The organism is Lacrimispora sp. (genome assembly GCF_032078915.1).
GTDB lineage: Bacteria > Bacillota > Clostridia > Lachnospirales > Lachnospiraceae > Lacrimispora.
In genome coordinates, this window is sequence record NZ_DAMAUN010000018.1 from 1 (window position 1) to 57671 (window position 57671).

At 43.4% G+C, this 57671-nt stretch carries 55 protein-coding genes and 1 pseudogene (1 of these 56 running past the window's edge); 51 read left to right on the plus strand and 5 right to left on the minus strand.

Going from position 1 to position 57671, the window contains the following annotated elements:
- The 4 genes from RT269_RS09350 to RT269_RS09365 all read left to right on the plus strand — a co-directional run.
- On the plus strand, positions 1-314 hold a 314-nt coding region (locus RT269_RS09350; protein ID WP_313182111.1), incomplete at its 5' end, for a transposase.
- Positions 315-490: 176 nt separating this feature from the next.
- Positions 491-790, plus strand: coding sequence for a hypothetical protein (locus RT269_RS09355; protein WP_313182113.1), 300 nt, complete (start codon positions 491-493; stop codon positions 788-790).
- Positions 791-803: 13 nt separating this feature from the next.
- Positions 804-1154: a hypothetical protein gene (locus RT269_RS09360; protein ID WP_313182114.1), complete on the plus strand. Its 351-nt coding sequence runs from the start codon at positions 804-806 to the stop codon at positions 1152-1154.
- An 11-nt stretch (positions 1155-1165) separates the two neighbouring features.
- On the plus strand, positions 1166-1705 hold the full coding sequence (locus tag RT269_RS09365; RefSeq protein WP_313182116.1) for an RNA 2'-phosphotransferase: 540 nt from the start codon (positions 1166-1168) through the stop codon (positions 1703-1705).
- Positions 1706-1799: 94 nt separating this feature from the next.
- Here RT269_RS09365 and RT269_RS09370 read toward each other — a convergent pair whose 3' ends face one another.
- Entirely contained in the window at positions 1800-2075 is a 276-nt protein-coding gene (locus RT269_RS09370; protein WP_313182117.1) for a hypothetical protein, read from the minus strand.
- 1052 nt (positions 2076-3127) lie between these two features.
- On the opposite strand from RT269_RS09370, the gene RT269_RS09375 reads away from it, so the two are divergent.
- From RT269_RS09375 to RT269_RS09385, 3 genes are all read left to right on the plus strand, one after another.
- Positions 3128-4354 (plus strand): IS110 family transposase, encoded by a 1227-nt coding sequence (locus RT269_RS09375; RefSeq protein ID WP_313182119.1) that lies wholly within the window; start codon positions 3128-3130, stop codon positions 4352-4354.
- 246 nt (positions 4355-4600) lie between these two features.
- Positions 4601-4813, plus strand: a complete 213-nt coding sequence (locus RT269_RS09380; protein ID WP_313182121.1) for a hypothetical protein — start codon at positions 4601-4603, stop codon at positions 4811-4813.
- Between the two features lie 19 nt (positions 4814-4832).
- Entirely contained in the window at positions 4833-5198 is a 366-nt protein-coding gene (locus tag RT269_RS09385; RefSeq protein WP_313182123.1) for a hypothetical protein, read from the plus strand.
- A gap of 109 nt (positions 5199-5307) precedes the next feature.
- Here RT269_RS09385 and RT269_RS09390 read toward each other — a convergent pair whose 3' ends face one another.
- Positions 5308-5583, minus strand: coding sequence for a hypothetical protein (locus RT269_RS09390; RefSeq protein WP_313182124.1), 276 nt, complete (start codon positions 5581-5583; stop codon positions 5308-5310).
- Positions 5584-6480: 897 nt separating this feature from the next.
- Between RT269_RS09390 and RT269_RS09395 the strand changes: the two are divergent.
- The 8 genes and pseudogenes from RT269_RS09395 to RT269_RS09430 all read left to right on the plus strand — a co-directional run.
- Positions 6481-7578 (plus strand): annotated as a pseudogene (locus RT269_RS09395) (IS110 family transposase); the annotation flags it as partial.
- 132 nt (positions 7579-7710) lie between these two features.
- Positions 7711-8076, plus strand: a complete 366-nt coding sequence (locus RT269_RS09400; protein WP_313182125.1) for a hypothetical protein — start codon at positions 7711-7713, stop codon at positions 8074-8076.
- A gap of 1 nt (position 8077) precedes the next feature.
- Positions 8078-8458 carry a hypothetical protein gene (locus RT269_RS09405; protein ID WP_313182127.1) on the plus strand — a complete coding sequence of 127 codons (381 nt, stop codon included), beginning with the start codon at positions 8078-8080 and terminating at the stop codon, positions 8456-8458.
- Positions 8459-8488: 30 nt separating this feature from the next.
- A complete protein-coding gene (locus tag RT269_RS30370) occupies positions 8489-8668 on the plus strand; it encodes a transposase (protein ID WP_313182228.1) in 180 nt (59 codons plus the stop codon).
- A 21-nt stretch (positions 8669-8689) separates the two neighbouring features.
- Positions 8690-8887 (plus strand): hypothetical protein, encoded by a 198-nt coding sequence (locus RT269_RS09415; protein WP_313182128.1) that lies wholly within the window; start codon positions 8690-8692, stop codon positions 8885-8887.
- 102 nt (positions 8888-8989) lie between these two features.
- The gene (locus RT269_RS09420; protein WP_313182130.1) at positions 8990-9289 is read left to right on the plus strand and encodes a hypothetical protein; all 300 of its coding nucleotides are present in this window, start codon (positions 8990-8992) and stop codon (positions 9287-9289) included.
- A gap of 46 nt (positions 9290-9335) precedes the next feature.
- Entirely contained in the window at positions 9336-9638 is a 303-nt protein-coding gene (locus RT269_RS09425; protein WP_313182131.1) for a hypothetical protein, read from the plus strand.
- Positions 9639-9719: 81 nt separating this feature from the next.
- On the plus strand, positions 9720-10580 hold the full coding sequence (locus RT269_RS09430) for a hypothetical protein (RefSeq protein WP_313182133.1): 861 nt from the start codon (positions 9720-9722) through the stop codon (positions 10578-10580).
- 661 nt (positions 10581-11241) lie between these two features.
- Here the strand turns inward: RT269_RS09430 and RT269_RS09435 are convergent.
- Positions 11242-11940, minus strand: coding sequence for a formate/nitrite transporter family protein (locus tag RT269_RS09435; protein WP_313182135.1), 699 nt, complete (start codon positions 11938-11940; stop codon positions 11242-11244).
- Positions 11941-12115: 175 nt separating this feature from the next.
- A complete protein-coding gene (gene ychF / locus RT269_RS09440) occupies positions 12116-13213 on the minus strand; it encodes a redox-regulated ATPase YchF (RefSeq protein WP_313182136.1) in 1098 nt (365 codons plus the stop codon).
- Between the two features lie 205 nt (positions 13214-13418).
- Between ychF and lgt the strand changes: the two genes are divergently transcribed.
- The 30 genes from lgt to RT269_RS09590 all read left to right on the plus strand — a co-directional run bounded on the left by lgt (position 13419) and on the right by RT269_RS09590 (position 47901).
- Positions 13419-14303 (plus strand): prolipoprotein diacylglyceryl transferase, encoded by an 885-nt coding sequence (gene lgt, locus RT269_RS09445; RefSeq protein WP_313182138.1) that lies wholly within the window; start codon positions 13419-13421, stop codon positions 14301-14303.
- On the plus strand, positions 14300-14452 hold the full coding sequence (locus tag RT269_RS09450) for an aspartyl-phosphate phosphatase Spo0E family protein (protein ID WP_186802580.1): 153 nt from the start codon (positions 14300-14302) through the stop codon (positions 14450-14452). Before lgt ends, RT269_RS09450 begins: the two co-directional genes overlap by 4 nt.
- 195 nt (positions 14453-14647) lie before the next feature.
- Positions 14648-16468 carry a cache domain-containing sensor histidine kinase gene (locus tag RT269_RS09455; RefSeq protein WP_313182140.1) on the plus strand — a complete coding sequence of 607 codons (1821 nt, stop codon included), beginning with the start codon at positions 14648-14650 and terminating at the stop codon, positions 16466-16468.
- Complete coding sequence (locus tag RT269_RS09460; protein WP_313182142.1) at positions 16446-17204, plus strand: response regulator transcription factor; 759 nt, start codon at positions 16446-16448, stop codon at positions 17202-17204. Before RT269_RS09455 ends, RT269_RS09460 begins: the two co-directional genes overlap by 23 nt.
- Positions 17205-17438: 234 nt before the next feature.
- Positions 17439-18482 carry a BMP family protein gene (locus RT269_RS09465; RefSeq protein WP_313182143.1) on the plus strand — a complete coding sequence of 348 codons (1044 nt, stop codon included), beginning with the start codon at positions 17439-17441 and terminating at the stop codon, positions 18480-18482.
- A gap of 177 nt (positions 18483-18659) precedes the next feature.
- The gene (locus RT269_RS09470; RefSeq protein WP_313182145.1) at positions 18660-20180 is read left to right on the plus strand and encodes an ABC transporter ATP-binding protein; all 1521 of its coding nucleotides are present in this window, start codon (positions 18660-18662) and stop codon (positions 20178-20180) included.
- A 3-nt stretch (positions 20181-20183) separates the two neighbouring features.
- Positions 20184-21248, plus strand: coding sequence for an ABC transporter permease (locus RT269_RS09475; protein ID WP_313182147.1), 1065 nt, complete (start codon positions 20184-20186; stop codon positions 21246-21248).
- A gap of 8 nt (positions 21249-21256) precedes the next feature.
- Complete coding sequence (locus RT269_RS09480; protein ID WP_313182148.1) at positions 21257-22174, plus strand: ABC transporter permease; 918 nt, start codon at positions 21257-21259, stop codon at positions 22172-22174.
- Between the two features lie 269 nt (positions 22175-22443).
- The gene (gene mraZ, locus RT269_RS09485) at positions 22444-22869 is read left to right on the plus strand and encodes a division/cell wall cluster transcriptional repressor MraZ (RefSeq protein ID WP_313182150.1); all 426 of its coding nucleotides are present in this window, start codon (positions 22444-22446) and stop codon (positions 22867-22869) included.
- Positions 22866-23804 carry a 16S rRNA (cytosine(1402)-N(4))-methyltransferase RsmH gene (gene rsmH, locus RT269_RS09490; protein ID WP_313182151.1) on the plus strand — a complete coding sequence of 313 codons (939 nt, stop codon included), beginning with the start codon at positions 22866-22868 and terminating at the stop codon, positions 23802-23804. Before mraZ ends, rsmH begins: the two co-directional genes overlap by 4 nt.
- 17 nt (positions 23805-23821) lie before the next feature.
- Positions 23822-24304, plus strand: coding sequence for a cell division protein FtsL (locus tag RT269_RS09495; RefSeq protein ID WP_100304138.1), 483 nt, complete (start codon positions 23822-23824; stop codon positions 24302-24304).
- Between the two features lie 40 nt (positions 24305-24344).
- Complete coding sequence (locus tag RT269_RS09500) at positions 24345-26501, plus strand: peptidoglycan D,D-transpeptidase FtsI family protein (protein ID WP_331664122.1); 2157 nt, start codon at positions 24345-24347, stop codon at positions 26499-26501.
- Positions 26502-26575: 74 nt separating this feature from the next.
- Positions 26576-28336 carry a peptidoglycan D,D-transpeptidase FtsI family protein gene (locus tag RT269_RS09505; RefSeq protein WP_313182156.1) on the plus strand — a complete coding sequence of 587 codons (1761 nt, stop codon included), beginning with the start codon at positions 26576-26578 and terminating at the stop codon, positions 28334-28336.
- A 75-nt stretch (positions 28337-28411) separates the two neighbouring features.
- Complete coding sequence (gene mraY / locus RT269_RS09510; RefSeq protein WP_313182157.1) at positions 28412-29380, plus strand: phospho-N-acetylmuramoyl-pentapeptide-transferase; 969 nt, start codon at positions 28412-28414, stop codon at positions 29378-29380.
- 12 nt (positions 29381-29392) lie between these two features.
- Entirely contained in the window at positions 29393-30739 is a 1347-nt protein-coding gene (gene murD, locus RT269_RS09515; protein ID WP_313182159.1) for a UDP-N-acetylmuramoyl-L-alanine--D-glutamate ligase, read from the plus strand.
- 100 nt (positions 30740-30839) lie between these two features.
- Positions 30840-31991 (plus strand): FtsW/RodA/SpoVE family cell cycle protein, encoded by a 1152-nt coding sequence (locus RT269_RS09520; protein WP_313182161.1) that lies wholly within the window; start codon positions 30840-30842, stop codon positions 31989-31991.
- Between the two features lie 68 nt (positions 31992-32059).
- Positions 32060-33310: a UDP-N-acetylglucosamine 1-carboxyvinyltransferase gene (murA, locus tag RT269_RS09525; RefSeq protein ID WP_313182163.1), complete on the plus strand. Its 1251-nt coding sequence runs from the start codon at positions 32060-32062 to the stop codon at positions 33308-33310.
- Positions 33307-34032, plus strand: a complete 726-nt coding sequence (locus RT269_RS09530; protein ID WP_313182165.1) for a cell division protein FtsQ/DivIB — start codon at positions 33307-33309, stop codon at positions 34030-34032. The genes murA and RT269_RS09530 overlap by 4 nt, the downstream gene beginning before the upstream one ends.
- 121 nt (positions 34033-34153) lie before the next feature.
- Positions 34154-35494, plus strand: coding sequence for a cell division protein FtsZ (gene ftsZ, locus RT269_RS09535; protein ID WP_313182166.1), 1341 nt, complete (start codon positions 34154-34156; stop codon positions 35492-35494).
- Positions 35495-35587: 93 nt separating this feature from the next.
- Positions 35588-35914: a hypothetical protein gene (locus RT269_RS09540; RefSeq protein WP_313182168.1), complete on the plus strand. Its 327-nt coding sequence runs from the start codon at positions 35588-35590 to the stop codon at positions 35912-35914.
- Between the two features lie 15 nt (positions 35915-35929).
- Entirely contained in the window at positions 35930-36994 is a 1065-nt protein-coding gene (locus RT269_RS09545) for a hypothetical protein (RefSeq protein ID WP_313182169.1), read from the plus strand.
- Positions 36995-37194: 200 nt separating this feature from the next.
- Positions 37195-38052: a methylenetetrahydrofolate reductase [NAD(P)H] gene (gene metF, locus RT269_RS09550; protein ID WP_313182171.1), complete on the plus strand. Its 858-nt coding sequence runs from the start codon at positions 37195-37197 to the stop codon at positions 38050-38052.
- Between the two features lie 73 nt (positions 38053-38125).
- Positions 38126-38770, plus strand: coding sequence for a vitamin B12 dependent-methionine synthase activation domain-containing protein (locus RT269_RS09555; protein WP_313182172.1), 645 nt, complete (start codon positions 38126-38128; stop codon positions 38768-38770).
- A gap of 27 nt (positions 38771-38797) precedes the next feature.
- On the plus strand, positions 38798-41236 hold the full coding sequence (locus tag RT269_RS09560; RefSeq protein WP_313182174.1) for a homocysteine S-methyltransferase family protein: 2439 nt from the start codon (positions 38798-38800) through the stop codon (positions 41234-41236).
- A 212-nt stretch (positions 41237-41448) separates the two neighbouring features.
- Positions 41449-42540, plus strand: coding sequence for a tryptophan--tRNA ligase (gene trpS / locus RT269_RS09565; protein ID WP_313182175.1), 1092 nt, complete (start codon positions 41449-41451; stop codon positions 42538-42540).
- Positions 42541-42548: 8 nt separating this feature from the next.
- The gene (locus RT269_RS09570; RefSeq protein ID WP_313182176.1) at positions 42549-42791 is read left to right on the plus strand and encodes an RDAC family protein; all 243 of its coding nucleotides are present in this window, start codon (positions 42549-42551) and stop codon (positions 42789-42791) included.
- Positions 42792-43166: 375 nt separating this feature from the next.
- Positions 43167-44522 (plus strand): NCS2 family permease, encoded by a 1356-nt coding sequence (locus tag RT269_RS09575; protein WP_313182177.1) that lies wholly within the window; start codon positions 43167-43169, stop codon positions 44520-44522.
- A gap of 384 nt (positions 44523-44906) precedes the next feature.
- Positions 44907-46205 (plus strand): phosphopyruvate hydratase, encoded by a 1299-nt coding sequence (eno, locus tag RT269_RS09580; protein ID WP_313182179.1) that lies wholly within the window; start codon positions 44907-44909, stop codon positions 46203-46205.
- A gap of 379 nt (positions 46206-46584) precedes the next feature.
- Positions 46585-47241 carry an MBL fold metallo-hydrolase gene (locus tag RT269_RS09585; protein ID WP_313182180.1) on the plus strand — a complete coding sequence of 219 codons (657 nt, stop codon included), beginning with the start codon at positions 46585-46587 and terminating at the stop codon, positions 47239-47241.
- Between the two features lie 18 nt (positions 47242-47259).
- Positions 47260-47901, plus strand: coding sequence for a 4'-phosphopantetheinyl transferase family protein (locus RT269_RS09590; RefSeq protein ID WP_313182182.1), 642 nt, complete (start codon positions 47260-47262; stop codon positions 47899-47901).
- On the opposite strand, the gene RT269_RS09595 is transcribed toward RT269_RS09590, so the two are convergent.
- Positions 47825-48757, minus strand: coding sequence for a DMT family transporter (locus RT269_RS09595; RefSeq protein ID WP_313182183.1), 933 nt, complete (start codon positions 48755-48757; stop codon positions 47825-47827). The two genes, RT269_RS09590 and RT269_RS09595, sit on opposite strands and share 77 nt — an antisense overlap.
- A 172-nt stretch (positions 48758-48929) precedes the next feature.
- Here RT269_RS09595 and RT269_RS09600 point away from each other — a divergent pair, with 172 nt between their 5' ends.
- From RT269_RS09600 to RT269_RS09625, 6 genes are all read left to right on the plus strand, one after another.
- Positions 48930-50102, plus strand: a complete 1173-nt coding sequence (locus tag RT269_RS09600) for a cyclopropane-fatty-acyl-phospholipid synthase family protein (protein WP_313182184.1) — start codon at positions 48930-48932, stop codon at positions 50100-50102.
- 124 nt (positions 50103-50226) lie between these two features.
- Positions 50227-51771, plus strand: a complete 1545-nt coding sequence (locus RT269_RS09605; RefSeq protein WP_313182186.1) for a metallophosphoesterase — start codon at positions 50227-50229, stop codon at positions 51769-51771.
- A 108-nt stretch (positions 51772-51879) separates the two neighbouring features.
- Positions 51880-52734 (plus strand): MurR/RpiR family transcriptional regulator, encoded by an 855-nt coding sequence (locus tag RT269_RS09610; protein ID WP_313182188.1) that lies wholly within the window; start codon positions 51880-51882, stop codon positions 52732-52734.
- Between the two features lie 298 nt (positions 52735-53032).
- Positions 53033-55099: a methyl-accepting chemotaxis protein gene (locus tag RT269_RS09615; RefSeq protein WP_313182190.1), complete on the plus strand. Its 2067-nt coding sequence runs from the start codon at positions 53033-53035 to the stop codon at positions 55097-55099.
- Between the two features lie 328 nt (positions 55100-55427).
- Positions 55428-56345 carry a 1-phosphofructokinase gene (gene pfkB / locus RT269_RS09620; protein WP_313182191.1) on the plus strand — a complete coding sequence of 306 codons (918 nt, stop codon included), beginning with the start codon at positions 55428-55430 and terminating at the stop codon, positions 56343-56345.
- Positions 56345-57671, plus strand: partial view of a PTS fructose transporter subunit IIABC gene (locus tag RT269_RS09625; RefSeq protein WP_313182193.1) — the 5' portion only. 593 nt of this gene lie beyond the right edge of the window; the window shows 1327 of its 1920 coding nt (coding positions 1-1327); its start codon is at positions 56345-56347; the stop codon falls past the right edge of the window. Before pfkB ends, RT269_RS09625 begins: the two co-directional genes overlap by 1 nt.

Consider the following 57671-nt stretch of genomic DNA (forward strand, 5'->3'; position numbering starts at 1 on the left):
AGCTGGCAAGATTCTCAGGAGTGGCTCCTGTAAAGTTCAGTTCTGCCGGAAAAGGGAAGGAACAAAGCTCCAGACAGGGAAACCGTCAGTTGCATGGATTATTTTATTTCTTAGCGGTAACCATGGTGTCAAGACCAAAGAACGGAACGCCTAATCATCCGGTATTTTATGACTATTACATGCGAAAAATCGGCGAAGGAAAGACAAAGTCTCAGGCACTGGTCTGCATCATGCGCCGATTGGTGAACATAGTGTACGGAATGATGAAAAATAAGACAGAATACCGGGAACCACTGCCAGAAAAAGAACAGTAATTTTTCTATTTAAAAACAGCACAAAGACGTGCTATAATTTTTTTAATTGAATAAAGATTTTACCCTTTGTCGGATATGTCAGTACTCCACCTGAGGGTTCGGGGCAGAGTATTAATCCTAATGAAATTAGATTCAGCCAAAGTTCTGTAAATGGTGCAGACGATATTATTGCAAGTATGAAAAAAGATGGTTGGGTAGGAGAACCAATCGACGTAGTAAAAATGCCTGATGGAAGTTATACCACTATTGATAATACAAGGGTTGTGGCAGCAAGACAAGCAGGGATTAATGTTAATGCTAACGTACATAGTTATAATGATCCATTGCCAAGTGGTTTTATTAACAGATTTACGACTCCAAAGGGAGTTCCCTCTACATGGGGTGAAGCTATAAACTTAAGAATACTTAAACAAAATTCAACATTTAGAGGAAATTATCCATCTGGCTCATTTGATATGCCTAAAATTAAGAATTAAAGGAGTAAAAAATATGTTAGAAAAATTAAAAGAATATGAGGATTTACTTGGTTATAAATATCCTGACGCATATCTAAAGGTTGTTGAACTTAAATTGCTTGATTATGATAACTGGTTTCTGATGGGATTTGAACAATTGGTAAATCGGAGGGATGAATTGGTTAAAAGATATCCCAAAAGAAATTTGATTCCTTTTGCCGGAAGATACGATAGTGATGATATTGCTTGTTTTGAAATAGGTTTTGGAGAAAAAATATTTATTGTACACGACTATGCGACAGAAGGTTATGAAAGAAGGCAAGAATTTGATGATTTTTGGTCGTGGTTTATCAGTGCAATTAAAGAACTAATTGGGATAGAGTAGGAAGTGAGATCATGAATTATTCTGAATTGAGCAAGGAAATATCTTATGCTTTACGTCATGCGCCATGGGAGTATGAACTGGAAATGGATGAAAATGGATATGTACCTCTAGAACAATTATTATTCTCTTTACACCTAACTTCAAAATGGGAAAATATCACTGAAAAAGATTTATTAGAGATGATTAAAAAATCAGAAAAGAAGCGCCATGAAATTTATGATGGAAAAATCAGAGCATTTTATGGACACTCCATACCAATGAAAATTGGCAAAGAAGAAAAGATGCCTCCACATATTTTATACCATGGTACAGCAAGAAGATTTATAGATTCTATTGTAACGAATGGTCTACTGCCTCAAAGCAGACAATATGTTCATTTATCACAAGATATTGAAACAGCTGAGAGCGTAGGAAAACGGCACGATATTAAGCCATGTATTTTAATAATTAATTCTTCAAAAGCTTGGAAAGATGGTATAAAATTTTATTATGGTAATGAGAAAGTATGGCTGGCAGATATTGTTCCTAGTAAGTATATTTCAGAAAGATAATTACATATTTTAATACTTGAAAATAACCAAAGAAGCATCTTGAAAAAGCTTAGAGTATGACTGATTCAGATTGTATTCTAAGCTTTTTATAAAGCTATAATTTGTCGATATATTTTAACACCTTTACACCATCAAAGAATCCATGCTGATACATAAAAACTTCTTCTATAGCAAGTTGGCTTATAAGGGAGTCAATGTAATTTTCAACCAGTTTCTTCTCTTTGTCTGGCAAATTTTCAATAAAAATCTCGGCCTGTAGAATCCTTTCTTCTTCCTGTTCAGATTTATCAGGTTGGCTTTTATGAAATACATCAATTAACATGTTGATTCGTTCCTGAATAAACATACCCAGTAATTCCTGATCGGTCATAATGCTTTCCTCCTTTGAGAACATATGATACCGAAATAATATCAGGAAGTCGATACCAGAAACTACTAAAAACAGATGCTTTAAATTGGGTAAATAGTTCAAACGAATTCATGGAATGCTTATTATCTTGATTCACTGGTTATGGATTTAAAGGAGCCGCTCATGACCCCGTAACTTTTTCGTGTAAATGGGTTTTACATGCAAGTGTAACCCCGGTTACGACCCCAATGCCAGGAATCCGACCCCGATGAAAAAGTCCTTTCAGTCCGCATTGCGGGCTGATGTAAGCCGAGCCGGGAAAGCTTTTGACCCCGGCTCTTTAACCTGCATCATTTTCGACCCCATGGTTCACTCCTGGTTTAGTGCAAGAAATGAGCGGAGATTTTCCGCTGACAGATTTAAAAAATGGTTGCAAATGTGTGTCCTGAAACATATAAAAAACTGGCATACATGCGACTTTTTTTGAAAAAGCAAAAAAGACGAACAGGATTCAACAGCAATCTAAATATTTATCAGGTAAAAAGGGAAAAGATATCCTTTTCAAATTTGCCCCACAAGGCGTTTTATTGCCTGACTGGCATACATGTTCCACCATTGTTTTTAAAGACCGCACAAGGGCTATATTTTGCGACACAAGGCTAACCGGGAATGGGATATCGATTCTGCGTGGCCATCGGTTTAAAGATAACTGCCTCCCATGGTTCATGGTGAACCATGGGATTTACAGGAAATTGGTTCCATGGTAAAATGGGGCTGCCGGGGGTTACAGGGGGTAAAAATACCGTTTCTGTAGCTCCCTTTTCCGTTCTTTTTCTGCTGTTCTTTCTCCTGAAAATAAAACCATAAATGACTTGCAATCCATTTGATACAGAGTTAACATCAACAACCAACAAAAGAAATAACTTGTCCTTTCAACCATTTGTTTGTTGTAGATAGGCTGTCGAACCCTTGCGGACTTAACGCATAAGCATATGCGAATCGAGTTAACGCTGTCATCTGAGGTTGCCGGTACGGGAACTGATTGGTTGGAAACAAGATCAGGAGGGAGAGAATTGCAGAGAAGAGAAAATCTGCTTTACGTGGGGGTTGACCTGCATAAGTATACCCATACCGCAGTGATGGTAAACTGCTGGAATGAAAAGTTAGAGGTAGTCGTTATAGAAAACAAGCCCAGTGAATTTAAAAAGCTGGCGGAAAAGGTAAACAGAAAATCCAGTATTCTTGGATTGAATCCCATTTATGGGTTAGAGAATGCCTATGGCTACGGAAGAAGTCTGGCGGTATGGCTGATTGAATATGGCTACATAGTAAAAGACATTAATCCGGCTCTGGCTTATGATCAGAGAAAAAGCGCACCCATGCTTCGAAAAAATGATGAGCATGATGCGTATTGTGTGGCAACGGTTCTGATTAACCAGTTGCATACTTTGCCAGATGCAAAGCCTAAAGATAATGAATGGACTTTGTCGCAGCTGGTGAATCGAAGAGATTTACTCATAAAAGATGGCATCCGCTTTAAAAATGGACTTCATGAGCAGATATCCATGGCATATCCCAGCTACAGCAAGTTGTTCAGCGAGATAGACGGGAAATGTGCCATGTATTTCTGGAAGAGCTACCCGTCCCCTGTCCATTTGCAGGAAAAGACGGCAGAAGAACTAACCATCGAATTTAAAGAAATATCTCCGATCATTAGAAAAGATAAAGCGGAGTTGATTCTGGATTGTGTCCAGAATGATGGAAATACCATACGGGAATATCAGGAATCCAGAGATTTTATAACAACGAGTCTGGTAAGAGACTTGGAACATCAAAAAGAAGAGTTGGCGGGGCTTGATAAAGAAATCGAGAAGATCCTGCTTAGTTTTGATTATAAACTGACCAGTATGCCGGGAATCGGAATTTCTATAGCCAGTAAGCTGATCGCAGAAATCGGGGATATCCGAAGATTTTCCAATGCCGATAAACTGGCAAGATTTGCAGGGGTGGCTCCTGTAAAGTTCAGCTCTGCTGGAAAAGGCAGGGAACAAAGCTCCAGACAAGGGAACCGCCAGTTGCACGGACTGTTTTATTTCCTGGCGGTAACCATGGTATCCAGACCTAAGAACGGAGTACCTAATCATCCGGTATTTTATGACTATTATATGCGGAAAATGGGTGAAGGTAAGACAAAGTCTCAGGCACTGGTCTGCATCATGCGCCGTTTGGTGAACATAGTGTACGGAATGATGAAAAATAAGACGGAATACCGGGAACCATTGCCAGAAAAAGAACAGTAATTTTTCTATTTAAAAACAGCACAAAGACGTGCTATAATTTTTTTAATGGAATAAAGATTTTCACCATTCGTCGGATATCTCAGTACTCCACCTGAGGGTTCGGGGGCTAGTGTTAAGAATGGTAATTATTCTAATACAACATTTGCCTCAGAGGATAAATTAGTTTCCCATTTTGAAAAGCATGGTGATGAGTTTAAAGGGATATATAATTCTTCAGATGAATATCTTCAGGGAGCAAGGGATGTAATGAATAATGGATACAAAGTAGAATATCCTTACAAGGGAGACATAAGAACTGGATATGTTCAATTCATGGGGAATAACAGTAAAGGAAAAACTAAATTTGCATTTGTTGGGACGAATAATAATGGTTATATTACCACATTTCATACTGAAAGTGGTAAAACCTTCTGGAAATTATTAAATGGAGAGAATATTCCAGTTATTAACCCTAAATAGATAAGGAGATGGTCATAAAGTGAAATATAATTGTGAAATAATAGGTATTATTGATGATGACGAAGTTACTGTAAAAATAGGAGATGTACAACTAACAGGATTTGTAAATAGTGGAGTCACTGAATCTATTGGTGAAGAAACATTAGTTGATATTTCTTTATATGATGATTTGGAAATATTTGAAAGTGACAGTAATACAGTATGTATTATGAGAAAAGGAAAATCTTTTGCATATTCTTTGTATGGCACCTTAAATGTTAATAAAGCTATGTTAGAATCCGTAATTGACTTTGAAATTGACGCAGAGGATTTATTTGATTATGGATACTTAGATGGTAAAAAAGTGAAGATTGATGTTAAGAGGATTGATTTTTACTTTGAATAGTTAATATAAAAAGCATAGTAGATGGATATTTAAAGTTGGTAGAAGTTTCCTTAGAGGAGTACATTGGGTGTTTACTGATATACTCCTCTAATTTAAGAAAAATACATAATTATAATTTTCCAATGTATTTTAATAGTTTCATACCATCCATAAAACCATGCTGATATAGGAAAGCTTCTTCCAAAGCGAACTGCTTTATTAGTGAGTCAATGTGATTTTGAACCAGTTCTTTTTCCTTGCTTGGTAAATTATCAATGAAGATTTCGGCGTGTAGAATTTGATCAAATTTCTTCTCGGATTGGTTCGGCTGTTTTTGATGGAATATTTCAATTAGCATAGCGATACGTTCCTGGATAAACATATCCAGTAATTCCTTTTCGGTCATAATGTTTTCCTCCTTTGAGAACATACGATACCGAAGTTGTTTCAGGAAGTCGATACCAGAAATCACTAATAATAAGTCTCAAAAACATCAGAAATGAACAATAGGCCATTATAGGTGGATGTTCAAGAGCACCTTAAAAACTCCTTAATAGTGTGGTTTATTGGTGGCTACAGCACCTTTGACAGCACAAAAGCCGATTTACAGCACCGTACTCTATACTCGAAAACGCCCGCACTGCGGGTGTTTGTGAGTGGAAGGGGCCCATTTAGGGCACCTTCCTTTATCCTGAATCATTTTCGACCCCATGGTTCACCTTTGTTTTAGAACTAGATATGAGCGGAGATTATTCGTTATTGGATTTTAAACCTTGTTGCAGATGTGCGATATAGAAGATTGCGAAAACTGGCATATATGCGACATTTATCTGATAAAGTAACTATAAGATGAACAGTAGCTAGCAGTAATCCAAACATTTATCAGATAAAAAGTGATCGTTTTCTAATATGCCCAACAAGGCTTAGTAATGATTGAATGGCATACATGTCTCACCATCGGTTCTAAATGTCACACAGGGGCTATATTTTGCGACACAGGGCAAAATGAAAATAGGGTGTCGGCTTTAAGTGTCATTGGTTAAAGATAGCTGCATTCCCCATGGCCCATGGTTCATGGTGAACCATGGGATTTACAGGAAATTGGTTCTATGGTAAAATTGGGCTACCGGGGGTTACAGGGGGTAAAAATACCATTTCTGTAGCTCCCATTTCTGTTCTTTTTCTGCCGTTTCTTCTCCTGAAAATAAATCCAGAAATGACTTGCAATCCATTCCATACAGAGTTAACATCAACAACCAATAAACGAAATAACTTGCCCTTTTAACACAAGCCCAGTGAATTTAAGAAGCTTGCAGAAAAGGTGAACAGAAAATCCAATCATCTTGGACTTGAACCCATTTACGGATTGGAAAATGCATACGGCTATGGTAGAAGTTTAGCTGTCTGGCTGATCGAAAGTGGTTACATCGTGAAGGATATCAATCCTGCACTTGTGTATGACCAGAGAAAAAGTGCACCCATGCTCCGAAAAAATGATGAGCATGATGCGTATTGCGTTGCAACGGTTCTGATTAACCAGTTACATACCTTGCCTGATGCAAAGCCAAAAGATAACGAATGGACACTGGCACAACTGGTGAATCGGAGAGATTTACTGGTGAAAGACGGTATTCGTTTTAAAAATGGACTTCATGAGCAGTTATCTATGGCATATCCCAGTTACAGTAAATTTTTCAGTGAAATAGACGGCAAATGTGCCATGTATTTCTGGAAAACCTATCCGTCCCCTGTCCATTTGCAGGAAAAGACGGCAGAAGAACTAACGATGGAATTCAAAGAAATATCCCCGATCATCAGAAAAGATAAAGCGGAGTTAATTCTGGACTATATTCATAATGATGGAGATACCTTTCGGGAATATCAGGAATCCAGAGATTTTATCACAATAAGTCTGGTACGGGACTTGGAACATCAAAAAGAAGAATTAGCGGGGCTTGATAAAGAAATCGAGAAAATCCTGCTTAGTTTTGATTATAAACTGACCAGTATGCCCGGGATTGGAACTTCTATAGCCAGTAAGCTGATTACAGAAATCGGAGATATCCGAAGATTTTCCAATGCTGATAAGCTGGCAAGATTCGCAGGAGTGGCACCAGTAAAGTTCAGTTCTGCCGGAAAAGGCAAGGAGCAAAGCTCCAGACAAGGGAACCGTCAGTTACATGGACTGTTTTATTTCCTGGCGGTAACTATGGTGTCCAAGCCAAAGAACGGAGCACCTAATCACCCCGTATTTTACGACTATTACATACGGAAAATCGGTGAAGGAAAGACAAAATCTCAGGCACTGGTCTGCATCATGCGTCGATTGGTGAACATAGTGTACGGAATGATGAAAAATAAGACAGAATACCGAGAACCGATTCTAGAAGAAGAACAGTAATTCTTCTATTTAAAAACAGCACAAAGACGTGCTATAATTTTTTTAATAGAATAAAAATTTTTACCGTTTGTCGGATATGTCAGTACTCCACCTGAGGGTTCGGGGCAGATTAATCAGTCAGCCAAAAGTCCTATGTTTGGGGATGACTGGAATACTTATTTTGGAGAAAAATACGGACAAGGTAATGTAGCATGGAAACCAAATGCTTTAGATGATGTTATTCAAAATCCTCAAAGATTAAATGGGGCTACTCAAAGTGAAGTTGCTAGCATGCTTGGCGAAGGATGGACCGCTGGAGCTTATGGTTCTAGTAAAACTGGCTGGAAATTTACTAATGGTGACAGGATGGTATTTTATCATGCTGGAGGTGGAATACATGGTGGTTCTTATTATGGATTTTCTTCAGGTACAACTGGAAAGGTAAAGATAGTTGGTAGTGATTATATTCCATTAGTTGGAGATAAGGCAACTGTAATATATTATAATGGAGGTAAATAGGGTGAATAAAATAACCATTGGTAAGTTATTTGATCTATATCTTGATACACTGGATAAATGTGGTGAAAGTACAAGAAATCTATCTGATGAAATGATAGAATATAATATTTTTGAAGAGTTTATAGTAGGAGTAACATCATTTTTGGCCAATAATAGCTTAAATGATTTATTAGATAATGGTCTAATTGATGAGCAGATATACTCTGATAGTGAAGAACTTAGAAAGCATACCTTGGAATTAGATGGTTCAAATCAGTGGAATGTCTCATCTTTCAGAAATGCAGAATCATGGAAAGAAATTATTGCATTATCGGATAAAATTAAACAGCAAATTCGGCAAAAGTGGAATGAAAAAGAGATTCAAGAATTATTTGAATTATAAAGGTTTTTATATATTAAAACACAGCAAGCCATTTATTGCTGTGTTCTAACCTTAGCCAGTAAACTGATTGCGAAAATCGGAGATATCCAAAGGTTTTCCAATGCAGAAAAGTTAGCAAGATTTGCAGGAGTGGAACCTGTTAAGTTCAGTTCTGCCGGAAAAGGCAAGGAGCAGAGTTCCAGACAGGGGAACTGTCAGTTGCAAGGATGATTTTATTCCCTGGCGGTAACTATGGTGTCCAAGCCAAAGAACGGAATACCCAATCATCCTGTGTTTTATGACTATTATATGCGGAAAATCGGTGAAGGAAAGACAAAGTCTCAGGCACTGGTCTGCATCATGCGCCGATTGGTGAACATAGTGTATGGAATGATGAAAAATAAGACAGAATACCGAACCGTTTGTCGGATAACCCAGTACTCCACCTGAGGGTTCGGGGAGTAAAAAAACAAATTTTGAAGCAGAGAATTCAATGTCTGGAGAAGACTGGTTTGCGGATTTTAAGTCGAAGTATGGCAAGGAAAATGTAACATGGGACACAGCTGCAAGTTCAATGATATTCTTGATATGCCAAGTAATGTAACTAGAATGACGCCAAATCAGCTTGCAGAGTTGGCCCAAAGTGAATGTTGGACTGTAGGACCATTGGGAAAAGGTGGTAAAGCTGGAGTTCCATTTGAACAAGGTGGAGGATTTAGTATGCATTATGAAGATGCATTTATTCAGTATCATCCAGGAGGAGGACACCACGGTGAATTACCGTATTATAAAATCTCCAATGGTAAGATGGGAACAGTTCGTTATTACATAAATGGAGAGGGGGTTAATTAATGAGTAATAATATAGAGACTGAGGATTTGATGTTATTTTTGATAGGTTGATAGAAAATGTAAAACAAATCACTTTGACCGCATCGGAACAAATTGACAAACTTAAAGGATTTGCAGTAGCAGATGAAATAGCATCAGATTTTAGTGATATCGGTAAGCCATATGCTGTTAAATTATTTGAAAACGGATGGTTATCAGATGAACAGTTAAACATAGTTAATAAAATAGATGAACAGCTTGAGCAAATGTCTAGTAACAAAGAATTATGGACAGATGAGGCACTTACCAAATCAATCGAATGGCAACAATGCCGAGAACTAGCAAGAGAATTACTAAAACTACTTTCATAATTTGTTTAGGAAAGGCCGAGGAAACAAATGAAAAAAATACAAAGATGTAAATGCATTTTGGTAATAATAGCAACTTTTTTAATGTTGACAGGTATTTCTGCCTGCTCTTCCCAGAAGACATTTGAACCACAGACAGAAGATCAGGTAGTAACTGAAATACAGTCAGAATTGTCTGAGGCGTCAGAACCACCGAATATAGCTCAGACAACGGAGCAGGCCGGGTTTGTTTCGCCTCAAAGCGCAGTTAAAGCTTACCTGGAGGGGCTTAAGTCCAGTGATTTTAAACGCATGGCAGAAACCTTTGCGGAAGAAATGCATTTAGATGATATTCTGCGCCAATACACAGTCCTCTGTCAATTGGAGCTGAACACGGATAGTTACATACAATTAAAAGAAGATGGGGACGCAAAACAGTTTATGAAAAAGCTGACTTTTACAAGAGGTTTTAATATCCAAAGCAGAAAAGAAGAAATCATACGGGATACGGTAAAGCAATATGCTGCTGTTTATAATATAAATGAAGGGTATTTCAAAAAATCCACTTTATTGCTAGATGAAGATATTTCTGATGAAAATATCTCTTCAAAAATAATGGAATTGTTGGATCAATTGGATTTGAGTTCCATGAAAATCCTGGGACATATCCCCCCTGAGGAACTCTCAGAGGAATATGGTTCCAATGGCAGAATGGATATCAGAGCCCAGCATACAAAGGTTTGCGGTGCAGATAACGTGGAAAGCTGCGTTGCCATCTTTGAATTAGAGGGAAATAAGTATTGTTTCTGTTTTGATGCAGTACAATACAAGGATAAATGGTATATCAGGCAGCTTGGTGGTAGCATTTCCACATTGTTGGATATACCCTCCGATTTAGCAGGAATCATGCCAATTGATGCATTGGAAAAGCCTGAGGTTGAGAAATTGATTATCCCTATCACGTGATGGAAATTCATATGGGAACATGGGACTATATCATTTTTAATAAAGAAAACTCAAATTATGGGCCGGTAGACTTTTTAAACATGATTTTAAACTTTCTGGGCTGTCGTAAGGCAGCTCTTTTTGACATACCAGAACCTGCTGTATAATGCAAATAAAGGGTGAGGACCGAAAGACGATCTCACCCACAAAAATTAATTGTATATCTTATATTAGTTTTAGCATTTACAAAGACTTGAAGCAGTTTCATTAAGCAGAATCACCTGCAGACCAAACCGTTTGCTGTCATTGCTCAGTAATCATTTCCTCATGGATCCGTGTCTTTGATCAGAAAAAGTTACATTTGGATTTCATATAACGAAAACATGGCGTACAATTAACGACAATTACAACCTATAAAAAAATAGCATTCCTTATTATAGTATTAGTAGAAGTATCAATTGTTTTCTACTTGGAGGGATGGAAAAATATGAGTAAAAAACTTAGTGAACGGTGTTGCCGGAATTACGTTACTGGCTTCAGGATCAAAACAGCTCTATTCGTATCGGTTCTTATCGTATATATCATTGCCAGATGGCTTTGAATCAGGAATGCCAAATATTAAGGCGTGTGCTGCAAAACGTTGATTGATGCAATAAGCATGCGTTATATTTGCCGGAATTTCCTAATGGAGGAGGGCTGCCTCTTCGCTAAGATATTTTTTTGCTAAAGGAATGAGGCTTCCCCCTACTAAATTTCCCGCAGATATAATCAAAATATACAGGAATGCTTTTGCATTCCAGGCATTTCCCATAGTAAAATAAAACATATCTGCTATGCTGTGCTCGTAACCAGAAAGAATAAATACCATGACCGGCATGACTAAAGCTAAATATCTTCCGATCCCGTCTTTTATGGTTTGATAGCCAATAACTGCAATGCACATCATAATACCGCACATGACGGCCATGATAAAAGTACTGAACAAGGTATCTGACAGCTTCATATTTACAAGTTCCCTTGTGTGATCGATGAGTCTGGCCAGTTTGGTATGTCTGAATACAATTCCAGATCCCGCAGTTCCTATAAAATTCCCTATGTATACAATAAGTATTGTTAATAAGTAGGACAGCTTCTCGTTAACAATATAACATACCTTTCCTGTGAATAAATTAAATCCAAAGGTATAGATGGTAAATAATCCGATTGAAAATAAAAAAGAACCAGCGATATGGTTTTCAAGAGTCAGATAAATCACTCCGCCCATACTGATGGCAATTCCGGCAATTATTGCGTTAATAAATGTTTTCATTGTTGAATACTCCCTTTTCTTTTTTAAAACGTTTTCCTTGGCTGCAAAAAAGGCTTTTTTATGACCAGACATATTATAGCATAAGGAAAGGGGTTTACAAGGATAATTTCCTTATTGACATAATTTATCAGTCATGAGGACCGGATGGCTTTATGAATAAGAGGAACAGGCATAAAAGAAGGCCAGCGCCTTTTGGCGCTGACCAGTATGTTCCGGTCTCTCTTAAATGCCCGCGAATAAATATCTTCTATACATTAAAGCGGAACAGGACAACATCGCCATCCTTAACCACGTATTCCTTGCCTTCCAGACGAACCAGGCCTTTTTCCTTTGCCGCGGTGTAGGTTTTACAATCCAGAAGATCCTGGTAATTCACAACTTCCGCACGGATAAAGCCCCGCTCAAAATCTGTGTGGATCTTACCGGCAGCCTGGGGTGCTTTGGTTCCTTCTTTGATGGTCCATGCTCTTGTTTCAGTAGGACCGGCAGTTAAGTAGCTGATGAGCCCTAATAAATGATAACTGGCTGCGATCAGTTTTTCCAGGCCGGATTCTGTAAGTCCCAGATCTTCTAAGAACATCTTTTTTTCGTCTTCTTCTAATTCTGCGATTTCCTGTTCGATCTGCGCGCAGATAACGAATACTTCACTGTTGTTTTCTTCTGCAAATTTGCGGACCTTTCCCACGTAATCATTAGAAGCTCCGTCATCAGCCAAGTCGTCCTCACAGACATTGGCAGCGAAAATCACAGGTTTAAAGGTGAGAAGATTAAGGGTGGAAATAAATTCTTTTTCATCCTCATCCTCAAGTTCTAAGCTTCGTGCCAGTTTTCCATCCTCTAAATGGGCTTTGATCCTCTTTAAAATCCCCAGTTCCTTTGCAAGAGACTTATCATTCATAGCGCCCTTGGCGGACTTGGAGATGCGGCGGTCTAAAATTTCCAAATCGGAAAAGATCAGTTCCAAATCTATGGTTTCAATATCACGCAGAGGATCTACGCTTCCATCCACATGGATTACATTGGTATCCTCAAAGCAGCGTACTACGTGGACGATGGCATCCACTTCACGGATGTTGGAAAGAAACTGATTGCCCAGACCCTCTCCTTTGGAAGCTCCTTTTACAAGCCCTGCAATATCGACAAATTCGATCACGGCAGGGGTGATTTTTGCGGAATCATAAAGGGCGGCCAGCTGACCTAAGCGCACATCCGGAACAGGAACTACTCCTACATTGGGATCAATGGTACAAAATGGATAGTTCGCAGATTCCGCACCAGCCTTTGTAAGAGAATTGAACAAGGTGCTTTTACCTACGTTTGGCAATCCGACAATACCTAATTTCATAGCAATTACCTTCCTAATATTGTTTATATTCATAGTTGATTTTTATCTGCAACTAATATAGAATAGCATATTATCCGTAAAAATAAAAGAGAAAAACACAAGAATCAAAGCTTTGTCGAATTATAGTCGAATATGTCGGGCGAATCTGTTTGATTTTTGTGTTTTCCCGGGGTAAAATAAAGAAAACATCGAAAGGAGAAGACGAATGGCAAATACGGCAGATATTAGTTTTGTTCATTTGGGGATTACAATTGACCATTTGCAAAACAGTATCTCAATATTTGGATTCCGCATTGCATTTTACGGAATTATCATTGGGTTTGGAATATTAGCAGGTCTCTGGGTTGCTACAAGGGATGCAAAACGCAGGGGGCAGGACCCGGATATTTATCTGGATTTTGTTCTGTATGCAATCATAATTTCTATCATGGGAGCCCGAATCTATTATGTTATGTTTGATTGGGACAATTATAAAGATGATCTGCTTCAAATTTTAAATCTCAGGGCAGGAGGATTGGCCATCTATGGAGGTGTCATAGGGGCCGCTATAACTCTAATTGTCTATGCCAGGGTAAAGAAATTATCATTTTTTTCCTTGGCTGACACTGGATGCCTAGGATTGATAACCGGGCAGATTATAGGAAGATGGGGAAACTTCTTTAATTGTGAGGCATTTGGCGGATATACCGACAGCCTGTTTGCTATGAGAATCAGAAGAGCGCTGGTTAATGAGAATATGATATCGAAAGAGCTTTTGAACCATTTGATCGTAAGGGACGGAGTAGAATATATACAGGTGCATCCTACCTTCTTTTATGAATCAATCTGGAATCTCTGCGTACTTGCATTTATGCTTTGGTACAGGAAACGTAAGAGATTTGATGGAGAGATGCTTTTTATATACCTGCTTGGCTATGGTTTGGGACGAGTGTGGATAGAGGGACTCCGCACGGACCAGCTAATATTCTTTAGTACTGGCATTCCGGTGTCTCAGGCACTTTCATTAATTCTGGTAGTGATATCTACTCTTGTGCTCTTCTGCAAACACAGACAGATACGAAAAAAGAGCAAAGGAGAAGTAATGATATGATGATGTCAAAAGAAGAGTTAATACACGATATTGAAGAAGCAAGAGAAAGATTAAATAAAAGCATTGATCATGATGATGAAGATGTTATTTATCACAGGAGTGTAGAACTGGATAAATTGATTGAACAATATATTGCCGCAGGCTACTGATACCATGAGCCTGTGATGTGTTTTGTGCAAATTTAAGAAAGACGTGGAAAGAGAAGGAGTTCTTTCCCCGTCTTTTTTTATGGATGAACAAATTTTGCAAAAGTAATTTGACACAATTCACAGTGGGATGTAATATTTATCTATGGTTTGTAGAAAACTGTTACAAATACGGTAATAGTGTCCGGAGGTGGGGAAATGAAGCATTTGTCGTTTCGAATGAAATTGACTCTGGTGTTTATTGTAACAGCCATGATCGAAGGGGCTATTATAGGGAGTCTCTCCTTTTCCCATAGCAAGGCCATTGTAGTAAAGAATAAAAAACAGGAAATGTCGGATACCATTAACCGCATTGATATCAATATCAACGTCAAGGTCCGCTATATCATGGAAATCCTTGACAATGCGGTGACCAGCCAGCTTGTGCGTGATGCATGTACCCCCGGCTGGGACGATGGGGATAAGGGAGTCAGCCGTACCTACCTTGATGATTACTGCAGAAGTCTCATTAAATCCGTTGGGGAACAGATGGATATTTCCATCATCAATGCCTCCCAGGTGATGTATACAACAGTCGATACCGATGGATTGGACCCCAAAGATATTTCGGTAAAAACATATAAAAGTTATGATGATGCCGTAGGCGGCAGAAACAATAAGACTGTATGGCTGGGCATTATGCCAAAGCTTTTCTCTGATCCAGGGGAAGATCATCAGGCAGTTACCGTGGTCAGGGCCATTCAGGATAGGAATGAAGAGAAGAGTCTGGGAATCATGGTGATTGAGCTGGATCCTGATATGTTCAGTAATCTGCTTTTAGGGAATCAGGGACTGTTTCAGTATCAGTACTTGTTTATTTTAGACCAGAAGGGACAGGTGATCTGCAGCAATCCCAAGATAAACAATGGATGGCAGGAAGAAATTAATGACCGGTTCGAGCGGGGGATCCGGCGTTTTGAACTGATATGGAACAATAAGAGGTATTATGTCTGCGGACAATATAACGGCATCACTGGCTGGAGGTCTTATTCGGCAATACCCTTTGAAGGGCTGTTTCCCCAGGCCGGAGATTTGAACAAAGCCATTTGGCTGGTAGGACTGGTGAGCACCCTGGGCATTGCCGGGGTCATCGTTCTTCTGGTTTATACCATGGCGGGACCGATCAAGCGTCTTTCAAAGGCTATGGGACAGGTTCAGAAGGGGGATTTTGCCGTTCGGGTTCCCAATAAAAGAAAGGATGAAATCGGTGAACTGACAGAATCCTTTAATTACATGCTGGAAGAGATCAATACCCTGATCAGGCAGGTCTATCAGGAAAAGATCGCCCAGAAGAATGCCGAGGTGCAGGCGCTCCAGGCACAGATCAATCCGCATTTTCTCTACAACACCCTGGATTCTATTAACTGGATGCTGATTGACCGGGGAGAATATGATATCAGTGAAATCATCCTTTCACTGGCAGGCCTTATGCGCTACAGCATCGAAGATGAAAATGCCTTTGTCCCCCTTGAAAAGGAAATCGGATATGTGCTGTGTTATCTGAAAATTCAAAAGAACCGTTTGGAAGAACGGCTGGAATATTCTGTGGAGGCAGAGGAGTCCCTGGCAGCTGAGCGGGTTCCAAAGCTTATCCTGCAGCCCATTGTGGAAAATGCCATTACTCATGGAATTGAGCCGAGAAACAGGAAGGGAACCATCCGCATCGTCTTAAAAGATCTCGGAGATGAAATGCTTATTTCGGTTGAAGACAATGGAATCGGCATGACTCCTAAGCAGCTTAACCACCTAAGGGAAGAAGTGCCTGATGTAGAGAAGGAAGGGCATACAGGAATCGGTGTAAGGAACGTGGACCGGCGGATCCGGCTCCATTACGGGGAAGCTTACGGGGTTTTTGTAGAAAGCACATATGGAGAAGGAACGATTGTAAACCTTCGCATACCCAAAGACCAGGAAACTGTGTCAGAGGGCGGAGGAGGGAAAGGAGAGAGCGTAAGACATGAAGCTGATCATCGTGGATGACGAACCGAAAATCAGAAAAGGGCTTTTTAAGCTGTTAGATGCCCAGGAAGGCTTTCAGGTTACAGGGGTGTTTGAAGACGTCCATTCGGCTCTCAAGGCACTGTATGAATTGGAAGCTGACGTAATCATTACAGATATCAAGATGCCGGAAGTGTCAGGTCTTGAGCTGATCCGCCAGATCCGGGAAAGAAACTTAAATATCCGCATCATTATATTAAGCGGGTACAGTAATTTTTCCTATGCCCAGAAGGCCATTGAGCTGGGAGTGACCAGATATTTGTTAAAACCCACAGACCCAAAAGAGCTGCTATCCGTATTAAGAGAATTGGAACAGGAGCTTTTTCCGGAAACTCACGAAAAAGAAGAAGCTCAGGAGCGGTCTGCAGAAGGGGAAAGTGAGGTTGGAAATTTATTGGTTTTAAAAGCCATTCAATATATTGCAGTTCACTACGGAGGCAGGATTACGTTAACGGATATGGCTGGGGAGCTTCATCTGTCCCCCAATTATCTTTGTGAGCTTTTTAAACGCCATACAGGAAAAAATCTCATGGAATACGTTACTGAATACCGGATGCAAAAGGCGAAGTCATACTTAAACCATGTGGAATATAAGGTGGCAGATGTGGCGGAAATGGTAGGTTACAAAGAGGCAAAATATTTCAGCAGCGCTTTTAAGAAAGCACATGGAATCACGCCGCTGGAATATCGGAACAGGCGTCAGAGCCATTGGAATTAATGTGAAAAAGACGGGAAAATGACCAAAAAGTCTCTCCTGTCTTTATTTTATTTAGTCATAATTACAAATAACTTAATATTTTGGTATAAATAGTAATCTTATAGAATTGCGATGACTGTCAGAAAATGATAATCTATTACTACAAACAACACACTAACGTCTGTGAACCATGTCGATAACCGGAGAAATGTCAGATATTAATATGAACGGACGCAAAAAAAGGAGGAACTTAGTATGAAGAAAAGATTTGGTGCATTACTCATGGCAGCGGTAACAGTAGCAGCACTCGTACTCAGTGGCTGCAGTACCAGCGGTAAGACTGAGGGTGCAGCTGAAACAGAGGCTCAGGCAGGAGGAAAAAGTGGAGCGGATTATAAAATTGTCCTTATTCTACCCGGGCCCATCAATGACCAGAGCTGGAATGCGACAAACTATGCAGGTCTTACAGCCTGTAACGAAAAGCTGGGCACCAAGATGGAATATGTAGAGAACGTTCAGGCATCTGACTATGAGTCAACCTTCCGTGAATATGCAGAACGAGGCTATGACCTCATTATGGCGGCCGGTTCCCAGTTTGACGAAGCAGTAGCAGCAGTAGCTCCCAACTATAAGGACACTACTTTTTGCGCGGTAAACGGCTCCAAATGTGACGGAGACAATGTGGCTCCCATTTTCCCAAAAGAATATGAAGCCAGTTATATTGCTTCCATTCTTGCAGGAAATGTGACAAAGAACGGAAACTTCGCAACCATCGGAGGCTTCCCCAATGAGCCGATGGAGCATTTGATGGATGTATATGAAAAGAATTCTGTTAAAATCGCAGAAAGCCGCGGCATAACCGGTGCAAAAGCGACAAGAGCCTATGCCAACAGCTGGAACGACGTAGCCCTTGGCAAACAGATGGCAGAGCAGATGATCGACAACGGAGCAGACACCATGTTTGTATACGCCAACGAAGTAGGTCTTGGCAGCATTGAGGCAGCTAAGGCAAAAGGTGCTAAATTCATTGGCTTTTCCAGTGACCAGACAACCATTGATCCAAATACCGTTGTAGCTTCTGTAAATTTTGATTTCAAGAATTTCTATATCTGGGCTCTGGGCCTTTATATGGATGGCAAGCTTTCCGGAAATATGGTTCATGAAGCTGGTATTAATGAAGACATCTTTGTACCGGTATATACCGATAATATTTCCCAGGAAGTAAAGGATGCGGTAGACCAGGGAATCAAGGACTTTAAGGATGGCAAGGTAGATTTACAGGCGATGTTTGAGAAGTAAGATCTGACCGGAGGGCTGACGCAGGAGAAAAACAGGATTGTTTAAACTGCGTAGCCCTCATTGCTTGCGCGGGCTATGAGCCGGACGAACATGCTTGCATATTCATTCGTCGAATGCCGCGACAACTAAGAAAAATCCGCAAAGCGTGTTTTTCTTAGTATGAAGAGGAGGAGCTTCGTGAATACACCATTTTTTGAATTAAAGAATGTATCAAAATATTTTGCCAGGGTCGTGGCAAACAAGGACATTTCTTTTTCTGTAAATAGGGGAGAGGTGCTGGCACTATTGGGAGAAAACGGGGCAGGAAAAAGCACGGTTATGAAAATCCTCTATGGTCTTTACAAGGCGGATGAGGGGCAGATCCTGATGGATGGAAAGGAACAGAGGATCACTTCCCCGAAAGATGCCATGGCTTTGGGAATTTCCATGATCCAGCAGCATTTTTCTCTGGTGTCCGCCCATACGGTTACGGAAAACATTATTTTAGGCAATGTGAATGGCGTGATTAATTACGAAACATGCAAAAAAGAAGTAGAGGAGCTTTCTGCCCAGTATGGGTTTCAAATTCCTGTGGATGCAAAAGTGGAGGAGCTTGCAGTTGGAGTACAGCAGAAGGTGGAAATCCTTAAGGCTCTCTATTTAAATACAAGCCTGCTGATTATGGATGAGCCTACGGCTGTGCTGACGCCCCAGGAGGCGGAAACGCTGATGGAGTTTGTAAAAGAGTATACGTCCAGGGGAAATTCTGTTATTTTCATCACCCATAAGATGAAGGAAGTCATGGAGGTGGCGGACAGGATCGTCGTTATGCGAAACGGAAGGCTTACGGGAGATCTTTCTGCAAAGGATACCAATGAGGTGGAGCTGACCAGGCTGATGATGGGGAAAGAAATGGTGCCCCCAAAGCGGGAGCAGACAGAAGAGCAAAAAGAAAGAAAGATCTGTCTGAAGCTGTCTTCCGTCACTGTGCAGCGCAAAGGAGAAACTCCTCTTTTAAGTGACCTGTCATTTCAGATCATGGAAGGTGAAATCTTCGGAGTGGCAGGAGTGAGCGGAAACGGGCAGGAGGAGCTGTGCGAGGTAGTTTGCGGTGCCCTTCCTGTGACCTCGGGAAAGGTGCTTTTAAATGGTACGGATATTACCTCCGCTTCCATCAGGGAACGCATCGATCAGGGAATCGGATACGTTCCGGTAGACCGTTACCGGGATGCCATGGTAGGAGAGATGACCCTGGCTGAAAATATGATGTTAAAAACAAGCTTTGATAAGAAATGGATCTCACACGGCTTTTTAAATAAGAAGAAACTTCAAAATGACACACAACATGCCATTGATGAATTTGATATCAAGGCGCCGGGACCGGATGCCCAGATCAAGGGATTATCAGGAGGCAACCAGCAGAAGGTCATTCTTGCCAGGGAAGTCGGAAACGCAGGAAAGGTGCTGATCATGGACCAGCCGACCAGGGGGCTGGATCTGGGAGCCATCAATAACATTCATAACAACATCCTGGCAGAGCGGAAGAATGGAAAGGGGATTTTGCTGGTATCCACCGAATTGTCGGAGATTTTCCAGCTGTGCGACAGGATTGCTGTTATCTACAAGGGCTCCTTTATGGGAATCTACGACCATGACCAGCTTAACACAGAACGGATCGGTCTATTAATGGCCGGCTACAAAGAGGAGAAGGAGGCGTAAAGCATGAATACAAAAGTCAGGGACTTAATTGTGACAAATGCTGCTGCCATCATTGCCGGCTTGCTCTTAAGCGGCCTCATGCTTTTGCTGCTGCATATCAACCCGGTCGAAGTATTTGTATATTCCATCAATACCATGTTTACGGATAAATATACCATGGGGGAAGTGTTTTTAAAAGCAACACCTCTGATATTTACAGCGCTGGCCTTTGCGTTTACGTTTAAGGCAAATCTGTTTAATATCGGCGCACAGGGACAGTTTTATATGGGGTCCATAGCTGCCATTGCCTTATCTCTGCAGCTTGACGGAAAGGTTCCCACAGCAGTACTTTTAATTCTTGTGTGCCTGACTGCGGCACTGGCAGGCGGGCTTATGGGCGCTTTGATCGGATTTTTAAAGGCACGCTTTAAAGCCAATGAATTCCTTGTCAGCATGATGTCCACATACGTTGCTTTGGCTGTCATGAATTATCTGCTGCGAACATTTTTAAAAGAATCCAAAGGAGAGTATCCACAGACCGATGCCATATCAAGGTCAGCATGGCTTCCCGTTATTGTAAAGGGGACCAGGCTGCATATCGGATTTGTTCTGGCGGTTCTGGCGGCCGTGGGCATCTGGGTGCTGCTCTATAAGACGCCCCTTGGATACCGGATCCGGGCAGTGGGAAGCAATGCCTCTGCATCCAGGATGTCAGGAATTGATTCAAACAAGATCTTTGTGGCCGCATTTTTTATCAGCGGCGCCCTGGCGGGTGCAGCGGGATTTACGGAAGTAAACGGTGTTCAGCATATGCTGATCCAGGACTTTAACAGCGGAGTAGGTTCCGCCGGCTTAGGGATAGCAATTCTTGCTAATGCCAATCCCATCGGAATCATATTTGCCTCGCTCCTGTTCGGCGCTTTAAGTGTTATGGGGAATTTAATGGGGCGCATGCCGGGAGTCAATGTTCCTGCAAGCATTGTTGATTTAATGCAGGGGTTTGTCATGCTGTTCGTTATCATATCCTATTTCTTCCGGCATTATCTGGAAAACAGGAGAGAAAAGCTAAGACTGCAGAAAGGAGCGTGAAACAGGTTATGATCATAAGCTTATTAAAACGTGCACTGATGATGAGTACGCCCTTGCTGTTTGGCTCCATTGCAGAAGTCATAGCAGAGCGTTCGGGTATGATGGTTACCGCAATCGAAGGGATCTTCCTTATGGGAGCCTGGGGTGGATTCGTGGGAACCTATTTGACCGGCAGTGCATTCATCGGAATTCTTGCCGCCATCCTTTCCGGGCTTGCCTCGGCAGCCGTGTATGGCGTGGTATGTATTTATTTAAAACAGCACCAGGTTGTTACAGGTACGGCCATTAATGTGCTGGCAGCCGGAATCTGCACTTACCTTCAACGGGTATTGTTCGGCGTTCCCACCGCGCCGCTAAAAATCAGCCCTCTCCCTGAGATCGCGATTCCCGTTCTCAGTAAGATTCCGGTCATGGGACCGGTGTTTTTCCAGCAGAATATATTGACCTATGTGGTTTATTTACTCATTCCAGCGTCTTATTTTCTCTTATTCAAGACATCCCTTGGACTGACCATCCGCTCTACGGGGGAAAATCCGGAGGCAGTGGATGTAGCCGGTATCAATGTGAATGCAGTCCGGTTCTTTACCGTCCTTTTGGCCGGAGTGATGGGAGGCATTGCAGGCGCTTTTTACTCCGTGGGATATTTGGGAATGTTTACCACAAATATCATCGGCGGACGCGGCTGGATCGCATTTGCCATATGCTTTTTGGGCAACTGGAATCCCAAAGGAGCTGTTTTGGGAACCGTGGTATTCGGGCTTACGGAAGCCATTGCCATTTATATGCAGTCGGTGGGAGGAGGAAGCTACTTCCCCAATGAATTATTTATTGCCCTTCCTTATCTGCTGACCATTATATTGACCGTATCCAGAAGAAACTTCAATGTACCCGCTAAGCTGGGAGTCGCATACAGCAAAGAAAATTAATCATGAAAAAGACAGGCATTCCCTGGTCAGTTTGTACCAATTTACTGACTTAGGGAATGCCTTTTTTCCATTATATGGAAATCCTGGCAGAACAGCCGTTCACAGTTACAGGAAGGCCAGACCAAATTGAAAATTCTTCGAAATTGTTCTTGCTATTTCACGGTAAATGTACTAGAATTAAACCATAAGTGGTGGAAAGTGGTGCAAAGTGGTAGAAAATGGTGGGATAGTGGTCCAAAACCCTACCGATGTACAAGCAGGTGATTGGTATGTTCATGGGTGAATACAATCATACAGTCGATGCGAAGGGACGTCTCATTGTCCCATCGAAGTTCAGAGAGCAGCTGGGAGAAGAATTCGTTGTTACGAAGGGTTTGGATGGCTGTTTATTTGTGTATGATAATGATGAGTGGACTGCCCTTGAAAATAAATTAAAAAGCCTGCCGCTGACCAACACCAATGCCAGAAAGTTTTCCAGATTCTTTCTGGCCGGAGCCAGTACCTGCGAAGTGGACAAGCAGGGAAGAATTCTGCTTCCTTTAGTTTTAAGGGAACATGCGGGAATTGAAAAGGACGCAGTTCTTGTAGGAGTGGGAAGCCGTATCGAAATCTGGAACAAGGATGCATGGATCGCAGCCAATACCTATGAAGATATGGAAGAAATCGCGGAAGCTATGGAAGGACTTGGTATATGATGTTTGAACACAAGTCAGTGCTGCTATATGAGACCATTGACAGCCTGAATGTAAAACCAGACGGAATCTATGTAGATGGAACGCTGGGAGGAGGCGGACACGCTTTAGAAGTGTGCAAGCGCCTTGGAACTTACGGAAGATTAATCGGGATTGATCAGGATGGGGACGCCATTAAGGCAGCCTCAGAACGGCTGAAGGCTTATGAAGATAAGGTGACGGTCGTAAGAAGCAATTACGAAAACATACAGACAGTATTAAAGGATTTAGGAATCGAACGAGTGGACGGAATTTACCTAGACCTGGGGGTGTCCTCTTACCAGCTTGACATACGGGAAAGAGGATTCACCTACAGGGAAGAAGATGCTCCTTTGGACATGCGTATGGACCAGAGGAATGAACAGACAGCAGCCGATATCATCAATACCTACAGTGAATTTGACTTATACCGGATCATAAGGGATTACGGAGAAGATAAGTTTGCAAAAAATATTGCAAAGCACATTGTAAGGGAAAGGCAGATAAAGCCCATCGAGACAACGGGAGAGCTGTCGGAGATCATCAAAGGGGCGATCCCTGCAAAGATAAGGGCAGTGGGAGGACATCCTTCCAAACGGACATTCCAGGCGATACGGATCGAACTGAATAAGGAACTGGAAGTTTTAATGAAGTCCCTTGATACCATGATCGATCTGTTAAATCCGGGTGGACGGTTGTCCATAATCACATTTCATTCTCTGGAAGACAGGATCGTAAAAACAAGATTTAAGACCAATGAGGACCCATGTATCTGCCCGCCTAATTTTCCGGTCTGCGTTTGCGGAAAAAAGAGCAAAGGCAAGGTGATTACAAGAAAACCCATTGTACCGTCGGAAGAAGAGATTGAAGAAAACAAACGTTCAAAGAGTTCAAAGCTTCGGGTATTTGAACGAATTTAAAAAGGGAGGAAGAGAGAGTGGCTGCAAGAAAGAATGTTCGTTCCTATGGGAGCTCCACTTACGTACAGGGCAATACTGTCCGTAAAACCATGCCGGTTCCTATGCCGGTTCATACACCAGAAGAAATCCGTCGTCCATCAGTAAACCATCAGGTCAGAAGAAATCGTGAAAAGGCCTTGCAGATGGATTTGCCTTATGTGGTCATGCTGACCATTGCTGCAGTCTGCACCCTCTGTCTGTGCGTGAATTATCTGCATTTGCAATCCTCTATTACAGCCAGCATTCATGGCGTTGAGCTTTTAGAAGCAAAACTGGAACATTTGAAAACTGAAAATAATGCATTGGAAATGAATATCAACACTTCTGTCGATTTGGATCATGTGTATAAAGTGGCTACTGAGGAACTTGGTATGGTCTATGCGAATAAGGACCAGATCCTTCACTATGATAAGACGGAAAGTGAGTATGTAAGACAGAATGAGGATATCCCGAAGCACTAATAAAAACAGGAATAAAAAGAGTAAGGTATTTCCCCGTTATATGCAGGAAAAGCTGGCGATTACTGTTCTGGTAATTACGCTGGCTTTGTTTGCATTAGTTATGACGCTGTATAATCTGATGACAAATAAAAAGGAAGATTACAATCAGATCGTGCTGTCCCAGCAGGAATATGACAGCCGCATCATACCCTTTAAGCGCGGGGACATCATGGACCGCAACGGAACCTATCTGGCAACCAGTGAAAAAGTATATAACTTAATCCTGGATCCCAAGCAGATCATGTCAGACCAGGATTCTTATCTGGAGCCGAGCGTAACGGCTCTGACTGAATGCTTTGGCTATGACCGGACGGAAATCATGAATCTTATACAGGAAAAGAAAGATAAGCAGTATGTACGCTATGCGAAGCAGCTGACCTATGACGATAAGCAAAAATATGATAAGTACAAGGCAGACCAGTCAGATACGCTGAAAAAAAACGGGAAGGCCATTAAGGGAATCTGGTTTGAGGATGAGTATAAAAGAGTGTATCCCTATAACTCCATGGGCTGCAATGTCATTGGCTTTGCCAACGGAGACGGCATGGATGGAACAGGAGGGATCGAACAGTTTTATAATTCGACCCTTATGGGAATCAACGGAAGGGAATACGGATACTTAAATGATGACTCAAACTTAGAGAGAGTCATAAAGCCTGCATCCAATGGCAGCACCGTGGTTTCCACCATGGATGTAAACATACAGAAGATCGTGGAAAAATATATTAATGAATGGGAACAGAATACAGGAAGCAAACGGGTAGGGGTAATCGTTATGGATCCCAATAACGGCGAGGTCCTGGCCATGGCAAATGACAAGGCATTTGATTTAAACAATCCAAGAACCTTAAGGCCGGAGTACACCGATGATGTACTGCGGCAGCTTGGAATCAAGGAAGCCATGGACGATTACAAGAGAAAGAATAAAGACGCCCAGCCTTTAACGGAAGCAAACGTTTCAGAGCACTATTCGAGAGAAGAGATCATGTCCCTGGGGACTCAGGTGGCATGGAACCAGACCTGGCGCAATTTCTGCATCAGTGACGGATTTGAGCCGGGGTCAACAGAAAAGATTTTTACCATATCTGCCGCCATGGAAGAAGGGGCGATTACCGGAAAGGAAACTTTTGAGTGCAACAAATTCCTTGAGGTGGGAGGGCATAAAATCAACTGCGTCAGCAGATATGGACATGGCCTTATCACCGTTGAGGAAGGCCTGATGAAATCCTGCAACGTGGTCATGATGCGGATTGCTCAGCAGATGGGAAAAGAAAAGTTCTACAAGTATCAGCAGATTTTCGGTTTCGGCTCCAAGACCGGGATCGATCTGCCTGGAGAAGCAGATAATAAGACTCTTGTTTATACCCAGAATACGGCGGGACCTACGGATCTTGCAACCAACTCCTTTGGACAGAATTTCAGCACGACCATGATCCAGATGGCTGCTGCCTATAGCTCTGTGATCAATGGAGGTTCCTATTATGAGCCTCATGTGGTGAAACAGATCCTTAACGAACAGGGTTCTGTCATTAAAAAGGTAGAACCGGTTCTTGTCAGGGAAACGGTATCGGAATCAACCACCAAATTCATCAATGAAGCACTGTTTAAGACCGTCAATGCAGAGGGAGGAACAGGAGGCGCTGCAAGGGTAGTAGGATATAAAGTTGCCGGTAAAACCGGTACTGCGGAGAAGATCCCCCGTGATAAGACCAATTATGTGGTATCCTTCTGCGGCTATGCTCCGGCGGACAATCCTCAGGTTTTGGTTTATGTTGTGGTTGATGAGCCTCATGTGGAGGATCAGCCTCACAGTACCTATGCCAGCCAGATTTTCCAGAAGATTATGGCGGAGATTCTTCCTTATATAAATGTATTTCCGGATACGGATACAGAAACCTCACCATTACCGGGAGAAGCAGCAAAGCTTCCTGAGCAGGAAGGGATAACCAGCGAAACAGAAAGCGCATCCCAGGGAGAAAATGCATCTGAAGAATCAGGTGCAGAAGAGACCACTGGACAGGCTCCTACCATGGAAAACGGAAATCCGATTCCGGATGAGTATTTAAACCCTTCAGAAGAATACGTCAACAGGGAAGAAGGGGATGACGGTTCCGATCTCCCGGCCGCGCTTCCGTCCGAAGAGACCACAGCCCAATAATGAACTTTTTTTAAAGAACTCATAAAAAGTCCTGAAATTCATATACTGTAGAAATAATGGTGATGGAGCAGTGCATGAGTTCAAATAAGACACATCACAGAGAAAAAATAGCCATCCTGTTTTTCCTGTTATTTCTTGCCATGACAGGGCTTATGGGGCGGCTTATTTTTCTAATGATCTTTCGTTCGGAACATTACAGTGCCATGGCATTGGACCTTCATGAACGGGAAAGGACCATTAAAGCCGCCAGGGGAAATATCGTTGATGCCAATGGAACCGTCATTGCCACCAACCGGACGGTGTGCACCATATCGGTCATACATAACCAGATCAAAAAAGCAGATGAGGTTGTGGCAGTCCTTTCCAAGGAGCTTGGTCTTCAGGAGGAGGAAGTACGGAAAAAGGTAGAAAAGTACAGTTCAAGGGAAATTATTAAAACCAATGTAGACAAGGCTATGGGAGACATGATCCGGTCCTACCATTTAGACGGTGTAAAAGTGGATGAGGATTACAAGCGTTATTATCCCTATGACACCCTTGCCTCCACAGTTCTTGGCTTTACGGGGGGAGATAATCAGGGAATCATCGGCCTGGAGGTAAAATACGAACAATATTTAAAAGGACTTAACGGTAAAATCCTGACCATGTCCGACGCAGCAGGAATTGAAATAGAAAATGCGGCGGAGGATAGGATCGAGCCTGTAGCGGGGCAGGATCTGCATATCAGCCTGGATGTCAATGTCCAGCGTTATTGCGAACAGGCTGCTTATCAGGTGATGGAGAAAAAAGGCGCAAAAAGAGTGTCAATTATTGTTATGAATCCTCAGAATGGGGAAATTATGGCAATGGTAAATGCACCTGAATTTAATTTGAATGATCCGTTTACACTAAATGTAGACGCCGGAGTTCCCGCATCTGACAAAGAAAAACAGGATCTGCTAAACAAGATGTGGAGAAATCCATGTATTAACGACACCTATGAACCAGGATCCACCTTTAAGATCGTTACCGCAGCCGCAGGGCTGGAAGCCGGAGTGGTGAAGCTTGATGACCATTTTTCATGCCCGGGCTTCCGGGTCGTAGAGGACCGTAAAATCAGATGTCACAAAGTGGGAGGCCATGGCTCGGAAACGTTTCTTCAGGGCATGATGAATTCCTGCAACCCTGTTCTGATCGACGTAGGACAGCGCCTTGGCGTAGATAATTATTATAAGTATTTTGAGCAGTTTGGCTTAAAGGGAAAGACCGGAATCGATCTTCCCGGCGAGGCATCCACCATTATGCATAAAAAGGATAATATGGGGCTTGTGGAGCTGGCGACCGTTTCATTTGGCCAGTCTTTCCAGATCACGCCGCTACAGCTTATTACAACCGCTTCTGCCATCGTTAATGGCGGAAACCGTGTGACCCCTCATTTTGGGGTGAAGTCAGTGAGCACCGACGGAGCTTCGGTCCATGAATTTACTTATCCGGTAAGCGAAGGGATCATATCTGCCCAGACCAGCGAAACCATGCGTTATATCCTGGAACAAGTAGTGGCGGAAGGAAGCGGGAAAAAAGGACAGGTCGACGGCTATCGGGTGGGCGGTAAAACAGCAACCTCCGAAAAACTGCCAAGAAGTTTAAAAAAGTACATTTCATCCTTTATAGGCTTTGCACCGGCGGATAATCCCCAGGTGATTGCTCTCATTACGATCGATGAACCTGAGGGGATTTATTACGGCGGAACCATAGCTGCACCGGTGATTGCCGACATTTTTAAGAATATTCTTCCATACCTGGGAATAGAGCCAACCGAGGAAAAAACTGCTTCTGCGTTTCGAATCTATGGTTGATTATTCAGGCAAAAAGACGTATACTACTTACTGTGTACTTTTGAAATACAAATACATAAAATATTGAGGTGTGACATGATTAACGAAACGATTCTGGCAATCATCATAGCATTTGCAATCAGCGCCATGCTGTGTCCCATTGTAATTCCATTTCTTCACAGATTAAAATTTGGCCAGGAGGTCCGCAAGGAAGGACCTGAAAGCCATTTGAAAAAGCAGGGTACTCCGACCATGGGAGGGCTTATCATATTGACCAGCATCATCATTACGTCGCTGTTCTATGTGAGGGAATATCCGAAGATCATTCCTGTGCTTTTTGTGACAGTTGGATTTGGTATCGTTGGGTTTCTTGATGATTACATTAAGATCGTAATGAAGCGGTCAGAGGGGCTTACGCCTGTTCAAAAGATGGCAGGGCAGTTAGTCATTACAGGCATCTTTGCCTATTATCTGCTTCATTCAAAGGATGTGGGAACGGGAATGTTAATCCCCTTTTCCGGAGGCTTTGAAAAAGGGCTGTATCTGAATTTGGGAATATTTTTCGTACCGGCGGTATTTTTTCTCGTAATAGGAACTGATAATGGTGTGAATTTTACCGATGGCCTGGATGGGCTTTGCACCAGTGTGACCATTCTGGTGGCGACCTTCTTGACCGTGGTTTCTCTGGGGGAAAATACCGGCATCAGTCCTATTACCGGTGCGGTTGTGGGAAGTCTTTTGGGATTTCTGCTGTTTAATGTGTATCCTGCCAGGGTGTTTATGGGGGACACCGGTTCCCTTGGTCTTGGAGGGTTTGTTGCTTCCAGCGCCTTTATGATGCAGATCCCCGTTTTCCTTGCCATTATCGGTTTTATTTATATGATCGAAGTATTATCCGTTATCATTCAGGTGACATATTTTAAAAGAACAGGCGGAAAGAGGATTTTTAAGATGGCCCCCATCCACCACCATTTTGAGTTGTGCGGCTGGTCGGAAACACGGGTGGTAGCTGTATTTGCTATCGTGACTGCGGTTCTTTGCATGCTTGCATACCTTGGATTATAGGAGAGAAACTATATGAATCAGAAAATTTTAGTTGCCGGCAGCGGGAAAAGCGGCATTGCCGCTTCAAGGCTGATCCTTAAAACAGGCGATGAAGTAATTCTTTACGACAGCAATGCTGCCCTTCATAAGGATGAGCTGTTTCATCAGTTTGAAGAAGATGGAAAGATTTCAGTTTTACTGGGAGAGCTTAAAAAGGAAGATCTTACAGGCGTAAGCCTATGTGTCATAAGCCCCGGTATCTCCTTAGAGGCCCCCTTTGTAGCTGTCCTTAAGGAGGCGGATATCCCGGTCTGGAGTGAGATTCAGCTGGCTTACCACCATGCCAGAGGAAAGCTTGCGGCAATCACTGGAACCAATGGTAAGACAACCACTACGGCCCTTATCGGGGAAATCATGAAAGCATATTATGACCATGTGTTTGTAGTGGGCAATATTGGGGTCCCGTATACAGAGGAAGCGTTAAAGACGACTGAGGATTCGGTGACGGTAGCAGAGGTCAGCAGCTTTCAGCTGGAGACGATCACCGACTTCCGCCCGGATGTGAGCGCGATCTTAAACATAACGCCAGACCACCTGGATCGTCATAAAACCATGGAATGCTACATAGAAGTTAAGGAACGAATAACATCAAACCAGAGACCCCAGGATTTTTGTATCTTAAACTACGACGATCCTGTTTTGCGTGAATTTGGAACTACCATCAAGCCAAAGGCTGTCTATTTTAGCAGCCGTCAGTTTTTAGAAGAAGGCTACTGCATGGATGGGGATAAGATTATCCGCAGCCATGATGGGGAGAGGACTGAGATCGCAGATATTCGCCAGGTGCAGCTCTTAGGCCGCCATAACCATGAGAACATCATGGCCGCAGCCGCTATATCTGCTGAAATGGGAGTGCCCATGGAAATCATCGCTCAGGTGATCCGGGAGTTCAAGGCGGTAGAGCATCGGATTGAATTTATTGCGGAAAAGGCCGGAGTGAAATATTACAATGATTCCAAGGGAACCAATCCGGACGCAGCGATCCAGGCAATAAAAGCCATGCCAGGGCCTACGCTGCTCATTGCAGGAGGCTACGATAAGAACTCCCAGTACGACGAGTGGATTGAATCCTTTGACGGCAAGGTGAAATACATGGTGCTTCTGGGGCAGACCAGGGAAAAGATCGCTGAGTGTGCAGCCAGACATGGTTTTACGAATGTAATGTATGCGGAAGATATGCAGGAAGCGGTAAAGGTATGTGCTTCTTATGCCAACAGAGGAGATCATGTGCTTTTATCTCCAGCCTGCGCCAGCTGGGGGATGTTTAAGTGCTATGAAGAACGCGGCGAAATCTTTAAAGAAAGTGTCAGAAATTTATAAAAGCAATGAACCATTTGGCGGTGCCCTTCCGCCAAATGATGAATGCATGGTGGATGATAAATGAATAAAAATGAATCCACAGTTGGCGAGGAGGAATGATATGGCAGAAAAAGGGCCAGTGAAGAAAAAAAACAAACCGCGCCGTTTTTATGACTACAGTCTTCTGTTTACTGTAATATTTCTGTCTGTTTTTGGTTTGGTCATGATTTACAGCGCCAGCTCTTATGCAGCCCAGCTTAAATTCAATAACGCCGCTTATTTCATGATGAGGCAGGCCAAGATAGCCCTGGCAGGCTTTGTTATCATGATTGTGATATCCAAACTGGATTACCACTGGTACGCGAAATTCGCTGTGTTTGCTTACGCTCTTTCTTATGTTTTGATGATTACCGTATCCTTAGTTGGGCGTAAAGTAAACGGTAAGAGAAGGTGGCTGGGAGTGGGAAGCCTTTCCTTTCAGCCTACGGAATTTGTAAAAATTGCTCTGATTGTCATGCTTGCTGTTCTGATTGTTCAGATGGGAAGGAACATTAACACGAGAAATGGCGTTCTTCTGGTTATTGTGACGACCCTGCCCATAGCGGGAATCGTAGCGGCAAATAACTTAAGCTCCGGAATCATCATCATTGGGATCGCTTTTGTCATGCTGTTTGTGGCATGTAAAAAGAAATGGCCGTTTTTTGCCTGTGGTCTTGCAGGCGTAGGCGCGCTGGCCTTTGCCGGGCCAATGGCTGCTGTTCTGGAAAAGCTTAATATTCTTCATGATTACCAGCTGGGCCGTATCCTGGTATGGCTGGAGCCGGAGGCATATCCCTCGACCGGAGGCTATCAGGTGCTTCAGGGGCTTTATGCCATAGGTTCGGGCGGCCTTGTAGGCAGAGGCCTGGGAGAGAGCATACAGAAGATGGGGTTTGTACCGGAAGCACAAAACGATATGATTTTTTCCATCATCTGTGAAGAGCTTGGGCTATTTGGAGCGGTTTCTGTAATTTTGATATTCCTTTTCATGATTTACCGGTTCATGCTCATTGCGGATAATGCGCCGGATCTGTTTGGAGCTTTGCTTGTTGTAGGTGTTATGGGACATATTGCCATACAGGTTATCTTAAATATTGCGGTTGTAACCAATACCATACCAAATACCGGTATCACCCTTCCTTTTATCAGCTATGGAGGTACCTCTGTTCTTTTTCTGATGATGGAGATGGGCATGGTTTTAAGCGTTTCCAACCAGATAAAGCTGGAAAAATAATGGGATGTGAAAACATTCTCTCACTTTTAACATAGGATAGTATATAAGAAGCCATGGGAGGTACCGGATTGTCAGTCATACAGGTCCAGGGGTTACGATCCTTAAAAGGTGAGATAAAAATTCAGGGTTCCAAGAATGCTGTTCTGCCCATGATGGCAGCAGCGATTCTCCATAAAGGTACAACAGTGATTCATAATGTCCCCAGGATACAGGATGTGTTCTGTATGCTGGGGATACTTGAGCATATTGGATGTATATGCTGCTTTGACGGCCATTCCTTGACAATTGATGCGCGGGATTTGACACAGGCGGAGATACCGGAAGAGTATATAAAAAGCATGCGTTCTTCAATTATGCTCTCCGGCCCTTTGCTTGGAAGGACTGGCAATGCGGTCACCAGCTTCCCTGGAGGATGTTCCATAGGAGAGCGCCCCATAGACTTACACTTATCTGCCTTTCGGAAACTTGGTGCAATCATTGAGGAGAAGGGTGATAAGCTTTTGGCGTCCGCAAGTCGGTTGATGGGCGCCGATATTTATTTTCCCTTTCCCAGCGTGGGAGCTACGGAAAATGCCCTGATGGCAGCTGTGTATGCCCAGGGTATAACCGTGATACATGGAGCAGCAAAGGAGCCGGAGATCATCACCCTATGTGAATTCTTAAACAATATGGGGGCTAAAATACATGGAACCGGTACTTCCATTCTGACGGTCACAGGCGTAAGAGAGCTTTGTGATTCTGAATTTACTGTGGCAGGAGACAGAATTGTCGCAGGAACCTATTTAATGGCTGTCATGGCTGCTGAGGGAGATATCGTAATACAGGGAATCCAACCCGGACATTTAGCTTCCGCCATCTCTCTTGCCGATAGAATGGGCGCGGAGCTGAAACGGTATGAAAGCTGCCTGGAAGTATCCATGAGGGGACGCCCCGATTGTGTAGATGTCATAACAGAGCCCTATCCGGGTTTTCCCACGGACCTTCAATCCCAGTTAATGGCGGTCATGGCATCCGCAAAAGGTACCGGCAGAATTAAAGAAACGATCTTTGAGGGAAGATTTGGAACTGCAAAAGAGTTGCATAAGCTTGGCGCAGATATTATAATAGAGGGGAAGCGGGCTGACATACATGGACTTTATCCTTTAAAGGGAAACCGTGTAACAGCTACGGACCTGCGGGGAGGCGCGGCTCTTGTAGTTGCAGGGCTGGCATGTGAGGGCGTGACAGAGATTCATGAGTGCCATCATATTGAACGTGGATATGAAGACATCTGCCGTGACTTGAGCAGTCTTGGTGCAGCGATCAGAGGGATGGAATGAATGATTTAAAAAAAAGCAGAAGAAAAATTAAATTTGGCATCACAGCTGCCGTGATCCTTTTGGGAACTGTCATTTTTTTGTCGCTGCAGATCAGGGATATTACGGTGAGCGGTAATAAAAAATATACATCGGAACAGATCGTTGATATTTTATTCAAGGACAGCTGGGACAGGAATGCGGTTTTTTGTCTCTACAAGGATCGTTTTAAGAAGCATGAACAGATCCCTTTTGTAGAAGATTACAAAATCGTATTCTTAAGCCCGGTAAGAGTGGAAGTGATCGTCTATGAGAAATCGGTGGTAGGCTATGTATCCTATATGGGCAGCTATATGTATTTTGATAAGGACGGGATCGTGGTAGAAAGCTCCAGCGGAAAACTGGACGGAGTTCCTTGGATCACGGGGCTGCAGTTCGGGCATATTGCCCTGCACCAGCCCCTTCCGGTGGAAAAGGGGAAGATTTTCAATGAAATTCTGAACCTGACTCAGCTTTTATCAACGAAGGCAATTCCTGTTGACCAGATCCGTTATGATTCCCGGGGGGATGCTACTCTTGTTATGGGAGATATCCGTGTTTTCCTTGGAAGCTATGACCAGATGAATGGAAAAATCTCTGAACTGAAGGATCAGCTTCCTGTTTTAGAAGGTTTATCAGGGACCTTATATCTGGATACCTATGATGAGGCGGAAACAGTCACATCTTACCGATTTGTGAAGAATTAATGAATTTACATAATTTGCTTGGAATTTTGTTTAAAAAGTGGTTGATATTTTTGGTAAAATCAAATATTATATTAATTAGGTTTATAGAGTAAGCTGTTTATGGTTAAAGGAGGATATAATCTTGTTAGAGATTAAGATAAATGAGGCGGACAATGCCGCAAGAATTCTGGTAATCGGAGTAGGCGGTGCCGGAAATAATGCGGTCAACCGCATGATTGATGAGAATATAGCTGGAGTGGAATTTCTAGGAATTAACACGGACAAGCAGGCTTTGCAGTTTTGTAAGGCTCCTACAGCCATGCAGATCGGAGAGAAACTGACCAAAGGTCTTGGTGCAGGCGCCAAGCCTGAGATCGGAGAAAAAGCGGCAGAGGAGAATGCGGACGAGCTGGCTCAGACCATGAAGGGCGCGGATATGGTATTCGTTACCTGCGGAATGGGAGGCGGTACCGGTACCGGAGCAGCACCTGTTGTGGCTAAGATCGCAAAAGATATGGGAATTCTAACCGTTGGTGTTGTAACAAAGCCTTTCCGCTTTGAAGCAAGAACCCGTATGAGCAATGCCGTTAATGGTATTGAGCGTTTAAAAGAGAGCGTAGATACATTGATCGTAATCCCTAATGACCGTCTTCTGGAAATCGTAGACAGACGTACTACCATGCCGGATGCCTTAAAGAAGGCAGATGAAGTTCTTCAGCAGGCCGTACAGGGTATTACCGATTTAATTAATGTACCCGGACTTATTAACCTGGACTTTGCGGATGTCCAGACTGTCATGACAGATAAGGGCATTGCCCACATCGGTATCGGCAGGGCAAAGGGTGATGAGAAGGCATTAGAAGCTGTGAAGCAGGCGGTATCCAGTCCGTTGCTTGAGACTACCATTGAGGGCGCTTCTCACGTCATCATCAACATATCCGGTGATATCAGCCTGGTTGAGGCCAATGAAGCAGCCAGCTATGTTCAGGAGATGGCAGGAGATGATGCCAATATTATCTTTGGTGCGATGTATGATGAGAATGCTCATGATGAAGCCAGCATCACCGTGATCGCCACAGGTCTGGACATGCAGTCTGAGACTCCGGTATCCAAAGTTATGACGAATTTTTCCAACCCTAACTATAAACAGCCGAAAGCACCGGCACAGACACAGGCCGGGAATCAGGAGGCAGCCGCCACTACAGCAACTCCTGGATATAACCAGAATTATAACCCCAATTACGGAAATGCGAATTATTCCAATCCAGCTTACAACAATCAGAATTATCCAAATAATAACAGCAACTATAATAACCAGAATTACGGAAATCAGAACTACGGTGCAGGGAATTACCAGAAGCCCAATTATGCAGGGCAGAATAACCCTCAGAGTGCTCCACAGGGAGGCGGACAGCCTTATCGCCCGACTGTGAATAAGGAAGTTCAGATCAATATTCCTGATTTTTTAAGAAATAAAAGATAAAATTTATCAGATTACATAATCAGGCAGGTTCCGATGAACCTGTCTGTTTTTGAAATACCCTGCATGGGCAAAAAAGATGAAAGGAGTGGCAGAATGTCAGAGAGAGAACAGGATTGGGAGATTTCAGAGGATTACTACAATAGCGGAGAAGATGAAAGAAGCCTGTCTCTGGAAGATTTTATCACAGAGTCAGATAAACAAGCGGCTGACCTTGAGCCTTTCGGTCAAGCGGATGAGTTGTTGAAAAAGACAATAGCAGATGTTCATCAGGTGCTGGTGCTGGCTCAGGAAGGAAAGAATATTGCTGAGATTGCTTTCATTACCGGACTTCAGGAGAAATATGTTTATGATATACAGGTTTGTGCCCAGGGATTCAGGGAGGATGACGAAATTGCAGTGGCTCATCTGGTACTGGGATAAAGGAGGGATTTTGGGATGACGAAAAAGATTTGTCCGGTTTGTGATCTTCCGGTTAATGAGGCAAATTACTGTCCGCGGTGCAGGAAGGTGGTCCGGAAGCCCGTTTTGTGGGATGCAGATTATTATTTGAATGAAAGGCGTCCTGATTATAACAGCCATGATGCTCATAAGGCTGATGGAGCAGGAATGCCGCAGAAAAGGAATGTACAGGGACCGACAGGCCGGAAAAGTATGACTGGTGGGCCGGTAAACCCCAGACAAAATATGGGAAGGCCTTCCACTAAGCCTGCCGGCAGCCATAATCCGCCGCAGCCATCCCGGCCGGGCCAGGAAAAAGGAAGGAAGAATTCCACTGTGCCTGTGGTGATATCCGTTGCTTTGTTTGTTCTTATAAATGCTCTGCCAAGGATCATTGGAACGGTAAACCGGGCCATAACGGACGAAAAGAGTATTAACTATGAGACAGCGGTTCCATATGATGATTCCGGTTTTACGGAGCTTGTAGAAGAGGATGTGAAGGCAATTGGGGAGTCTTGTACCGGCTATGATCATTTTCCGGCTGACGGCAGACAGATCGCAGCTTCCATGGGGCAGTTTTTTAACGAAACCAACTATGGCTATGAGATAGAAGAGGGTGCTGTGTATTCTGATAATTATCAGTTTGAAGAAGAGGGCGGCCCCATATCCTATTATGAGACCGTGGAAAGCTTCTCTTTTGAAGATGAGGCAACCAGTCAGCTGGATCCAGGCGATGAAGATTACGTATATCAGTATGTAGATATTAATTATGATACTGCTACCGGAGAACTGCATGATTATATTTCTTCCCTGAAAGACTGGGAAAATTCCCTTGTCTTTTTAGGCGAGTTTTTAAGCCTTGTAGAAACAGGAGCAGGTATCCCTCAGGAGGAAAGCAGCATTCCTGCTATTATGGAACAGGCCCGAACAGGAGAATGGCAGGAAGATGGAGCGTTCATTACAGAAGGGCTGTTTGATATCAACCTTTATCTTACCGAGGATGGGGTCAGGATTTATGTTTCATACAGCAATCCTAAAGTGATGGAAAGTCAGGAAACGTAAGCAGATTCTATTGCGGGAAACAGTTTTTTGTGGTAAAGTGTTAAAATAATAAAAAGCCACCCTTTGGGCATGCCATTATGCCCAAAGGGCATGGCGGTAAATGGGGAATACCCATTAATGATGAAACACCCTCCGGGCATACCTTTATGCCCAAAGTACACGGGCGTTAATGATGAAACGAAAGATAGGAGACAGACAGCATGAAAATTAAAGATATATTGAGCCAGGGAAAGCCAACCCTATCCTTTGAAGTGTTTCCGCCTAAAACTGAGGATAAATATGAGTCAGTGGAACAGGCTGCGTCAGAGATCGCAAAGCTGAAACCAGCTTTTATGAGCGTCACTTACGGAGCAGGCGGAGGAACCAGCCAATATACCGTTGACATCGCTTCTGCACTCCATCACCAGCATCATGTGACGGCTCTGGCCCATTTGACCTGTGTAACCTCCACCAAAGAAAAGGTACACCAGGTTCTTGGTGAACTGAAAGAGGCTGGAATTGAAAATGTGCTTGCTCTCAGGGGAGATATGCCTACCGATGTTCCTGCTAAAAAAGAATACCATTACGCCTCTGAGCTGATCAGGGAGATAAAGGAAGCAGGGGGGTTCTGCATTGGCGCGGCCTGCTATCCGGAAGGTCATGTGGAATCCGCCAGCAAGACCATTGATATGGATTACTTAAAACAGAAGGTGGAAGCAGGATGTGATTTTGTAACCACCCAGATGTTTTTTGACAATAACATTTTATACAATTACCTGTACCGCATCCGAGAAAAAGGAATCACGGTTCCGGTGGTGGCGGGAATCATGCCTGTCACCAATGTAAGGCAGATCATCCGAAGCTGCCAGCTGTCAGGTACCTATCTGCCCTCCCGTTTCAAGGCCATAGTGGACAGGTTCGGAGATAATCCGGCAGCTATGAAGCAGGCGGGAATTGCTTATGCTACAGAACAGATCATTGACCTTATCGCCAACGGAGTGAATGCCATCCATGTTTATTCCATGAATAAGCCGGATGTGGCGTTAAAAATCAAGGAGAACCTTTCCGAGATATTGTGATTCTTTTTACCAGGGTCCGGCTCCTTTAAAAAAGGGTCGGACCCATTTAAAATGAAAAAACGGAGGGACAGCAATGGAAATCAGCCGAAGAGAGATCCGGCGATATCTGGGATACGGGAAAAATGAAGGTGATGAAGCTGTAAATACCCTGATTGAGGAATGTATCAGGGAGCTAATGGCTGCGGCATCTCCCAAAAGCATAAGCCGGGTATATCCCCTGGAGCTGCTTTCTGATGACTGGATCGATTTTACCGTATTTAAGACCAGAAGCCGGAATTTAAACCGGAATTTACAGGACTGTGAACAGGTGATCTTATTTGCCGCTACGTTAGGTGCGGGGGTGGATGTGCTGCTGCATAAGTATACAAAGCTGCAGATGAGCAAGGCGGTCACCATGCAGGCGGCGGCCACCGCCATGATTGAGGAATTTTGTGATGAAGAGAACCGGAAGCTGAAGGAGGAGTATGAGGACAGGCAGATGTACTTAAGACCCAGGTTCAGCCCGGGCTACGGAGACTTCCCCTTAGAGTGCCAGAAGGATATTACGACAGTTTTAGAAACGCCTAAAAGGATCGGTATCATGCTGACGGACAGCCTTCTCATGACCCCTTCCAAGTCCGTCACTGCGGTGATGGGAGTCAGCGGAAAGCCTTACCGCTGTGAGATAAAGGGATGTGAATCCTGTGGGAAAACGGACTGTGCATACCGGAGAGATTAAAAGATACAAACGCAGATGGAGGAATGTATGGCAGCGATTTTAGAAGAGATAAAGAAGAGGATGGTATTTTTTGACGGCGGGACAGGAAGCCTTTTGCAGGCAAACGGACTTGAACCGGGAGAACTGCCGGAAACCTGGAATGTAAAGCATCCGGATATCATTACGAAGCTTCACCGTGATTATCTGGAAGCAGGTGCGGACATCATAAAAACAAATACCTTTGGAGCCAATGGGCTGAAATTTTACAAAGGTGCGGAATTCGATCTGGAAGAGGTAGTGACTGCAGCCTTAAAAAATGCCAGGAATGCTGTTGAGACAGCTATCTATCCGGCCGGAAAGGAAAAGGGGTATATTGCCCTTGATTTAGGCCCTACAGGAAAGCTTCTAAAGCCTTTGGGAGATCTGGACTTTGAAGATGCCTACAAAATGTTTTCCCAGGTAGTTAAAATCGGAGAGCGGGAGGGAGCGGATCTGGTGCTCATTGAGACCATGAGCGACAGCTATGAGGCCAAGGCGGCTGTACTGGCTGCAAAGGAAAACTGTAGTCTTCCCGTATTTGTGACCACGATTTTTGATGATAAAGGAAAGCTTTTAACCGGAGGAAATGTTGAATCTACCGTTGCCCTTTTAGAAGGGCTGGGGGTTGACGCCCTGGGAATCAACTGCGGCCTGGGTCCGATACAGATGAAGGGCATTTTAAGGGATATCATGAAGGTGGTTTCCATACCGGTCATTGTCAATCCCAATGCAGGTCTTCCAAGAAGCGAAGCCGGAAAAACGGTATATGATATCGATGCGGATGAGTTTGCGGCTGCCATGAAGGAAATTGCGGAGGAAGGAGCCTGTGTGATCGGCGGCTGCTGCGGAACCACGCCGGAACATATTGAGAAAACAGTGGCTCTTTGCAAAGATTTTCCTGTAAGGCTGCCGGTTAAGAAAAAACGTACCGTGATCTCTTCCTATGCACAGGCGGTTGTGATCGACAATGACCCGGTCATCATTGGAGAGAGAATTAATCCAACGGGAAAATCCAAATTTAAGCAGGCCCTTCGGGATCATAACCTGGAATATATTCTCCGTGAGGGAGTGGCTCAGCAGGACAATGGAGCGCACGTCCTGGATGTGAATGTAGGGCTTCCTGAAATTGATGAGCCTTCCATGATGGTGGAAGTGATAAGGGAGCTTCAGAGCATCATCGACCTGCCTCTGCAGATCGATACCTCCAATATAGAGGCAATGAAGCGGGCAATGAGGGTTTATAATGGAAAGCCTCTTATTAATTCCGTAAATGGGAAAAAGGAAGTGATGGAGGCTATTTTTCCTATGGTAAAACAATATGGAGGCGTTGTGGTCGCTCTTGCCCTTGATGAAAACGGCATTCCTGAAACAGCAGAAGGCAGGATCGCTGTTGCAAAGAAAATCTACGATAAGGCCGCAGAATATGGAATTGAGAAGAAGGACATTATTATAGACGCTCTCTGCATGACGGTCAGCTCTGACAGCCGGGGTGCACTGACGACCCTTGAAACTTTAAGAAGGGTCCGGGATGAGCTGGGAGGCAGGACCATACTGGGCGTTTCCAACATTTCTTTTGGGCTCCCACAGAGAGAAATCATCAATGCCGCCTTTTTCACAATGGCCCTTCAAAACGGCTTAAGCGCGGCTATCATAAACCCGAATTCAGAAGCCATGATGCGTTCCTATTACAGCTATCGTACTCTTGCGGATATGGATCCTCAGTGCAGCGGATATATCTCCGTTTACAGCGGCCAGGTAGCGACTCTCGGTGAGACGGTAAGGCAGGGAACCTCATCTTTGTCAGGAGGCGTTTCCGGAGGGGAGATGTCCCTGTCAGAAAGCATTGCAAAAGGCCTTAAGGACCGTGCACATGCGGCAGTGACAGAGCTTTTACGAGAGCAGGAGCCTTTGACCATTATAAATGGAGAGATGATCCCGGCGCTGGACCGGGTAGGGAAGGGCTTTGAAAATGGAACAGTATTCCTTCCGCAGCTTCTGATGAGTGCAGAAGCAGCCAAGGCAGCCTTTGAGGTCATTAAAGAGAAGATGGCGGAAGGCGGCGTGGCACAGGAGAAAAAGGGAAGGATCATCCTGGCTACGGTCAAGGGAGATATTCACGATATCGGAAAGAATATAGTTAAGGTCCTCCTGGAAAACTACGGCTATGACGTCATTGACCTGGGAAAAGACGTTCCTCCGGAAAAGATCGTGGAAACCGCAGTGAGAGACGAAGTAAAGCTGGTAGGCTTAAGTGCCCTCATGACCACAACCGTTCCCAGTATGGAAGAGACCATCAGACGGCTTAGGGAAACAGCTCCTTCCACAAAGGTAATGGTAGGAGGTGCAGTTCTTACGGAAGGATATGCAAAAACCATTGGTGCGGATCAGTACTGCAGGGATGCTATGGCTTCTGTGAATTATGCGGAGGGAATATTTCAGGTAAAATAAGACGTTCGATTGACAAATATCGAATGAATGGTATAATATCCACGAAAGCAATGAGTAGTGCGAAACTGGGCATGAAAAGATTTTCGTTGTGCTAGCACATAAGAAAATCTTTTCATGGCCTGTTTCATAGGGCGAATGCCCGTGAGGGATCGAATCCTCCGGATTCGATCCCTGCACTACGGATTTACGATACAAAACATCTGGAGGTAAAAATGGGAAAGATTATTTTAACAGGAGACCGGCCCACCGGTAAGCTTCACATCGGCCACTATGTTGGTTCATTAAAGCGCAGGGTGGAGCTGCAGAATTCCGGTGAATTTGACGAAATTTTTATTATGATAGCGGATGCCCAGGCACTTACGGACAATGCTGATAATCCGGAAAAAGTTCGTCAAAATATCATAGAGGTTGCGCTGGATTACCTTTCCTGCGGTCTGGACCCGAAAAAATGCACCCTTTTCATCCAGTCCCAGATCCCGGAGCTTACAGAACTGTCCTTTTACTATATGAACCTGGTAACCGTATCAAGGCTGCAGCGGAATCCTACGGTAAAATCCGAGATCGCCATGAGAAACTTTGAAACCAGCATCCCGGTAGGCTTCTTCACCTATCCGATCAGCCAGGCAGCTGACATTACAGCGTTCCAGGCCACCACAGTGCCCGTAGGAGAGGATCAGGAGCCCATGATCGAGCAGACCAGGGAAATTGTACGGAAGTTCAATTCCGTCTACGGCGAAGCCCTTGTGGAGCCGGAGATCCTGCTTCCGAATAATAAGGCCTGCTTACGTCTGCCAGGAACCGACGGAAAAGCTAAGATGAGCAAGTCCCTTGGAAACTGCATTTATTTATCCGATCCGGAAGAGGAAGTAAAGAAAAAGGTCATGAGCATGTATACAGACCCGAATCACATCCAGGTTTCCGACCCCGGAGAAGTGGAAGGAAATACGGTATTCACCTACCTTGATGCATTCTGCAAAGATGAAGACTTTGAAAAATATCTGCCGGACTATAAAAATCTTGACGAGCTTAAAGACCACTACAGGCGGGGCGGTTTAGGCGATGTGAAAGTGAAGCGGTTCTTAAACAGCATTCTTCAGGCAGAGTTAGAGCCTATCCGCAGAAGAAGAAAAGAATACGAGGCCAATATCCCATACGTATACCAGATATTAAAAGAAGGAAGCGATAAGGCAGAGGCAATGGCAGCCCGGACTCTAAAGGGCGTGAAAGAAGCTATGAAGATCAATTATTTTGATGATCTGGAGTACATTGAGGAGCAGGCAAGGAAGTATAAGGGCCAGGAATAGAGGCGTATATGAAGATAGTTTCTATCACCGAAATCTTACAATGCAATGAATTTATGAAAAGCAAGGGCCTGGATTTTAAGGTTCATTTAAGGGACGCCTGCGGGAAACAGTCCTGCTGGATCGAATCATTCCAGGAAACAACCAGCAGCGGACAGTGGGAAGGGCTTTATGAAGCTCTGGAGGAGTTTTTTGGCAGGCTCCGTTTTAAGCTGGAATATGGAGAAGATAAAACAGTCTTCTGGCTGCTGTGATATTTAAGACAGGAAAGCCGGGAAGGTACAATAGAAGCTTATTCTTTGTACCTCCCCGGCTTTTTTATACCAAAAACAAGACCAAAAGGATGAGCTTCCCACATAGTAACACGTACCTGCCCCTCATACACTCAGGCTTCCACTGAAACAACAGTCAAACTGTAAGTATACACGTCAACAGCCTATATTAAATAAGCATAATTAATTATTAACCTTATGAATATTAAATACACTAATAAATCAGATTAAAATAAATAATAAATAAAACATTAAAATTTTATTAAATTTTCTTGAAGAAATGAGAAGAACCAGTTATAATAGAATGGTAACTTAAAAATGAGAATCTCTCAAAATAAAATGAAAAGGAGTTTTACCATGGAGCAGTTTTTTAAACTCAAGGAAAATGGAACGAATGTTACTACTGAGATTATTGCTGGAATTACCACATTTTTTGCCATGGCGTACATAATTATCGTGAATCCGAATACCTTAAGCCAGGCAGGCATGGAGTGGGGAGCAGTATTTTTAGCAACCATTATTTCTGCGATTATAGGGACTTTAATTATGGGGCTTGTAGCCAATGTACCCTATGCTCAGGCACCAGGTATGGGTTTGAATGCTTTTTTCGTTTACACTGTTTGTTTTGGACTGAAATTCACATGGCAGCAGGCTTTGTCAATGGTTTTCGTCTGTGGACTCCTTAACATTTTCATCACAGTAACCAGTATACGTAAGTATATTATCAAGGCCATTCCTGTAAGCCTGCAGAATGCCATCGGCGGAGGCATTGGTATCTTTATTGCATACATAGGCCTTCTGAATGCAGGTGCCATCAATTTTACAGCAGGCGTTCCCGCAATGTCTGTGATTTCAACAAAAGCTCTTATCTTATTTATTATTGGTCTTGTATTAATTGTTATATTAACTGTTATGGATGTAAAAGGCGGTATTTTAATTGGTATTATTATAACAACTTTGATCGGTATTCCATTAGGCATTACAAAGACAGGAGATACCGTTAACTTTTCAGAAGCTTTATCAGTGCTTCCAACAACGTTCGGAGTTATTTTTACGGCAGAAGGACTTCCCGCTTTATTTGGCGATGCGGCTAAGCTCCCTCTGGTGTTAATTACGATTTTTTCATTCAGTTTATCCGATACCTTTGATACAATCGGAACTTTTATTGGAACAGGCCGCAGAAGCGGAATCTTTAGTGTGGAAGATGAAGCTTCCTTAGAGTCAGGCAAAGGGTTCTCTTCCAAGATGGATAAAGCGTTATTTGCAGATGCAACAGCGACTTCCATTGGAGCCATTTTTGGTACCTCAAACACAACCACTTATGTGGAAAGTGCGGCAGGTATCGGAGTTGGCGGGCGTACCGGGCTTACTTCCGTAGTTGTAGCGATCTGCTTTGCCGTAAGTGCATTCTTAGCCTCCTTTATCAGTGCGATTCCATCCGTGGCAACGGCTCCGGCTCTTGTTATTGTTGGCTGTATGATGATTTCTTCGTTCAAGGAGATCGATTGGAGTCAGTTGGAAGAATCAGTTCCTGCCTTCTTTGCAGGCGTGTTTATGGCACTTTGTTACAGTATTTCCTATGGAATTGCAACAGCATTTATCTTCTACTGCATCGTAAAGATCTGTAAAAAGAAAGCAAATGAGTTAAATCCTATTATTGTAATAGCAACCATTCTGTTTATTGTAAACTTCATATTACAGGCGTATCTGTAATTACAGATTTTAAAATATTCATTGGTTGGTCCTGCAGAAATTTCAAGCTTTTGTTCCTGTATAACGCAGGGGCAGAAGCTTTTTTTCTCAATAAAGGAAAAATCAGTAATAATTATCAATACCTGTGTTGAAATTTCTGGTAAAATGTGATATGATCATTCTGTGAATTAGGACAAACTAACTCATAATAATATTGGAAATAAGCCATATTAATGGAGTATGGCTGCCAAGGCAGTTCAAAATTTTGACTAAGCCGGCAGCTAAGAGAACGGCATCAGAGATGTTACCTGTATGATGATGAAAGTTGATAACGTAAATTGAAAAGAATTCCCCTAAGGGATCCTTTTCATAGTTGAAACCATTTAAAAGAAAAGGAGATAAATCATGAATTATCTGGAGATTGAAAAAGTAATAGGAAGAGAAATTATTGATTCCAGAGGAAATCCTACCGTAGAGGCTGAGGTACATCTTGCAGACGGGACTATGGCCAGGGGAGCGGCGCCAAGCGGTGCTTCTACCGGTGAATTTGAGGCTCTGGAGCTTCGGGATGGGGACAAGGCCCGTTATGGCGGAAAAGGCGTCTTAAATGCGGTTCATAATATCAACACAGTGATCCATTATGCGATCACGGGAATGGATGCTTCCGATATTTACGCCATTGACCAGGCAATGATAAACGCAGATGGGACACCGGATAAGTCCCGACTGGGAGCCAATGCCATATTGGCAGTATCCATCGCATGTGCCAGGGCGGCGGCCATGAGTATGGGAATTCCCCTTTACCGTTTCTTAGGCGGAATAACCGGCAATCGTCTCCCGGTTCCTATGATGAATATTTTAAACGGCGGAGCTCATGCTGCCAATACTGTAGATGTACAGGAATTTATGATCATGCCGGCAGGGGCCTCCAGTTTTAAAGAAGGTCTTAGGTGGTGTACAGAAGTATTCCATTGCCTGGCGTCCATATTAAAGGCAAAGGGCCTGGCTACCGCAGTAGGAGATGAAGGCGGTTTTGCCCCGGATGTGGATAGTGACGAGGCGGCTATTGAACTGATTCTTGAGGCCATCAGAAAAGCAGGATATGAACCAGGGCGTGATTTTGTTCTGGCTATGGATGCGGCTTCCAGTGAGTGGAAGGGTGCAAAGAAGGGCGAGTATATCCTTCCTAAGTGCGGCAAGCATTTTACCTCGGAAGAACTTATCGAACACTGGAAAAAGCTATGTGAAAAATATCCCATTTATTCCATTGAGGATGCTCTTGATGAAGAAGACTGGGAAGGCTGGGAATTGCTTACAAAAGAACTGGGCAGCAAGATCCAGCTGGTTGGAGACGACTTATTTGTAACGAATACAGAGCGTTTAAAGAGAGGAATCTTAAACGGATGCGGCAACTCCATTCTGATTAAGCTGAACCAGATCGGTTCTGTATCAGAAACTCTTGAGGCGATTAAGATGGCCCACGGTGCAGGTTACACGGCCATAGCTTCCCACCGCTCCGGTGAAACGGAAGATACCACCATTGCAGATCTGGCGGTTGCTCTTAATACGTGTCAGATCAAGACAGGCGCGCCTAGCAGAAGCGAACGTGTGGCAAAATATAACCAGCTGCTTCGGATTGAAGAAGAACTGGGAGAAAGTGCGGTTTATCCGGGAATGGATGCATTCCATATCCGGCGGTCATAAGGAATAAGGAAAGGCCCGGCAGGTCAGGCATTTTAGACCTGCCGGGCCTTTTTTGCTTCTGAAGCAGCAAAGCTTAAGCGCAAAATTTTGTTTCGCAGACTCTTTGTTCCCGATTGGAAAAGGAATTGATAATTGATGAAAGGGACAAAGGATGATATGCTATAAGTCATAAGAAGCCAAAGCCTTTTTGAAAAAACCAGAAAACAGGTGCTTTTAAACTGGTATCTGCGAAGGCGGTTAACGAAGTAATTGATTGTATTTACAGAAAAAGATAGAGGAAAAATCGGGAATATACAAAGCTTTCTTTCAATACAATGAACAATAGCGTAATAGTGCCAAAGGCATTTTCCGGCAGAGAAATAATGTATTTGAAAGTGAGATGAAAAAGTTGGCAGAAGTAAAACGGATCAGATGCGGAAGTGTGAACAGCTATCTGATTGAGGAACATGGAAGAGCCGTTCTTGTGGATACAGGAAGGAACGGACTTGAAGAAAAAGTACTGGCCCAGTGCCGGAAAACGAAGGTGGAACTGATCGTGCTCACCCATGGTCATGCGGATCATGTACAGAATACAGCTTATCTTAGGAAGGAACTGGGAGTACCGGTGGCCCTTCATAAAGAAGATTTAAACCTTATAAAGGACAATTTTATGGAACCTGTCCGTTTTCAGGGGATGCTGGGAATGGCGATTGCGGAGGTTACAGCGAAAAGCTCTGAAACGGACCGGATACCGGAGTTCACCCCGGAAATTTTTATAAATGAAGGAGACTGGCTGAAGGATTATGGAATCAATGCCAGGATCATGGGGCTGCCGGGTCATACCAGAGGGTCCATAGGAATTGATCTTGATGAAAAGGCTGTCATAGTAGGTGATGCACTGATGAATATGTTTTATCCCGGGCTGTCCCTGGTGTATTGGGACAGGGCGGAGATGTTAAAAAGCGCGGATAAGATTAGCGCACTTGGCGCAAGAAAGGTATATTTCGGTCATGGAAGTCCGGTGGAAAACCGGACATGGAACAGGACAGGGATTTAAACAAAGGTTTAAGACGGTATGGTACGGATTTATCTGGAAAAGTATGAAGCAACCCAAAGAAAGGAAAAGAGGGAGCAGGAGCATGGGCTTGGAAAAGAGCTTCTTCGAATGGGACTTAAGGATTTATATGGAATCGGCTCTGAATTAAATGACCAGCCGGTCATTTTAAAAGGAGAGCATGGCAAACCATATTTAAAGGACTTTCCTCACATCCATTATAACATCAGCCATACAGATGGCCTGGTGGCCTGTGCAATTGGAGACATGCAGGTGGGAATCGATGTGGAGAGGATACGGCCCTTTCGGCAAAATATCCTTAAAAAGGTTTTTTCTGAGGCTGAAAGACACCGCATGGAGGAAATACCGGAATCAGAGCGTTCCCAGTATTTCTTTCGCATATGGACATTAAAGGAAAGCTACTTAAAAGCGGCAGGCCTAGGTATTACCGTCCCCCTGACGACCATTTCTTTTGAATGGAAGGAGGAGGCTTCTTTTGCATGTTCTGTCCCAGGTGCATCCTTCCATCAGACCATGGTGAAGGGGGACTATGTACTTTCCGTATGCACTCTGGGAGATGAGGAAATTAATTTTGGGCAGAACCTTGTTTTTTCTGCCAGAGCCGAAGGCCTTTTGACCGGGCTTTGCTTTCCGAAACCATAAGACCGGCCAGGGTCATTACGATTCCGCAGGCAGACTGGAAACTGATACGTTCGTCCAGCAGGAGCATGGATGAGATCACGGTGATTACCGGGACTGCATAGATGTAGACACTGGTCTTTACGGAGCCCAGCTCCTTAACGGCAAAATTCCAGGTGGCAAAGCATAGAGCGGAAGCACCCAGGCCCAAAAACAGAATATTTAATAAATTCTTTGTGTCAGCAAGGCGGTAAAAGCCTAGACGGAAAGGGAGAATTGCCAGTGCAGGAACCATGAACAGAAGGCCGTAGAAGAAAATGCGCCTTGTTGTTTCAACGGTCCCATGGCCGTATTCTCCTATTTTTTTTGTGATTACGGAATAAGCGGCCCAGGTAACAGCGGCAGCAAGTGCAAGAAAATCTCCCTTGGGGTTTATCTTCATTCCGGATGACTTCTGAAAGCTGATCAGGCTGATTCCAATGATAGCAATTAAAAAACCGGCCAGAAACCGGGGACCGGGTTTTTCCCCTTTAAAAAACATCCAGTCAAACAGGGCTGTAAAAAATGGGGCTACGGCAATAATCACGCTGACGTTGGCAGCAAGGGTTATGGTAAGTGCAAAATTCTCCATAAGAAAATATAAGGTAACACCGCATATTCCGGCGGCTGCGAAAAGGCATTCCTGTTTTTTGCTTTTTGTCCGCAAAAGGCGGGGACAAGCCAGCCATAAGGCAGCATAGCCGATGAGAAAGCGGAAAAACAAAATTTCAAGAGGAGTAAAAGCCTCAAGAAGAACTTTGGTTGAGATAAAAGTGGTTCCCCATACGAATATGGAGAATCCGGCGGCCAGATGTCCGTATAAATTGTTCTGCTTATTCATGATTGTATTCTCCTGTAAGTAATTTATTAGATTCTAACACAGATCATTAAAAATGTCTTGCGGAATGCCTCTGATATTGAAAAAATGGAACTTTGCTGAAAACAAGGCTTATAAATCATAAAAAACGGGTAAAAATCTCATTAGGAATAAAGAGCAGATTGGAGGAAAAGCCATGAAAACCATGACAGACAACTTTTTAATTTCCTTTCTTCAGAGATTTGACGAGCACCCTTTTGATGTAAAGCTCCGCGGAGAGACCTATCATATCGGGGAAGGGAATCCGGCGTTTATTGTGAACTTAAAAGAAGATATTGAGGGCAAGGATTTGCTGACCAGCACTTCGCTGGCACTGGGAGAAGCCTATATGAAAGGAACCCTGGAGGTGGAAGGGGATCTGTATCACGCTTTGAATCATTTCCTGGGCCAGATGGGGAAATTTTCAATGGATCAGGGAAAGCTTAGGAAGCTGATTTTTTCATCCCAGTCTAAAAAGAATCAGGAGAAGGAGGTCACTTCCCATTATGATATCGGCAATGATTTCTACCGCCTTTGGCTTGACGATACCTTAAGCTATTCCTGTGGATATTTTAAGACGGATAGTGATACCTTACACGATGCCCAGTGCAATAAGGTGGAGAGAATATTAAAGAAGCTTTACTTAAAAAAGGATATGACCCTTTTGGATATCGGCTGCGGCTGGGGATTTTTACTGATTAAGGCTGCCAAGGAATACGGGGTGCAGGGAGTTGGGATCACCTTAAGCAAAGAGCAGAAAAAGAAATTTGAAGAACGGATCGAAGAGGAGGGCCTTACTGGCAGGGTGTCTGTGGAATTAATGGATTACCGGGATTTAAAAAGCTGTGGAAGAACCTTTGACCGGGTAGTCAGCGTTGGCATGTTAGAACATGTGGGAAGGGATAATTACGAGCTGTTTGTAAAAAATGCGGAGGCAGTGCTAAATCCCGGCGGATTGCTCCTTCTTCACTACATCAGCGCTCTGAAGGAATATCCCGGTGATCCGTGGATGAAGAAATATATCTTCCCGGGAGGCACCATTCCAAGTCTCCGGGAAATGATCAATATTCTAAGCGAACACCGGTTTTACACCTTGGACGTGGAAAGCCTTCGCCGTCATTATTGTAAGACATTGCTTTTATGGGGACAGAATTTTAATGATCACCGTCCGGAAATCGAGGAGAAAATGGGTACAGAGTTTTCCAGAATGTGGGACTTATATTTAAGCTCCTGTGCCGCCACCTTTAATAATGGGGTCATTGATCTCCATCAGATTCTTTTATCCAAGGGGATAAACAATCACCTGCCTATGACAAGGTGGTATGAATAGCATAAAAAAGCCGTGCCTGTCCTGCCGTTTATTGAGGAGAAATAGTTGCCGTTTTTGTGAAAGCATGTTATGATTCCATAGGATAAAATTGACAGGAAGTGGAAAGGGATCTTTGTGTAACCGCATGAACAAAAGAAAAAAGAACTGGCTCCTGGTCCTGATTTATACAATCATGATACTCCTTTGCTTTGGCATTGTCATGGTTGTGGATCATCTGGATACCTCCGATCGTGACAGGAGGGAAACATCCGGCAGTCCTTATGAGGAAAGCTCAGATAAATCAGGACAGGAGGAAAGTACAGAAATAAAAGACCATATAAACCCTGATCCAGAGATAAATGGTGAAACGGCGAAGCCGGAAACCAGGAAAGAGATCAGGAAAAAGCACCCGGCTAAGCTGCCTGTGATAGAAGAAGAGGAAGAGCCGGAGGTATATAAACCTCCTGTGATCGTAGTCGCCTCTGATGTCCATTATTATTCTCCGGATCTGACAGATTATGGGGAAGCCTTTGAGGAGATGGAAAAAGGTGACGATGGAAAGCTGGTCCATTATATTCCTCAGCTTATGGACGCATTTACGGCTGAAATGGAAGAACTTAAGCCATCTGCCGTGATTCTAAGCGGGGATCTTACTCTTAATGGGGAAAAGGCAGGCCATGAGGCATTGGCTCAGAAACTTGAGATACTGGAAGAAAAGGGCGTAAAGGTGCTTGTCATACCAGGAAACCATGATATCAACAATTATTTTTCAGCCTCCTATTTCGGTAAGGAAAAGGAGGTTGCGGATATCGTGGATCCTGAAGGATTTTATAACATTTACCGCCGCTTTGGATACGACCAGGCACGGAGCCGGGATGAGGATTCCTTAAGCTATGTTTATGAGCTGGATGAAAAAAACTGGCTTTTAATGCTTGACTCCGCCCAGTATGAACCCCTTAATAAGGTTGGAGGAAGAATCAAAGAAGAAACCCTGGAGTGGATGGATGAGCAGCTTGAAGAGGCAAAGGATCTGGGGATAACCGTGATACCGGTGGCTCATCATAATCTGTTAAAGGAAAGCATACTATATCCAACCGACTGCACCCTGGAAAACAGCCAGGATGTGATAAAGCTTTTGGAATCTTACCAGGTTCCTCTTTACATAAGCGGTCATCTGCACTTGCAGAGGACAAAGAAGCATAAGCCGGAACCGGGAGAGCGTGAAGATGCATACCACATCAGTGAAGTGGTAGCGGATTCTTTCGCTATCTCTCCCTGCAGATACGGCATTCTTAAATGGACGGAGGATGGGAGACTGGTTTATACCACCAGGGAGACGGATGTGGAACGCTGGGCAAAAGGAGCGGGGATCTCCGATGAAAATCTTCTAAAGTTTAAGGAATACGGTATGAAATTTCTTATAGATGTAATCAGCAGCCAGGTTTCCGGAAAAATCAAAAACCTGCCGGAGGAGCAGGTGGAAAAGATGGCGGGATTATATGGAGATATTAATAAAGCCTACTGTGAAGGGATTCCTGTTAATGCAAAGGAAATACGGTCAGAGGAAGCCTTCCGTCTATGGCAGAGAAATCTGCCTGACAGCAGGATGTTTGCTGAAATCGGCATGATTCTTAAGGATACAGGTAACGATCACAATTCCTGGGAGTATGATCTTCAGAAAAAGGAATGAATAGAAGGGAAAAGCAGAGGACGCCTCTTTACAATTTATTTCATATCGTGATATAATTATGAAATAATATTACACAAAATATTGCACAAAGTTTGAGGTGGATTGTTTATGCAGGAAAATATTAGCGTATCCGGTGTTCTCTGCTCATCCTATGATTCGTTTTTTGAAGCGGAAAAAAAGATTGCGGATTATATCCTGGCACATAAAAGTGAAATAATCGATATGACAGTAGCGGAACTGGCCCTGGCAAGCGGAACTAGTGATGCCACTGTATCCAGATTCTGCAGAAGGTGCGGATTTAACGGTTTTCATCACTTAAAGATCAATCTGGCAAAAGAGGTGGCTGAGGAAAGGGGCAATTCCATTGAAGTTTCCAATGACATCAGCCGGGACAGCATTGCTCAGTCCCTTCAGAATATATTGGCTAATAAGGTAGCGGAACTGACCCAGACCATATCCATGATGGATCCGGAAGAGTTAGACCGGATTTTGTCAGTGATTGAACACGCCAGAACCGTGCAGCTGGTTGCTGTAGGAAATACCATACCGGTCGCTCTGGATGGCTCCTTTAAATTCAATCAACTGGGGATTCCCTCGGTATCCGGCACCATCTGGGAGACACAGATGGCTTATACCTGCAATCTTAAGGAAGAGGATGCGATCATCATCATATCCAATTCCGGTTTTTCCAAGCGCTTAATGACTCTGGTGGCAGTTGCAAAGGAAAACCATACGCCAACCATTGCCATTACGAATAATTCGTCATCCCCCCTTGGACACGCCTGTGATTATCACATTACGACAGCCACAAGAGAAAAGCTTCTTTTGGGAGAATTCTGTTTTTCCAGAGTGTCGGCTACGACAGTGATTGAAATATTGTATCTGTTTTTGTCTGTCAGCAAAAAGGATTCCCATGACCGCATCAGGCGTCATGAGATCGCTATTTCCGATGATAAGAAGTAAATCAATGCCGCCGGTAAACCGGCGGTTTATTATATGGAGAGATCTTTCTTACCTGCCACATACCTACCACGTTCTTTTACTGGCCCTTCCGGGCCTTTTTCTATGCAGTTTTTATCCAAATCCTCTTAAAGTTAAAAACCGGATTTTATATTTCAAGAAAAGATGAAACTGAATAACTTATAAATATACTCATTTATGTCGATATAATTCACAAGAAACTGGAAAAAGAAGGGATAGAGAGAGAATATATGCAGAAGATTTCACAATTACCTGAGAAAAATTTAAAGGAGATGTTAAGATGAACGAAGGAAAATTACTATGGAAAAACAGACTTTCAGTAAAGATTCCAATTACAATGGCTATTATAATCCTAATTGTCATTGTAGCAATGTGCTCCTGTTTAAGTTTGCTAGCAGGTACTACCGTAACCAGAATGACGGAGAAGGAGCTGAACTATATTGCAGATGAAAATGCAAAAGAAGTGCAGTCGTATTTAGACAGTATGCTTGTATTTTCCCAGGCGTTATCCTTAGAGGTGCAGAGATATCAGGCACTTAACATGGTAGAAGCAGACAAGATGCTGAAAGATTCTTTACAGGGGGTATTAAATAATAACAAGATATTTTCAGCATATTATGCGTTTGAGCCAAACAAATATATGCCGAATACACCCAACGGACTTTCTTATTATGCATTCCGTGACGGCTCCGGTACAGGTCTTGATGTTTTGAATGATTATGGTACATATGGAAATGAAGATTACTATTTACCTGTAAAGAACAATTTATCCGTTCATGTAACAGAACCGTATGAGTATCAGCTTTCTACAGGTGAAAAAGTCTGGTTGATTACATTGAGCAGCCCTATTGTAAATAAAAACGGTGAATTTTTAGGGGTTGCAAATTGCGACATCGATATGTCCAGTATTGAAGGTCTTAATTACGCAGACGGAGGATATAAAACTTCCTACAGCTATATTGTTACAAACAATGGAACCTGTCTGGCTCACACAATAGACAAAGGAATCGTTGGCAGCGTGCCGCAGTCTGTTTCAGATTATGAAGCGATTCGGAATGCAGTAGCAAGCGGAAATTCGGTAACAGATAAAATTAAGAATTCTTTTTCTCAGGGAAAAAATGCATTGGCTATTCATAAAGCACTTCAAGTAGATGGGACTGATGTGAACTGGTCCAGTGCTTTTGTAGTGAATGAAAGCGAGGCAATGAATTCAGTAACAAAGATGACTTTGGCATTGGCGGGTATTGGTATGACTGGTTTGATCGTACTGATATTAGTCAGTGTTATGGCGCTGAAGAAAGGTCTTGCTCCAGTGGATTCAGTTATGGGTCTGGCAGAAAAGATGAGAAACGGTGATCTTTCCCACAGCAATGGAGACATGATTTATAAAAATGATGAATTAGGATTGTTAGCTAAGATTTTTACGGAAACTTCGGAAGTATTGGGCAGCTATATCAATGAAATTTCAGAGGTACTTGAACATGTAGCTTCAGGCAATCTGGTTATTTCAATTGATAGAGACTTTATAGGAGATTTTAATAAAATAAAGATTGACTTAAGCCGTATATTAAATTCTCTAAATAATACGTTCAATGAAATGAGGGTAGCTGCTGAACAGGTGGCATCCGGTGCCGGGCAGTTTTCTGACAGTTCTCAGTCATTGAGTCAGGGGGCAATCGAACAGGCGAGCTCGGTAGAAGAACTTTCCGCAAAAATCATGGAAATTACCCATCAGGTTAAGGAAAGCGCAATGTACGCGAATAATGCGAATGATAAGGCTGAGGCCGTAGGAATAGAACTGGAAAATAGCAATAAACAGATGAAAGAACTACTAAAAGCCATGAGTGATATCACTGTAACTTCTAGCCAGATTGGAGTTATTATAAAGACGATAGAAGATATTGCGTTCCAGACTAATATACTGGCTCTTAATGCGGCTGTTGAAGCTGCCAGAGCCGGAGAAGCAGGAAAAGGATTTGCAGTAGTTGCAGATGAAGTAAGAAATCTTGCCTCAAAGAGTGCAGAGGCAGCGAAGAATACAACCGGATTAATTGAAAGTTCCCTTCATTCCGTAGAAGAAGGCGGTAAATTTGCTGAGATTACAGCGACTTCACTTGGAAAGGTTGTGGCAGGTGCCAAAGAAATTATTTCGGATATTGCTGAAATTTCAGAGAAATCAAAAGTGCAGTCTTCCTCTTTAGAAGAAGTTACCGCTGGCATTGATCAGATTTCAAATGTTGTTCAGAACAATGCGGCTATCGCTGAGGAAAGCGCAGCGACTAGTCAGGAGTTATCAGCACAGGCCCAGATGCTTAAAGAACAGATTGCAAGATTTAGGATTAAGTAAAAGTATTTGAAACCACAGGTTTGCACAAGGTCAGGATGACTGTGCAAACCTGTTTTTTTATGCAAAAGCTTTCATTAATGGTGATTTCTATAATAAACGATGCTGAAATTGCAGATAGTATGAGATAAGCCTTCTGGAATGTTAATAAGTCAATTGGTATAAAAGGACAATTTTTTTCTTGCAAATTTCAGAGGAAAATTGTGCAAGATCCTGAAAAAACACAAGAAACAATATTTCTTAAAGAAACATATTGACGAAATAAATCAATCGTAGTATATTGTAAATGAGGGAAGAAATAAAATTTTATATATAAGAGGAGAGGTGACATATGATTTACACCGTAACATTTAATCCGGCATTGGATTATGTCGTAAGGGTAGATCACTTTGCACTGGGAGCAGTCAATAGAACGGAGCAGGAAAGCATCTATTATGGGGGAAAAGGACTCAATGTATCTGCGGTTTTATCGACTTTGGGGTATGAAAATACCGCACTGGGCTTTGTGGCAGGGTTTACCGGAGATGAAATTGAACGGGGAGTGAAAGGACTGGGATTTCAGTCGGATTTTATCCGCGTTGAAAAGGGGCTGTCCAGGATCAATGTGAAGCTTAGATCCCAGGAAGAAACAGAAATCAACGGCATGGGCCCTGGGATCACCGGAGAAGACGTAAAGCAGCTTTTTGAAAAGCTGGACCGTCTGACTGCCGGGGATGTGCTGGTCTTGTCTGGCAGCATTCCTAAATCCATTGACGATGACATCTATGAGCGGATCATGGAGTCTTTAGACGGAAGGGGAGTCCGTATCGTGGTGGATGCAACAAAGGATCTGCTTATTAATGTACTTCCTTACCATCCGTTCCTTATTAAGCCCAATAATCATGAGCTGGGAGAAATGTTTGGCGTAACCTTACATGGCCCGGAGGAGATCATTGCTTACGGAAAGCGTCTTCAGGAAAAAGGTGCCGGAAATGTACTGATTTCCATGGCAGGAGACGGAGCGATCCTGATTACGGAAGAAGAGGAAGTGTTCCGGATGGGAGTGCCTAAGGGAACGGTGAAGAATTCCGTGGGAGCAGGAGATTCCATGGTGGCTGGATTTATGGCAGGTTACCTGGAAAACGGCAGCTTTAAGCATGCCCTGCGTCTGGGAAGCGCAGCGGGAAGTGCCAGTGCCTTTTCAGAGGGGCTTGCAGGCAGGGAAGATATTATGAGACTGTATGAAGAATTATCAAAGGAGGGGTTTTGATGAAAATTTCAGATTTGTTAAAAAAGGAAAGCATTGAACTGGGAGTGAAGGCTGCCAGCAAGGAAGAAGCCATCGATAAGCTGGCCGGCTTAATGGAAGCTGGCGGAAGGCTTAAGGATAAGGCAGGATACAAGGAAGGGATTATGGCAAGGGAAGCCCTTGGAAGTACGGCGGTTGGAGACGGAATCGCCATTCCCCATGCAAAGGTGGCAGCGGTAAAGGAGCCGGGCCTTTCTGCGATCGTAGTGCCGGAAGGTGTGGATTATGAGGCTTTTGACGGTTCCCTTGCACATTTGATTTTCATGATCGCAGCACCTGAGGGAGAAGCGGATATTCATTTAGAGGCGCTATCCAGGCTTTCCACTCTTCTTATGGACCCGGATTTTAAGAGTGATTTAACAAAGGCTCAATCAAAGGAAGAATTTTTACAGCTCATTGACGATAAAGAGTCAGAACGGTATCAGAAGAAGGAAGTAAAAGCGGAACCGGCTGCAAAGGTTCCCAGTGGATATCAGGTTTTGGCAGTGACTGCATGTCCCACTGGAATTGCCCATACCTTTATGGCTGCTGAGAACTTAGAGCAGCAGGGGAAGAAGCTTGGGATTCCCCTAAAGGCGGAAACCAACGGAGCAGAAGGAGTAGGCAATGCCCTGACAAAGGCGGAGATTGCCGCAGCAGACGGAATCATCATCGCAGCGGATAAGAAGGTGGATATGGCCCGCTTTGACGGAAAGCGGGTGGTCGTGGCAACTGTAACAGAGGGCATCCAAAAGGGAGAAGAACTGGTTAAACGGGCAGTCAGCCCGGAAACTCCTGTTTACCATCATTCCGGTTCTGCTGTCTCATCAGAAAGCGGAGACCAGGAAAATGTCGGCCGCTCCATCTATAAACATTTGATGAACGGCGTTTCCCACATGCTTCCTTTCGTGATCGGCGGAGGTATTTTGATCGCCCTGGCGTTCCTGTTTGATGATTATTCCATTGATCCTTCTAATTTTGGAAAGAACACTCCGCTGGCTGCTTATTTAAAAACCATTGGGGAACAGGCCTTTGGAATGATGCTTCCGGTTCTGGCAGGATATATTGCCATGAGCATTGCAGACCGTCCCGGTCTGGCAGTGGGATTTGTCGGCGGGCTTATTGCTAAAATGGGTGCTACGTTTGCAAACCCGGCTGGAGGAAGTGTAAACTCAGGCTTCCTTGGAGCCTTGTTAGCCGGTTTTATCGGCGGATACATTGTGATCATGCTTAAAAAGGCGTTTGGCAGGCTTCCAAAGTCCCTGGAAGGAATCAAACCTGTTCTTTTGTATCCTTTAATCGGTATTT

Coding starts and splice junctions, on each gene's coding strand:
- RT269_RS09430 (WP_313182133.1), top strand. CDS start 9,720: ATGTTGACAGGTATTTCTGCCTGCTCTTCCCAGAAGACATTTGAACCA.
- RT269_RS09555 (WP_313182172.1), top strand. CDS start 38,126: ATGGAAATCAGCCGAAGAGAGATCCGGCGATATCTGGGATACGGGAAA.
- RT269_RS09415 (WP_313182128.1), top strand. CDS start 8,690: ATGGTGTCCAAGCCAAAGAACGGAATACCCAATCATCCTGTGTTTTAT.
- RT269_RS09390 (WP_313182124.1), bottom strand. CDS start 5,583: ATGACCGAAAAGGAATTACTGGATATGTTTATCCAGGAACGTATCGCT.
- mraZ (WP_313182150.1), top strand. CDS start 22,444: ATGTTCATGGGTGAATACAATCATACAGTCGATGCGAAGGGACGTCTC.
- ychF (WP_313182136.1), bottom strand. CDS start 13,213: ATGAAATTAGGTATTGTCGGATTGCCAAACGTAGGTAAAAGCACCTTG.
- RT269_RS09530 (WP_313182165.1), top strand. CDS start 33,307: ATGAATGATTTAAAAAAAAGCAGAAGAAAAATTAAATTTGGCATCACA.
- RT269_RS09450 (WP_186802580.1), top strand. CDS start 14,300: ATGATGATGTCAAAAGAAGAGTTAATACACGATATTGAAGAAGCAAGA.
- murD (WP_313182159.1), top strand. CDS start 29,393: ATGAATCAGAAAATTTTAGTTGCCGGCAGCGGGAAAAGCGGCATTGCC.
- RT269_RS09435 (WP_313182135.1), bottom strand. CDS start 11,940: ATGTCTGGTCATAAAAAAGCCTTTTTTGCAGCCAAGGAAAACGTTTTA.
- RT269_RS09540 (WP_313182168.1), top strand. CDS start 35,588: ATGTCAGAGAGAGAACAGGATTGGGAGATTTCAGAGGATTACTACAAT.
- RT269_RS09475 (WP_313182147.1), top strand. CDS start 20,184: ATGAATACAAAAGTCAGGGACTTAATTGTGACAAATGCTGCTGCCATC.
- RT269_RS09615 (WP_313182190.1), top strand. CDS start 53,033: ATGAACGAAGGAAAATTACTATGGAAAAACAGACTTTCAGTAAAGATT.
- metF (WP_313182171.1), top strand. CDS start 37,195: ATGAAAATTAAAGATATATTGAGCCAGGGAAAGCCAACCCTATCCTTT.
- RT269_RS09480 (WP_313182148.1), top strand. CDS start 21,257: ATGATCATAAGCTTATTAAAACGTGCACTGATGATGAGTACGCCCTTG.
- mraY (WP_313182157.1), top strand. CDS start 28,412: ATGATTAACGAAACGATTCTGGCAATCATCATAGCATTTGCAATCAGC.
- RT269_RS09570 (WP_313182176.1), top strand. CDS start 42,549: ATGAAGATAGTTTCTATCACCGAAATCTTACAATGCAATGAATTTATG.
- RT269_RS09560 (WP_313182174.1), top strand. CDS start 38,798: ATGGCAGCGATTTTAGAAGAGATAAAGAAGAGGATGGTATTTTTTGAC.
- RT269_RS09360 (WP_313182114.1), top strand. CDS start 804: ATGTTAGAAAAATTAAAAGAATATGAGGATTTACTTGGTTATAAATAT.
- RT269_RS09590 (WP_313182182.1), top strand. CDS start 47,260: ATGGTACGGATTTATCTGGAAAAGTATGAAGCAACCCAAAGAAAGGAA.
- RT269_RS09545 (WP_313182169.1), top strand. CDS start 35,930: ATGACGAAAAAGATTTGTCCGGTTTGTGATCTTCCGGTTAATGAGGCA.
- pfkB (WP_313182191.1), top strand. CDS start 55,428: ATGATTTACACCGTAACATTTAATCCGGCATTGGATTATGTCGTAAGG.
- RT269_RS09370 (WP_313182117.1), bottom strand. CDS start 2,075: ATGACCGATCAGGAATTACTGGGTATGTTTATTCAGGAACGAATCAAC.
- RT269_RS09365 (WP_313182116.1), top strand. CDS start 1,166: ATGAATTATTCTGAATTGAGCAAGGAAATATCTTATGCTTTACGTCAT.
- RT269_RS09420 (WP_313182130.1), top strand. CDS start 8,990: ATGGGACACAGCTGCAAGTTCAATGATATTCTTGATATGCCAAGTAAT.
- lgt (WP_313182138.1), top strand. CDS start 13,419: ATGGCAAATACGGCAGATATTAGTTTTGTTCATTTGGGGATTACAATT.
- RT269_RS09505 (WP_313182156.1), top strand. CDS start 26,576: ATGAGTTCAAATAAGACACATCACAGAGAAAAAATAGCCATCCTGTTT.
- RT269_RS09600 (WP_313182184.1), top strand. CDS start 48,930: ATGAAAACCATGACAGACAACTTTTTAATTTCCTTTCTTCAGAGATTT.
- RT269_RS09575 (WP_313182177.1), top strand. CDS start 43,167: ATGGAGCAGTTTTTTAAACTCAAGGAAAATGGAACGAATGTTACTACT.
- RT269_RS09595 (WP_313182183.1), bottom strand. CDS start 48,757: ATGAATAAGCAGAACAATTTATACGGACATCTGGCCGCCGGATTCTCC.
- RT269_RS09520 (WP_313182161.1), top strand. CDS start 30,840: ATGGCAGAAAAAGGGCCAGTGAAGAAAAAAAACAAACCGCGCCGTTTT.
- RT269_RS09465 (WP_313182143.1), top strand. CDS start 17,439: ATGAAGAAAAGATTTGGTGCATTACTCATGGCAGCGGTAACAGTAGCA.
- RT269_RS09380 (WP_313182121.1), top strand. CDS start 4,601: ATGAATAATGGATACAAAGTAGAATATCCTTACAAGGGAGACATAAGA.
- RT269_RS09585 (WP_313182180.1), top strand. CDS start 46,585: ATGAAAAAGTTGGCAGAAGTAAAACGGATCAGATGCGGAAGTGTGAAC.
- eno (WP_313182179.1), top strand. CDS start 44,907: ATGAATTATCTGGAGATTGAAAAAGTAATAGGAAGAGAAATTATTGAT.
- RT269_RS09500 (WP_331664122.1), top strand. CDS start 24,345: ATGCAGGAAAAGCTGGCGATTACTGTTCTGGTAATTACGCTGGCTTTG.
- RT269_RS09400 (WP_313182125.1), top strand. CDS start 7,711: ATGTTTGGGGATGACTGGAATACTTATTTTGGAGAAAAATACGGACAA.
- RT269_RS09355 (WP_313182113.1), top strand. CDS start 491: ATGAAAAAAGATGGTTGGGTAGGAGAACCAATCGACGTAGTAAAAATG.
- trpS (WP_313182175.1), top strand. CDS start 41,449: ATGGGAAAGATTATTTTAACAGGAGACCGGCCCACCGGTAAGCTTCAC.
- RT269_RS09455 (WP_313182140.1), top strand. CDS start 14,648: ATGAAGCATTTGTCGTTTCGAATGAAATTGACTCTGGTGTTTATTGTA.
- RT269_RS09460 (WP_313182142.1), top strand. CDS start 16,446: ATGAAGCTGATCATCGTGGATGACGAACCGAAAATCAGAAAAGGGCTT.
- RT269_RS09610 (WP_313182188.1), top strand. CDS start 51,880: ATGCAGGAAAATATTAGCGTATCCGGTGTTCTCTGCTCATCCTATGAT.
- RT269_RS09605 (WP_313182186.1), top strand. CDS start 50,227: ATGAACAAAAGAAAAAAGAACTGGCTCCTGGTCCTGATTTATACAATC.
- rsmH (WP_313182151.1), top strand. CDS start 22,866: ATGATGTTTGAACACAAGTCAGTGCTGCTATATGAGACCATTGACAGC.